Source organism: Pseudomonas laurylsulfatiphila (assembly GCF_002934665.1).
In the GTDB taxonomy this organism is placed as follows: Bacteria; Pseudomonadota; Gammaproteobacteria; order Pseudomonadales; family Pseudomonadaceae; genus Aquipseudomonas; species Aquipseudomonas laurylsulfatiphila.
The window spans coordinates 508,872-566,542 of record NZ_NIRS01000005.1 but is presented as its reverse complement, the minus strand read 5'-3'; the positions used below and the strand labels follow the sequence as shown (position 1 = coordinate 566,542).

At 59.8% G+C, this 57,671-nt stretch carries 46 protein-coding genes (2 of these 46 cut by a window edge); 22 read left to right on the top strand and 24 right to left on the bottom strand.

The features are described 5' to 3' along the window. Nucleotides 1–248 carry the beginning of a GTP cyclohydrolase FolE2 gene (folE2, locus tag CD175_RS21175; protein WP_104450326.1) on the bottom strand. The gene continues 649 nt to the left of window position 1, outside the view, so only the first 248 of its 897 coding nucleotides appear in the window; the start codon lies at nt 246–248; the stop codon falls past the left edge of the window. A 180-nt stretch (nt 249–428) separates the two neighbouring features. Next, entirely contained in the window at nt 429–806 is a 378-nt protein-coding gene (locus CD175_RS21170; protein WP_104450325.1) for a glutamine synthetase, read from the bottom strand. 142 nt (nt 807–948) lie between these two features. On the opposite strand from CD175_RS21170, the gene zigA reads away from it, so the two are divergent. Further along, on the top strand, nt 949–2,154 hold the full coding sequence (gene zigA, locus CD175_RS21165; RefSeq protein WP_104450324.1) for a zinc metallochaperone GTPase ZigA: 1,206 nt from the start codon (nt 949–951) through the stop codon (nt 2,152–2,154). Nucleotides 2,155–2,169: 15 nt separating this feature from the next. Here zigA and CD175_RS21160 read toward each other — a convergent pair whose 3' ends face one another. After that, complete coding sequence (locus tag CD175_RS21160; RefSeq protein WP_041474970.1) at nt 2,170–2,526, bottom strand: hypothetical protein; 357 nt, start codon at nt 2,524–2,526, stop codon at nt 2,170–2,172. Nucleotides 2,527–2,553: 27 nt separating this feature from the next. On the opposite strand from CD175_RS21160, the gene CD175_RS21155 reads away from it, so the two are divergent. Next, nucleotides 2,554–3,525 carry a CobW family GTP-binding protein gene (locus tag CD175_RS21155; protein WP_104450323.1) on the top strand — a complete coding sequence of 324 codons (972 nt, stop codon included), beginning with the start codon at nt 2,554–2,556 and terminating at the stop codon, nt 3,523–3,525. A gap of 4 nt (nt 3,526–3,529) precedes the next feature. Here CD175_RS21155 and CD175_RS21150 read toward each other — a convergent pair whose 3' ends face one another. Then, nucleotides 3,530–3,943: a DUF3301 domain-containing protein gene (locus tag CD175_RS21150; protein ID WP_007971681.1), complete on the bottom strand. Its 414-nt coding sequence runs from the start codon at nt 3,941–3,943 to the stop codon at nt 3,530–3,532. Between the two features lie 119 nt (nt 3,944–4,062). Here CD175_RS21150 and pdxY point away from each other — a divergent pair, with 119 nt between their 5' ends. Then, nucleotides 4,063–4,935: a pyridoxal kinase PdxY gene (gene pdxY, locus CD175_RS21145; protein ID WP_104450322.1), complete on the top strand. Its 873-nt coding sequence runs from the start codon at nt 4,063–4,065 to the stop codon at nt 4,933–4,935. A 64-nt stretch (nt 4,936–4,999) separates the two neighbouring features. On the opposite strand, the gene CD175_RS21140 is transcribed toward pdxY, so the two are convergent. Next, a complete protein-coding gene (locus CD175_RS21140; RefSeq protein ID WP_007971685.1) occupies nt 5,000–5,482 on the bottom strand; it encodes an acyl-CoA thioesterase in 483 nt (160 codons plus the stop codon). A 287-nt stretch (nt 5,483–5,769) separates the two neighbouring features. Here CD175_RS21140 and CD175_RS21135 point away from each other — a divergent pair, with 287 nt between their 5' ends. After that, nucleotides 5,770–7,533, top strand: coding sequence for a cation:proton antiporter (locus CD175_RS21135; RefSeq protein WP_104450321.1), 1,764 nt, complete (start codon nt 5,770–5,772; stop codon nt 7,531–7,533). Nucleotides 7,534–7,555: 22 nt separating this feature from the next. Here the strand turns inward: CD175_RS21135 and CD175_RS21130 are convergent, their stop codons facing one another. The 4 genes from CD175_RS21130 to uvrD form a co-directional block, all read right to left on the bottom strand. Continuing rightward, the gene (locus CD175_RS21130) at nt 7,556–7,963 is read right to left on the bottom strand and encodes an SMI1/KNR4 family protein (protein ID WP_003187120.1); all 408 of its coding nucleotides are present in this window, start codon (nt 7,961–7,963) and stop codon (nt 7,556–7,558) included. A gap of 138 nt (nt 7,964–8,101) precedes the next feature. Further along, a complete protein-coding gene (locus CD175_RS21125; RefSeq protein ID WP_104450320.1) occupies nt 8,102–8,980 on the bottom strand; it encodes a Tim44 domain-containing protein in 879 nt (292 codons plus the stop codon). A gap of 179 nt (nt 8,981–9,159) precedes the next feature. Next, nucleotides 9,160–9,600: an EamA family transporter gene (locus tag CD175_RS21120; protein WP_104450319.1), complete on the bottom strand. Its 441-nt coding sequence runs from the start codon at nt 9,598–9,600 to the stop codon at nt 9,160–9,162. A gap of 110 nt (nt 9,601–9,710) precedes the next feature. Then, nucleotides 9,711–11,894, bottom strand: a complete 2,184-nt coding sequence (uvrD, locus tag CD175_RS21115; RefSeq protein ID WP_007971693.1) for a DNA helicase II — start codon at nt 11,892–11,894, stop codon at nt 9,711–9,713. A 257-nt stretch (nt 11,895–12,151) separates the two neighbouring features. Here uvrD and CD175_RS21110 point away from each other — a divergent pair, with 257 nt between their 5' ends. The 3 genes from CD175_RS21110 to CD175_RS21095 all read left to right on the top strand — a co-directional run bounded on the left by CD175_RS21110 (nt 12,152) and on the right by CD175_RS21095 (nt 17,042). After that, nucleotides 12,152–15,022 carry an EAL domain-containing protein gene (locus CD175_RS21110; RefSeq protein ID WP_104450318.1) on the top strand — a complete coding sequence of 957 codons (2,871 nt, stop codon included), beginning with the start codon at nt 12,152–12,154 and terminating at the stop codon, nt 15,020–15,022. A gap of 728 nt (nt 15,023–15,750) precedes the next feature. Beyond that, on the top strand, nt 15,751–16,617 hold the full coding sequence (gene hexR / locus CD175_RS21100; protein ID WP_007954250.1) for a transcriptional regulator HexR: 867 nt from the start codon (nt 15,751–15,753) through the stop codon (nt 16,615–16,617). 215 nt (nt 16,618–16,832) lie between these two features. After that, complete coding sequence (locus CD175_RS21095) at nt 16,833–17,042, top strand: PA3496 family putative envelope integrity protein (protein ID WP_007971698.1); 210 nt, start codon at nt 16,833–16,835, stop codon at nt 17,040–17,042. On the opposite strand, the gene CD175_RS21090 is transcribed toward CD175_RS21095, so the two are convergent. Next, on the bottom strand, nt 16,984–17,946 hold the full coding sequence (locus tag CD175_RS21090; protein WP_007971700.1) for a LysR family transcriptional regulator: 963 nt from the start codon (nt 17,944–17,946) through the stop codon (nt 16,984–16,986). The genes CD175_RS21095 and CD175_RS21090 overlap by 59 nt on opposite strands. Before the next feature lie 192 nt (nt 17,947–18,138). On the opposite strand from CD175_RS21090, the gene CD175_RS21085 reads away from it, so the two are divergent. Together CD175_RS21085 and oadA are read left to right on the top strand one after the other, a co-directional pair. Further along, a complete protein-coding gene (locus CD175_RS21085; RefSeq protein WP_007971702.1) occupies nt 18,139–19,554 on the top strand; it encodes an acetyl-CoA carboxylase biotin carboxylase subunit in 1,416 nt (471 codons plus the stop codon). Nucleotides 19,555–19,565: 11 nt separating this feature from the next. Continuing rightward, nucleotides 19,566–21,374, top strand: coding sequence for a sodium-extruding oxaloacetate decarboxylase subunit alpha (gene oadA / locus CD175_RS21080; RefSeq protein ID WP_015097410.1), 1,809 nt, complete (start codon nt 19,566–19,568; stop codon nt 21,372–21,374). A gap of 228 nt (nt 21,375–21,602) precedes the next feature. Here the strand turns inward: oadA and CD175_RS21075 are convergent, their stop codons facing one another. The 3 genes from CD175_RS21075 to CD175_RS21065 are packed head-to-tail and all read right to left on the bottom strand — an operon-like array spanning nt 21,603 to nt 23,372. Further along, complete coding sequence (locus CD175_RS21075) at nt 21,603–22,274, bottom strand: GNAT family N-acetyltransferase (RefSeq protein ID WP_104450317.1); 672 nt, start codon at nt 22,272–22,274, stop codon at nt 21,603–21,605. Between the two features lie 17 nt (nt 22,275–22,291). Further along, nucleotides 22,292–22,738, bottom strand: a complete 447-nt coding sequence (locus tag CD175_RS21070) for a GNAT family N-acetyltransferase (RefSeq protein WP_104450316.1) — start codon at nt 22,736–22,738, stop codon at nt 22,292–22,294. A gap of 10 nt (nt 22,739–22,748) precedes the next feature. Further along, complete coding sequence (locus CD175_RS21065; protein ID WP_007971713.1) at nt 22,749–23,372, bottom strand: FMN-binding negative transcriptional regulator; 624 nt, start codon at nt 23,370–23,372, stop codon at nt 22,749–22,751. A 92-nt stretch (nt 23,373–23,464) separates the two neighbouring features. On the opposite strand from CD175_RS21065, the gene pdxR reads away from it, so the two are divergent. Then, a complete protein-coding gene (gene pdxR, locus CD175_RS21060; protein ID WP_104450315.1) occupies nt 23,465–25,018 on the top strand; it encodes a MocR-like pyridoxine biosynthesis transcription factor PdxR in 1,554 nt (517 codons plus the stop codon). A 35-nt stretch (nt 25,019–25,053) separates the two neighbouring features. Here the strand turns inward: pdxR and CD175_RS21055 are convergent, their stop codons facing one another. From CD175_RS21055 to CD175_RS21020, 8 genes are all read right to left on the bottom strand, one after another. Next, nucleotides 25,054–29,598 carry a dermonecrotic toxin domain-containing protein gene (locus CD175_RS21055; RefSeq protein WP_104450314.1) on the bottom strand — a complete coding sequence of 1,515 codons (4,545 nt, stop codon included), beginning with the start codon at nt 29,596–29,598 and terminating at the stop codon, nt 25,054–25,056. 146 nt (nt 29,599–29,744) lie between these two features. Continuing rightward, the gene (locus CD175_RS21050; protein ID WP_240629015.1) at nt 29,745–34,229 is read right to left on the bottom strand and encodes a dermonecrotic toxin domain-containing protein; all 4,485 of its coding nucleotides are present in this window, start codon (nt 34,227–34,229) and stop codon (nt 29,745–29,747) included. 161 nt (nt 34,230–34,390) lie between these two features. After that, complete coding sequence (locus CD175_RS21045; protein WP_102701928.1) at nt 34,391–35,491, bottom strand: polyamine ABC transporter substrate-binding protein; 1,101 nt, start codon at nt 35,489–35,491, stop codon at nt 34,391–34,393. A gap of 11 nt (nt 35,492–35,502) precedes the next feature. Then, on the bottom strand, nt 35,503–36,534 hold the full coding sequence (locus CD175_RS21040) for a histone deacetylase family protein (RefSeq protein WP_104450313.1): 1,032 nt from the start codon (nt 36,532–36,534) through the stop codon (nt 35,503–35,505). A gap of 262 nt (nt 36,535–36,796) precedes the next feature. Continuing rightward, a complete protein-coding gene (locus CD175_RS21035) occupies nt 36,797–37,795 on the bottom strand; it encodes an AraC family transcriptional regulator (protein WP_104450312.1) in 999 nt (332 codons plus the stop codon). Between the two features lie 163 nt (nt 37,796–37,958). Next, the gene (locus CD175_RS21030; protein ID WP_104450311.1) at nt 37,959–38,963 is read right to left on the bottom strand and encodes an asparaginase; all 1,005 of its coding nucleotides are present in this window, start codon (nt 38,961–38,963) and stop codon (nt 37,959–37,961) included. Between the two features lie 100 nt (nt 38,964–39,063). Next, the gene (locus CD175_RS21025; RefSeq protein WP_104450310.1) at nt 39,064–40,515 is read right to left on the bottom strand and encodes an alanine/glycine:cation symporter family protein; all 1,452 of its coding nucleotides are present in this window, start codon (nt 40,513–40,515) and stop codon (nt 39,064–39,066) included. Nucleotides 40,516–40,938: 423 nt separating this feature from the next. Further along, nucleotides 40,939–42,363 carry an aspartate ammonia-lyase gene (locus CD175_RS21020; RefSeq protein ID WP_104450309.1) on the bottom strand — a complete coding sequence of 475 codons (1,425 nt, stop codon included), beginning with the start codon at nt 42,361–42,363 and terminating at the stop codon, nt 40,939–40,941. A gap of 180 nt (nt 42,364–42,543) precedes the next feature. Between CD175_RS21020 and CD175_RS21015 the strand changes: the two genes are divergently transcribed. After that, a complete protein-coding gene (locus tag CD175_RS21015) occupies nt 42,544–43,455 on the top strand; it encodes a LysR substrate-binding domain-containing protein (RefSeq protein ID WP_104450308.1) in 912 nt (303 codons plus the stop codon). Between the two features lie 52 nt (nt 43,456–43,507). On the opposite strand, the gene CD175_RS21010 is transcribed toward CD175_RS21015, so the two are convergent. After that, nucleotides 43,508–44,053, bottom strand: a complete 546-nt coding sequence (locus CD175_RS21010) for a zinc metalloprotease (RefSeq protein ID WP_146094597.1) — start codon at nt 44,051–44,053, stop codon at nt 43,508–43,510. A gap of 482 nt (nt 44,054–44,535) precedes the next feature. On the opposite strand from CD175_RS21010, the gene purE reads away from it, so the two are divergent. The 4 genes from purE (at nt 44,536) to CD175_RS20990 (ending at nt 47,097) form a co-directional block, all read left to right on the top strand. Then, nucleotides 44,536–45,027, top strand: a complete 492-nt coding sequence (gene purE, locus CD175_RS21005; RefSeq protein ID WP_007971731.1) for a 5-(carboxyamino)imidazole ribonucleotide mutase — start codon at nt 44,536–44,538, stop codon at nt 45,025–45,027. Nucleotides 45,028–45,038: 11 nt separating this feature from the next. After that, complete coding sequence (locus CD175_RS21000; RefSeq protein WP_104450306.1) at nt 45,039–46,121, top strand: 5-(carboxyamino)imidazole ribonucleotide synthase; 1,083 nt, start codon at nt 45,039–45,041, stop codon at nt 46,119–46,121. Between the two features lie 106 nt (nt 46,122–46,227). Next, on the top strand, nt 46,228–46,473 hold the full coding sequence (locus tag CD175_RS20995; protein WP_104450305.1) for a GlsB/YeaQ/YmgE family stress response membrane protein: 246 nt from the start codon (nt 46,228–46,230) through the stop codon (nt 46,471–46,473). A gap of 87 nt (nt 46,474–46,560) precedes the next feature. After that, nucleotides 46,561–47,097, top strand: coding sequence for a DUF3299 domain-containing protein (locus tag CD175_RS20990; protein ID WP_104450451.1), 537 nt, complete (start codon nt 46,561–46,563; stop codon nt 47,095–47,097). 75 nt (nt 47,098–47,172) lie between these two features. Here CD175_RS20990 and CD175_RS20985 read toward each other — a convergent pair whose 3' ends face one another. Together CD175_RS20985 and CD175_RS20980 are read right to left on the bottom strand one after the other, a co-directional pair. Beyond that, nucleotides 47,173–48,072: a D-hexose-6-phosphate mutarotase gene (locus CD175_RS20985; protein ID WP_104450304.1), complete on the bottom strand. Its 900-nt coding sequence runs from the start codon at nt 48,070–48,072 to the stop codon at nt 47,173–47,175. Nucleotides 48,073–48,141: 69 nt separating this feature from the next. Next, on the bottom strand, nt 48,142–48,546 hold the full coding sequence (locus CD175_RS20980) for an acyl-CoA thioesterase (RefSeq protein ID WP_007942704.1): 405 nt from the start codon (nt 48,544–48,546) through the stop codon (nt 48,142–48,144). 363 nt (nt 48,547–48,909) lie between these two features. Here CD175_RS20980 and CD175_RS20975 point away from each other — a divergent pair, with 363 nt between their 5' ends. The 7 genes from CD175_RS20975 to CD175_RS20945 form a co-directional block, all read left to right on the top strand. Continuing rightward, a complete protein-coding gene (locus tag CD175_RS20975) occupies nt 48,910–50,208 on the top strand; it encodes an MFS transporter (RefSeq protein WP_104450303.1) in 1,299 nt (432 codons plus the stop codon). Between the two features lie 200 nt (nt 50,209–50,408). Further along, nucleotides 50,409–51,410, top strand: coding sequence for a phosphate ABC transporter substrate-binding protein PstS (locus CD175_RS20970; RefSeq protein ID WP_104450302.1), 1,002 nt, complete (start codon nt 50,409–50,411; stop codon nt 51,408–51,410). Between the two features lie 162 nt (nt 51,411–51,572). After that, nucleotides 51,573–53,855, top strand: coding sequence for an ABC transporter permease subunit (locus tag CD175_RS20965; protein ID WP_104450301.1), 2,283 nt, complete (start codon nt 51,573–51,575; stop codon nt 53,853–53,855). Nucleotides 53,856–53,870: 15 nt separating this feature from the next. Beyond that, entirely contained in the window at nt 53,871–55,541 is a 1,671-nt protein-coding gene (pstA, locus tag CD175_RS20960; RefSeq protein WP_104450300.1) for a phosphate ABC transporter permease PstA, read from the top strand. A 184-nt stretch (nt 55,542–55,725) separates the two neighbouring features. Next, nucleotides 55,726–56,559 (top strand): phosphate ABC transporter ATP-binding protein PstB, encoded by an 834-nt coding sequence (gene pstB, locus CD175_RS20955; RefSeq protein WP_015097390.1) that lies wholly within the window; start codon nt 55,726–55,728, stop codon nt 56,557–56,559. Nucleotides 56,560–56,668: 109 nt separating this feature from the next. Further along, a complete protein-coding gene (gene phoU / locus CD175_RS20950) occupies nt 56,669–57,430 on the top strand; it encodes a phosphate signaling complex protein PhoU (RefSeq protein ID WP_015097389.1) in 762 nt (253 codons plus the stop codon). Nucleotides 57,431–57,598: 168 nt separating this feature from the next. Then, nucleotides 57,599–57,671, top strand: the 5' portion of a protein-coding gene (locus CD175_RS20945; protein ID WP_104450299.1) for a response regulator. It continues 830 nt past the right edge of the window; the window shows 73 of its 903 coding nt (coding positions 1–73); it begins with the start codon at nt 57,599–57,601; the stop codon falls past the right edge of the window.

Below are 57,671 nucleotides of genomic sequence, written 5' to 3'. Positions count from 1 at the left end.
AAAACCCGGCGCAATAAAGCCGGTGAAAGGCTTTCCTGCTCCAGCAATTCAAGCGCCAGATAAAGCCGTGACATGTGAATGCCGCGCGCATTGCCATCGTCGAGGCTCACGCCGGCATCGGCCTTTGCATTCAGTCGTTGGCCATCAAACAAAACGGGAAGAGCAATGCCGCACATGCCCACCCACTCCAGTGGCAGGGCTTGGAGTGAGGCCTGCGCGGCGATATCCGGCAGAGTCAGCGCATTCATGAGCAGGTCCATCGTGGGAGTTGATTTGAAATGTTATAGTATAATAATCAGATCGACGATGCCTTTTTTATGAACAGGTTTTCATCATGCCCGGGCGCCATGTGCTTAACCTGATTCTGGCCGGTGCGGTCTTTGCCCATTGGTGCGTCGGCTACGCAGTTCGAAGAAAAACGGGCAGGCCTAGCAGCCACTGATCCGGTTGCAGGTGAACTTCGCACTGCTGCCACCGGAACTGGAAAACCGGTTGATCGTGGTCCAACCGACGCGCTGGTTGTAGCCAACCCAGGCCTCGCCATCGGAAGCGATGCCGGTGAAAAACACCAGCTGACCGTAGCGGCTGTTGGTCTGCACCCAATGGCGCTTTCCAGCCATTTCGAAACCCCGCAGATAGATTGTGTTTCCGGCGGTGTTGACGCTGTAGGCGTTGCCATCCCCGTCCACGCAGGCCAGCAGGTTGGCGCTACGGGTGCACCTGGCCAGGCTCGGGACCTGCGCCATCGCGTCGGCAGCCACCAGCAGGGAAAGCATGATCAATGCAGTTTTCAGGGCGTTGCGCATGGGCTTTCTCACGTCGGAAGCGGCGTTCAGCATCCTGTCCTTTACCTGGTCGGGCAAGAGGGTATGGTTTATTTGCATTGTTACAGTATAACATTATGTAAGCCCGACACAGCGACCGGGCATCCCTGTGAGGAATATGCAGATGTCCAATCGACTCCCCGTGACCGTTCTCTCCGGCTTTCTTGGTGCCGGAAAAAGTACACTTCTTAATTACATACTACGTAATCGCGATGGTTTGCGGGTTGCGGTCATCGTCAACGATATGAGCGAAATCAACGTCGATGGCACCGAAGTCCAGCGTGATGTCAGCCTTAATCGGGCTGAAGAACGGTTGGTGGAAATGAGTAACGGGTGTATTTGCTGTACGTTACGTGAAGACTTGCTCGAGGAAGTGAGCCAACTCGCCAGGGAGGGTCGCTTTGACTATCTGCTGATCGAATCCACCGGCATTTCCGAACCGCTACCAGTGGCGGAAACCTTCACCTTTCGCGATGAAAACGGCCAGAGCCTCAACGACATCGCACGTCTCGACACCATGGTCACGGTGGTCGACGGCATGAACTTCCTGCTCGATTACCAGGCTGCCGAAAGCCTGGCCTCCCGGGGAGAAACACTTGGCGAAGAAGACGAACGTTCAATTACCGATCTGCTGATAGAGCAGGTCGAGTTCGCCGATGTGATTTTGCTCAGCAAGATTGACTTGATCAGCAGCCACCAACGCGAGGAACTGATCGCCATCCTCGAGCGGCTCAACGCCCGGGCGGAAATCATTCCAATGACGATGGGCGAAATCCCCTTGGATAAAATCCTCAACACTGGTCGTTTTGACTTCGAAAAGGCTGCCCAGGCGCCGGGATGGTTGCAGGAGTTGCGCGGGGAGCACGTGCCGGAAACCGAGGAATACGGCATTGCTTCCAGCGCTTACCGGGCACGTCGGCCGTTCCACCCACAGCGTTTCTTCAGCTTCATCGACGGCCCCTGGGATAACGGCAAGCTGTTGCGTTCAAAGGGCTTTTTCTGGCTGGCGAGCAAGCATATGGACGCCGGGAGCTGGTCCCAGGCCGGTGGATTGATGCGCTATGGATTTGCCGGGCGCTGGTGGCGTTTCGTACCGAAAAACCAATGGCCGCAGGACGAAGAAAGTACCACCGGGATCATGAAAAACTGGACCGCCGACAGCGGGGATTGTCGCCAGGAACTGGTGTTCATCGGCCAGAACATCGACTTTACGCAGCTCACCGCCGAACTGGACGCCTGCCTGCTGACCGATGAGGAAATGGCGTTGGGCGTAGAGGGCTGGCGTTTGCTGCCTGATCCGTTCGGCCCTTGGTACGAAGAAGCTGCCTGATCCTCTGATGGCGCTTCAAGGCTTGAGCCAGGTGCCCTGGCTCTGGGCCTCGCAGTACGGCTGCAAATACGCCGCGTCGGTGGCAACGCCGTAATAGTGAATATCCTGGCGGTAGGGCATATTGGCGACTTGGGCGTTGCTGCAGATACCAAATGCGCCGCCGGGGCATTGATCGACATACTGCACATCGACTTTCTGCCCCGCCAGGTTCGGCTGGCAGAAGCCATCGGCGAAGAGTTTTGGCGGGATGTTGCGGTTCTGCTGGCAAACCTGGACATCAAGCCGCTCGGCCTGGCTGTGAACTACGCAGGCCTGGGCCAGCGCCTCGCCTGAAACGAGTGCCAGGAGCAACGACAAGCCAATCAACCGCATCCATCACCTCCTCAGAAATCATCGACCATGCTGCAGAATATCCCCACTCATGTCATTGCCGGTCCGTTGGGCGCCGGCAAGACCAGCCTGATCAAGCACCTGTTGGCCCAGCGCCCGGCAGGCGAGCGGTGGGCGGTATTGATCAACGAGTTTGGCCAGATCGGTCTCGATGCTGCGCTACTGACCCGGGACGCCGATGGTATCGCACTGGGGGAAGTGGCCGGGGGCTGCCTGTGTTGCGTCAACGGTGCACCCTTTCAGATTGGTCTTGGGCGTTTGTTGCGCAAGGCGCAACCGGATCGGTTGTTCATCGAACCCTCGGGCTTGGGGCATCCGGCGCAGTTGCTCAGGCAATTGAGCGAAGCGCCGTGGCAAGGCGTGTTGGCTGTTCAGCCTTGTGTGCTGGTGCTGGACGCCCAGGCGCTCGCCGCTGGCAAACCGTTGCCGGATGCGCAACAGCAAGCCCTGAGCCATGCGGGACTGTTACTGCTGAACAAGTCCGAAGGTATCGAGGAAGACAGTCGCCAGCGAGTCGCTGCGCTATTGCCGCCGACCCCCCTGTGTTGGACGCAACAGGCGGCTTTACCCTTGAGCGAGTTACCGGGGCTGAATGCCAAAGCGCGGGCAGGTGTGGATAACTTCGTCGTGCCCAAGGGATTGGCGCAGTTGCCGGCGGCCTGGAGCGATCCTGCGTTGCCCATTTGCTTGAGTCAGGAACAGGACGGAGGCTGGAGCATCGGTTGGCGTTGGCACCCAAGCCAGGTATTTGATGCCGCGCTGGTTGGCCGGTGGCTTGAAGGCCTTGGCTGGAGGCGGGCGAAGCTGGTTATCCACAGCGCCCATGGATGGGTCTCGGCGAACGCGGTGGATAACTCGGTGCTGGACTGGCAGCCCAGTGAATGGCGGCAGGATTCGCGCATCGAGCTGATTTTCAGTGAACCCCAGGATGCAGAGCGGTTGCAGCGTGAGCTGGCAGCGTGCCGAGCCGAATCGGCTTAACGGCTCACGGCCGCCACTTGGTATGTTCCTGACGCCACTGGCTCAGCTCGATCACTTCTGCGCGAGGCTTTACCACATCGACCACCGGTTCGGTTTCGTCGAACGGGACCGGGTAGGGCGCCAGTTCAATTTGTGCGCTGTGCGCGCCGAACTGGGTGATGGTGCCGTTGTGGCGGGTTTCGCCAGTCACGGTGAACTCGAAGTTATACACACGGGCCAGGCGTCGCCGACCACTGGCATCCCTGATGAACGCGATTCTTTTCAAGGCCACGTTGCCGTCCAGCAATTCGATCCCGAGCTTGGTGCAATGCTGCTTGACCCGCTCCAGCGCGCGCTCGCGCAAGCCGTGGTTGTGCCATAGCCATGCGCCGGCAGTGGCGAACAGCATCAGCACGAATATATTTCCAAGGGTCAGCATCAACAGGGTGCTCCAACAAGATAGTGTCAGCTTAACTGCGTCGCTGGTCTGTCGTACAGGCTGCGTTTAGTCGCATACTGCGCGGCTAGAATTTCAATCGTTTTACGGAAATCCACCGCATGAAACGTACACCGCATTTGCTCGCTATCCAGTCCCACGTGGTATTTGGTCACGCCGGCAACAGTGCCGCGGTTTTCCCGATGCAACGGGTCGGGGTGAATGTCTGGCCGCTCAACACCGTGCAGTTCTCCAATCACACCCAGTACGGTCAATGGGCCGGTGAAGTGCTGGCACCGCACCAGATACCTGAGCTGGTCGAGGGTATCGCGGCGATTGGCGAGCTGGGCAACTGCGATGCGGTGCTCTCCGGTTACCTCGGCAGTGCGGCCCAGGGCCGGGCGATCCTGATGGGGGTGGCGCGGATCAAGTCGATGAATCCCAAGGCACTGTACCTGTGTGACCCGGTCATGGGGCATCCGGAGAAAGGCTGCAGTGTTCCGGCGGAAGTCAGTGATTTTCTGCTGGAGGAGGCCGCCGCCGTAGCGGACTTCATGTGCCCGAACCAGCTGGAGCTGGACAGTTTCTCCGGGCGCAAGCCGCAATCGCTGTTCGATTGCCTGGCCATGGCGCGTGCATTGCTGGTGCGCGGCCCGAAAGCGGTGCTGGTCAAGCATCTGGACTACCCAGGCAAGTCGGCAGAGGTCTTCGAGATGCTGCTGGTGACAGCCGAAGGCAGCTGGCATTTGCAGCGCCCGTTGCTGGCGTTCCCGCGTCAGCCGGTGGGCGTGGGCGATCTGACGTCCGGGCTGTTCCTGGCACGTGTGCTGTTGGGTGACAGCCTGGTGGCCGCGTTCGAGTTCGCGGCGTCGGCGGTGCATGAAGTGCTGCTGGAAACCCAGGCCTGTGCCAGCTACGAGTTGGAACTGGTTCGGGCTCAGGACCGGATTGCCCATCCGCGGGTGCGGTTCGAAGCGACCTCGATCAACCTGTAATTCATTTACAGAAAAAAGATCGCAGCCTGTTGTAGGAGCTGCCGAAGGCTGCGATCTTTTTGCTTCAAGCGTCGCCCTTGATCTCCTGATAACGCTTTTCCAGTTCCTGGCGAATCTGCCGGCGTTGCTGGGCCTGGATGAAGCGGCGCTTGCTCTCGCTGTTGTCCGGTTGCAGCGGTGGTACCTGGGCAGGTTTACGCTGGTCATCCACCGCGACCATGGTGAAGAAGCAGCTGTTGGTGTGACGCACCGAACGCTCGCGAATGTTCTCGGTCACCACTTTGATGCCCACCTCCATGGAGGTGTTGCCGGTGTAGTTGACCGAGGCGAGAAAGGTCACCAGTTCGCCGACATGGATCGGCTCACGGAAAATGACCTGGTCCACCGACAGGGTCACCACATAACGGCCGGCATAACGGCTGGCGCAGGCGTAGGCCACTTCGTCGAGGTATTTGAGCAGGGTGCCACCGTGAACATTGCCAGAGAAGTTGGCCATGTCAGGGGTCATCAATACCGTCATCGACAGTTGGGCGTTTCCGGGTTCCATAGCATTCTCACGGGTCAAGGCCAGGTTTGAGGGATGCACCTCTACGGGTGCCTCGGCGGTTTTTTCAAACCAACAGTTATCGGGACGCCGGGCGCAGAGTCGCCGTCACGCCGGATCGATCTGTTTCCATATATTGCACCGCCTTTCTGCCAGAAGTCGCGGTGTTACCCTGCAAAAAGCCCAGACACAGGGGCATTTCCTACGCGCAAAGCAGACTTTTGCTCGGGCTCGATCAGACCATTCCTGCGTCTGTGAGTCGGGAAACTTCAAACAGGGAGCCGCTCGCCATGCATGCCATCAGTTTCATTCAGGATCTGGCAGTGATCATGCTGATCGCAGGTGTGGTGACGGTGGTTTTTCATCGCCTGAAACAACCGGTGGTGCTGGGCTATATCGTGGCCGGTTTCATCATTGGCCCGCACACCCCGCCGTTCGGCCTGATCCATGACGAAGAAACCATCAAGACCCTGGCCGAACTCGGGGTGATATTCCTGATGTTCTGCCTGGGCCTGGAGTTCAGCCTGCGCAAGTTGTTCAAGGTCGGTGCCACGGCCTTCATCGCGGCATTCCTGGAAATCGTGCTGATGATCTGGATCGGCTACGAGATCGGTCGCTGGTTTGACTGGAACACCATGGATTCACTGTTCCTCGGCGCGATCCTGGCGATTTCCTCAACCACCATCATCGTCAAGGCACTCAATGATCTGAAGTTGAAGAACGAGCGGTTCGCGCAGTTGATATTCGGTGTGCTGATCGTCGAAGACATTCTGGGCATCGGCATCATCGCGCTTTTGTCCAGCATCGCCGTCAGTGGTACGGTCAGCTCCGGCGAAGTGTTTTCTACAGTGGGCAAACTGTCGCTGTTCATGATCGTCGCATTGGTCATCGGCATTCTGATGGTGCCGCGGTTGCTGGCCTACGTGGCCAGGTTCGAGAGCAACGAAATGCTGCTGATTACCGTGCTGGGCCTGTGTTTCGGCTTCTGCCTGCTAGTATTCAAACTTGAATACAGCATGGTCCTCGGCGCGTTCCTGATCGGCGCGATCATGGCTGAATCCCGGCAACTGCTGAAAATCGAGCGCTTGATTGAACCGGTTCGAGATCTTTTCAGCGCGATTTTCTTTGTGGCCATCGGGCTGATGCTCGATCCGGCGATCCTGCTTCAGTACGCCTGGCCAATCGCCGTAATCACCGTAGCCGTGGTGCTTGGCAAGATGCTGTCCTGCGGTCTTGGTGCGTTTATCGCCGGTAATGACGGACGCACCTCGCTGCGGGTCGGGATGGGGCTTTCACAGATTGGCGAATTCTCTTTCATCATTGCTGCGCTGGGCATGACATTGCAGGTCACCAGTAACTTTTTATACCCGGTGGCTGTGGCGGTGTCGGTGATCACGACCTTGCTGACGCCTTATCTGATTCGCGCGGCTGATCCATTGTCGATCAAGCTCGCGGGCGTCATGCCGGAACGCCTGGGACGGGTGTTGGGGATGTACGGCGAATGGCTGCGCAGTATCCAGCCTCAGGGCGAGGGAGCGTTGCTGGCGTCGATGATCAGAAGGATTTTGCTGCAGGTCGGGGTCAACCTGGCATTGGTGATCGCGATTTTCTTTTCGGGCGCGTACTTCGCCGAGCGCATGTCGGCTTACGTGCAAGGCTGGATCAGCGACCCGAGCTGGCAGAAGGCATTGATCTGGGGTGGGGCACTATTGTTGTCGCTGCCTTTTTTGATTGCGGCGTACCGCAAGCTCAAGGCACTGTCGATGTTGCTGGCGGAAATGGGCGTCAAGCCGGAGATGGCCGGGCGCCACACGCAGCGAGTGCGCAGGGTGATCGCCGAAGTGATCCCGATCCTGTCGTTGCTGGTGATCTTTTTGCTGTTGGCAGCCTTGTCGGCCAGTATTCTGCCGACCAACAAGTTGCTGGTACTGATCGCTGTGGTCGCGGCCGCCGTGGCGGCGCTGCTGTGGCGCTGGTTCATTCGTGTGCATACGCGGATGCAGGTGGCGTTGCTGGAAACCCTCGACAATCACAAGGAGTCGTCCGGGCATTGACCACCCAGCGGCGTTGACGGGATCAGCTTTCCAGCCAGACGTCCCGTGCCCAGTGCCACACCGACTCCCAGGTTTCTTCGGCGATCAGCTCTTCTTCGGCCTGCCAAAGCACCACGGTGCCGTCCTCTTCGACGCAGTAGTAGTCGTCACCGTCCTGGCAGATCGGGATCAGGCTGCGATCGACGCCGGCGTCCCAGGCGTTGGCGGCAACGTCGGGCAGGTAGGTGTGGGATTGCGGGTCAGTCACGGTGACCGGTTCAAGGCTACCGTAGACCACGTCGCTGACGGTCAGTAGAAACTCTCTGAAGACGAACGGAATGTCGATGAACAGTTGTTCTTCGATTTCGACCAGCAGGTCTTCGTCAGGCAATTCCAAGGGGACCGGTACCGGTTCGTTGGCTTCACGCAGTTGTTCGATGATTTCTTCCACGTCCGGGATCCTCTTGCTTGTATGGCGCGGTTTATATGGGGCGGTTTATACAGTAGCTTGCTATAGATGCAACCGCGAAATAGAAAACCCCGGCCGAGGCCGGGGTTTTCTTTTCAGCAAGTGAAGCGCGGTGCGGGATCAGCCGTTCTGGCGGATACCTGCCACCAGCCAAGGCTGGTTTTCGCCCTGTGCACGTTCCATGTTCCAGCTTTCGCTGAAGACTTCGCCCTGGTCGAAACGCGAGGTTTTCGACACGCCGGTGAAGGTCAGGGTGGCAATGGTCTTGTCGGCGCGATCATCCACACCGTCCAGTTGCACATTGAGGTTATCAATGTAGGTGGACTGGAAACCGTCACCCAGGTCGGCACGCTCACGCTTGAGGAACTCCAGCATTTGCGGGGTCACGAACTCGGCGATCTTGTCCATTTCATTGGCGTCCCAGTGCTGTTGCAGGGACTGGAAGTGATTGCGCGCCGCTTCGACGAAGTTTCTTTCGTTGAACCAGGCTGGAGCGTTGATCACTGGACGAGCGGCAACAGGCGCTGCCGAACCACCGAAGATCGAACCACCGGCAGGCTTCTGTTCGAACGCTTCACGTTGCATCGGCGCGTGGCCGGCCGGAGCGTAGTGCTCCTGCTGCTTGCGACGACGGGCGGCGATAAAGCGGAACACCAGGAATGCGATGACAGCCATGATCAGGATGTCGAAGATCTGCATGCCCTGGAAGCCGTCGCCCATGAACATGGATGCCAGCAGGCCGCCGGCCGCGATACCGGCCAGAGGGCCGAGCCAGCGCGAAGCGCCACCGGCCTTGGCAGCGGCGCCAGCGGCACCGGCAGCACCAGCGGTCGCTGCAGCGCCGCCCATGCCTGGAGAAGAAGGAGCCATCTGGCTGGTCTGGTGCGTCGGCGCAGCACCTGCGCTTTTGCCACCACCGAAGCGCTTGGCGGCATTGACGTCGAGACTCATCGTCAGGCCGATGCACAACGCCATGGCGATGCTAAGAAAACGTTTCATAAAGGGAATTCCCATTTGTGGAAGGCACGCGCGCCATGTTGCACAGCTGAAGTGTTACTGGCTAGCGGCAGAGTGTTTCGGGCTTTTGCCTGACAGGTTTCATTCAGCTTCAGTCAGTGCAATAGGGCCTTTTGACTTTGATCTGTCAGATGAGTGGATGAGTTTTGTAGGACGTTCGCCTAGCGACGTAATGCCAGCATGACGACCCCGGCCGTGATCAGCCCGATTCCGCCCCATTGGCGCAGGTCGAGTTTTTCACCCAGCAGGACTACGCCAAGAACGGCCACCAGCACCACGCTGAGTTTGTCCACCGGGGCAACCAGTGACGCCGGGCCGACCTTGAGTGCGCGGAAATAGCAGATCCACGACGCACCGGTGGCCAGGCCCGACAACAGCAGGAACAGGTAGCTCTTGGCCGAGATCGATCCCAAAGACTGATATTGGCCCGTGGCGTACAAAATCAAGGCCAGGCTGACCAATACCACGATCGTCCGCAGCAGGGTGGCGAAGTCGGAATTGACGTTTTCGATGCCGACTTTCGCGAAAATGGCGGTCATCGCCGCGAATATCGCCGATAACAGGGCCCAGAATGTCCAGGAGGAAAAGAAGCCTGAGCCCATTTTTTTGTGCCTTTTTTGGTACCGGAGTGAGTCTGGGGAAAGATTGCAGCCTTCGGTAGCTCCTACAGAAATACACGAATCCCTGTAGGAGCCTGCAATCTTTTCAGCCTTTAGATCGCTTCCAGCTTGGCGTAACCCAGCATCAGCCACTTGCTGCCTTCGCTGAAGTTCACCTGCACCCGGGCCTGGGCACCGGCGCCCTCGAAGTTGAGGATCACGCCGTCACCGAAGATCGAATGGCGTACGGTCTGACCCAGACTGAAGCCGGTTTCCGGAATTTCGCTGCCGCTGAACAGGTTGCTGCCACTCATCGACTGGTTGCCACCAAACGGCCGGCTGACGCTGTTGGACAAACGTACTTCCTGAATAAGGCCTTTCGGCACTTCGCGTACGAAGCGCGACACCTTGTTGTAGGTCTCGCTGCCATAAAGGCGTCGGGTTTCAGCGTAGGTCATCACTAGATTCTGCATCGCTCGAGTAATGCCGACGTAGGCCAGTCGACGCTCTTCCTCAAGGCGGCCGGGTTCTTCCAGGCTCATCTTGTGCGGAAACAGGCCTTCTTCCATACCCACCAGGAACACGTAAGGGAATTCCAGGCCCTTGGCGCTGTGCAGGGTCATCAGTTGAATGCTGTCTTCGTGCTCGTCGGCCTGGGTATCGCCGGCCTCCAGCGACGCGTGACCGAGGAATGCGGCCAATGGCGTCAGGTCCTCGTCTTCTTCGCTGTTTTCGAAGTTGCGTGCGGCGCTGACCAGTTCCTCAAGGTTTTCCACCCGGGCCTGGCCTTTCTCGCCTTTTTCCGCTTCGTGATAGGCGATCAGGCCCGATTGCTCGATGACGGTCTGGGTCATCAGGTGCAGCGGCATTTCCATGCACTTGGCGGCGAGGTTCTCGATCAACTCGATAAACGCGCCAAGGGCGCCGGCCGCACGACCGGTCAGGCCTTTGTTGGCCACCAGTTGGCGCATCGCTTCCCACATCGACACATCGCTGTGGCGCGCATGGTCGCGGATCGCTTCGACGGTTTTCTCGCCGATGCCGCGGGCTGGCACGTTGATCACCCGTTCCAGCGCGGCGTCGTTGCCCCGCCCTTCGAGCAATCGCAGGTAAGCCATGGCGTTCTTGATTTCGGCGCGCTCGAAGAAGCGCTGGCCGCCATAGATGCGGTACGGAATGCGTTCACGCAGCAGCGCTTCTTCCAAAACCCGCGATTGGGCGTTGGAGCGGTACAGAATCGCGATATCACTGCGAGACAGGCCGGTTTTCAGCGCGCTTTCGATGGTTTCGACAACGTAGCGTGCTTCGTCGTGTTCGTTGAAGGCGGCATACAGATTGATTGCCTCGCCGTCGCCACCGTCGGTCCATAGCTCTTTGCCCAGGCGCCCGGTGTTGTTGGCGATCAAGGCGTTGGCTGCTTTCAGGATGCCAGCGGTGGAGCGGTAGTTCTGCTCCAGGCGAATGGTTTCAGCGTCCGGGAAGTCTTCGGAATACTGGTAGATGTTCTCGATTTTCGCGCCACGCCAGCCGTAGATCGACTGGTCGTCATCGCCCACCACCATCAGGCTGTCGCCACCCTTGGCCAGCAGGCGCAACCAGGCGTACTGCACGGCGTTGGTGTCCTGGAACTCGTCCACGAGGATGTGCCGGAAGCGCTTTTGATAGTGAGCGAGCAGGCCTGGGTGGTCGCGCCACAGATCGAGGGCGCGCAGCAACAGTTCGGAGAAGTCGATGACACCGGCGCGCAGGCACGCGGCCTCGTAAGCCTCATAGATGCCGCGCATGGTTGCCAGGAACAGATCGCCACTGGCTTGAATGTGTTGCGGGCGCAGACCTTCGTCTTTCTGCCCATTGATGAACCATTGGGCCTGACGGGCCGGCCAGCGTTGCTCGTCCAGGCCGAGTTCGCGGATCACCCGCTTGACCAGCCGTTGCTGGTCATCGCTGTCGAGGATCTGGAAAGTCTGGCTCAAGCCTGCTTCCTGCCAGTGCGCCCGCAGCAAGCGGTGCGCCAGACCGTGGAAGGTGCCGACCCACATGCCGGCCGGGTTGATACCCATCAGTTGCTCGATGCGCTGGCGCATCTCGGCAGCCGCCTTGTTGGTGAAGGTCACCGACAGGATGGAGTGGGGCGAGGCGTTTTCAACCTGGATCAGCCAGGCGATACGGTGCACCAGCACTCGGGTTTTACCGGAACCAGCACCGGCCAGGACCAACTGACGACCCACGGGGGCCGCTACGGCCTGGCGTTGGGCATCGTTGAGGGAGTTCAGCAGAAGGGAGAGATCATCGCGCATCGGGGCATTCTAGGGGGCCGCGACACACCGGGCAAACTCCGCTTCGCATTAACCGATGAAAGTTACGCGAGGGACGACCGGTCAGTCATCGGCTGCAGGCGTTGGCGGGGCGTGCCTTTAGGGTTTTCAGAGTGGGGCGGCAGCTGAAAAATTTGGCGATTTATTGATCAGCAGCAGTTTGGTCCGGGCAATTGCTTGTGTATGCTCCGAGCAGTTTCGGGCCCATGCTCATCATTATAAGAACAAGAACATCGCCTATGACCCTCAGCTTCGACCTGTCGGGCCCCACTGTGGAGCCCCGGGTTATCAGAAAGCAATACGCCATGGAAATGGCGGTCGAACGCACGCGCCTGTTGTATCAGGGGTCGCTGCTGCCCACGTTGTTCATGCTGATCAATGGCCTGGTCTGTGCCGGGTTGCTCTGGAGTCCGCAGCGCTATTTCCTGGTCAGTGTCTGGCTGGTGTGGTTGTTGTCTTTGGTGGCGTTGCGGGTGATTCAGGTCGCAGCCTTCGATTCGGCCATCCCCAATCGTCAAGCCCAGCCCATTTGGCGACGGATGTTTTTGCTGGGCTCCGGCCTCACCGGTCTGACCCTGGCCGGTGCCGGCATTGCCCTGGTTCCCGCCGATAACTTCATTCAGCAAGCCTGGGTCTTCGGCCTCATCGGTGCCGCAGCGCTCTCGGCCAGCGTGGCTTATGCAGTCAGTTTGCCGGCCTTTCTGTCTTTCACCTTGCCCTGTCTGTTGCCGGCCATTGCCTATATGTTTTGGGGCGGTGACGAACAGCAGCAGGGCTGGGGCTGGTTCGGGCTGATTCTGCTCGGTGCATTGAGTGTGGTTGCCTGGCAGGTCAATCGATTGATCGATCGGGGCTTGATGCGACGCTTTCAGAACCAGGCACTGATCGAGCATCTACAGCAGGCGCAAAGCTGCAGTGACCAGCTCAATCAAAAGCTGGCCAAGGAGATCGAACAGCGTCGACGCGCCGAGAACGAATTGCGAGAGATCCAGGTCGACCTGGAAAACCGCGTCGCTCAGCGCAGCCTGGAGCTGGACGCCGCCAACCAGGCGCTGAGCAAGAGCGAAGCACGCCTGGCGCTGGCATTGAAGGCCAGTGAGTTGGGGTTGTGGGACTGGAATCTGCAAACCGACGAAGTCCATCACACACAGATTCAGGAATTGTTCGGCCTGGAGCCGGATCAGGTCACGGCAATTCTGCGTCACCTCAAGCCGCGTCTTCACCCCGACGACCTTCCAGCGCTGAGAAGAGCGCTGGTCGAGCATCTGAAGGGTCGCACCGAGGACTATCAAATCGAGTATCGCGTGCGCCATGGCGATGGCCACTGGGTCTGGATCGAGGACCGTGGGCGGGCGGTCGAGCGTGCCGAAAACGGACGGGTTTTGCGCATGGTCGGCACTCGGCGCGACATCAGCGTCAGCAAAAACCTGGAAGAGCAGCGGCAACTGGCAGCGACCGTATTCGAGGCGGCCAGTGAAGGGATTGTGATTTTCGACCCGAACTATGCCCTGATCGCAATCAATCAAGCCTTCAGTCGGGTGACCGGCTATGCCATCGAAGACATGATCGGACGCAATGTCGTTGAGTTGCCCTGCAGTCGCGATGCGCGTCGGCATTACGCTGCGATACATCAGGCGCTGGAGCAGCAAGGCAGCTGGCAGGGCGAATTGGTGGAAACCCGCAAGAACGGTGAGATGTATCCGCAATGGCTGCAATTGAATGCCGTGCGCGATAGCCGGGGAAATGTCAGCCATATCGTGGGCTTCTTCGCGGATCTTTCTGCTCGCCGGGAATCCGAAGAGCGAATGCGCTATCTGACCCATTACGACGAACTCACGGGGCTGGCCAACCGCGCGATGTTCCGCGAGCGCCTCAGCGAGGCTCATCAACGAGTACGACAGGGCGGTTATCGCAGCCTGGCCTTGCTGCACATCAATCTCGACCGGTTCAAGCAACTCAACGACAGCCTGGGGCATGAAGTCGCCGACCAGTTGTTGCAGAAAATGGCCCGGCGACTGGTGAATGCATTGCCTGAAGCGGACACCATCGCGCGCCTCTCCGGTGATGAGTTTGCCGTGCTGTTCAACGCCTATGGCAACCTTTCGAGCCTGGCCCGGGTGGCGACTCGTCTGGCGACCAAGTTGCGCGTGCCGGTGACCATTGAGGGTCATGAGCTGGTGGTCAGCGCGTCCATGGGCATCAGCCTGCTCCCGGATAACGCCCGGGAAATTTCCGCGTTGGTCAGTCAATCGAATATGGCCATGCAGCACGCAAAGCATTTGGGCGGCAACAACTTCCAGTTCTACACCGACAGCCTGCAAGCCAGCACGCTGGAGCGTTTGCAGCTGGAAAACCAGTTGCGCAAAGCCATCGAAGAAAAGCAGTTGAAGGTGTTCTACCAACCCAAGCTGTGCCTCGCCACGGGCAAGCTGAATGCGGCCGAGGCGCTGGTGCGTTGGGATCATCCGACCATGGGCCGCGTGCCGCCGGGGGATTTCATCGGCCTGGCGGAAGAAACCGGATTGATCGGCCCGATCGGTGAGTTCGTGCTGCGTCAGGCCTGCTGGCAAGCCTGTGAGTGGCAGCGGCAGGGGCTCGATGCGATTCGGGTGTCGGTCAATCTGTCGGTGCATCAATTGCGCCAGGGCAAGCTCGTCAGTCTGGTGCGCCAGGTGCTGGAGGAAACCGGGCTGGAGCCACGCTACCTGGAGCTGGAACTCACCGAAAGCCAGTTGCTGGACAGCGTCGAACACATCATCGCAACCTTCCAGCAGCTGCGTGATCTCGGGGTGAAACTGGCGATCGATGATTTTGGCACCGGGTATTCGTCTTTGAGTTATCTCAAACGCATTCCGGTGGACTACGTGAAGATCGACCAGGCGTTTATTCGCGGACTGGGTGAAGGCACCGAAGATGCCGCGATCACACGGGCGATCATTGCCATGGCCCATGGCTTGTCGTTGAAGGTTGTCGCGGAAGGGGTGGAACACCAGGAGCAGCTTGAGTTTCTCAAGGCTGAGCGCTGCGATGAGGTGCAAGGTTATCTGATCAGTCGGCCGGTCGAGGCGCAGGTCCTGGCCGTTCTGCTGCGAGAGAATGGTGTGGATTGACCGAAATGGCTTCCCGTCAGGACTTGGCGGTCTGACGGGAAGTTTGCAGCGGGTACGCTTAATCGGTAATCAGTATTTTATTAATGCAGGCCATTAATTTACCTTCGAAATAGATACTGACGCTAGTAACATTGGGAATGTCGGCAGACTTATACTCGACGATGGCTTGCGTTATAACTGTCAATCCAATTTGGTTGGGGTTAGCTTTCAGGTCAAGTCTTAAATCACAAGGCTTGTCCTGAATTTCACTTCGTACCAGCGTTGGTATATTGGCCGTATTCCCTACGGTTATGGTGCCAAAGACCCGGAAAGAAGCCGCTCATGGCATGCGGTCGATTTGGGCGGTCCAACGGATGTCGGCTAGATTATCAAGCATGGTATGTAACTCCTGTAATTAAGTTAATTGCGTCCTGCATGTTTAATATATTCAGCTTTACTCAGTTTGTGCGTGATGACGGTTGGCTTGTTTGTAATTTGATGTTTGTGGCGGGTTATTAATGAAGTAACTAATGGTGATGTTTGTAACGCGAGGCGCATTTTTGCCGCCACGCCAGAAGGCGAGCGTGGAGGAGCAACTGAAAAGCCGGCAATGAGCGCTACATGGAGCGCGCGTGCCCCAATGTCGAGGGATGTGGTTACGCATTGAGGAGGCAAAAAGCCAATTCATGTAGTATAACTACAAGCGTGCTACATCCCCGGCGCCTGCCAATAACAAAGAGTCCAGACCTTTGAATCTGCTGCAACACATCGCCCAGTCTCGCCACCTGTTACGCAAGTCGGAGCTCAAGGTCGCCGACCACGTGCTGCTTGATCCTGCGGCCGTGATGCACAGCTCCATGGCCGACCTGGCCCACAGCGTGGGCATCAGCGAACCGACCATCGTGCGTTTTTGCCGTGCCATCGGTTGTTCCGGCTTTCAGGACCTGAAGCTGAAGCTGGCCCAGAGCCTGGCGGCCGGTGCGAGTTTTGGCCAGTTTGCGATCCACGAAGACGATTCGGTCGCTGACTACAGCCTGAAAATCTTCGACACCACCCTGCATACCCTGATGGAGGTTCGCGAGAAACTCGATCCGCTGGAGTTGCAGAGGGCCGTGACGCTGATGTCCCAGGCCCAGCGCGTCGAGTTCTATGGTTTTGGCGCCTCGGGTGCGGTCGCGGCGGATGCGCAGCACAAATTCTTCCGCTTGCTGCTTACCGCAGCGGCGTACTCCGACCCGCACATGCAGGCGATGTCGGCCGTGACATTGAAGCCGACTGACGTGGCCATCTGCATTTCCCAGTCGGGTCGTTCCAAGGACCTGCTGATCACCGCCAACCTGGTGCGCGAAAGCGGCGCTTCGTTGATCACGTTGTGCCCAAGCCAGACGCCATTGGCCGAGTTGTCGACGGTCAACCTGGCGATCGATGTGCACGAGGACACTGAAATCTATACGCCGCTGACCTCGCGTATCGCCCACCTGGTGGTGATCGATGTGCTGGCGATGGGCGTGGCCATGGCCCGCGGCCCGAGCCTGGTCAATCACCTCAAGAGCGTCAAACGCAGTTTGCGCAGCTTGCGGTTGTCACCCAAGTCGGTGAAAGCGCTGGACGACTGACTTCAAGGCTGGCACCGACCCCTGTGGCGAGGGAGCTTGCTCCCGCTCGGCTGCGTAGCAGTCGAAAAATCTTAGGGCCGCTTCGCGCCCCAGCGGGAGCAAGCTCCCTCGCCACAGACCCAAACAACATTCATCGGTCTGTAACCATCAAGCCGCCAAACCGTCATCCCTCGCGCCTATCTTGAAACTCCCGTACTCGCCTTGGGAGACTCGAAATGGCCATGCCCTACGAAGAACGCAACAGCGCTGTCAAAACCCGTCGTCAGCAAGAAGACCAGCGCCGTATGGAATTCCGTCGCGCCATCGAAGATCGCTGCGAACGCCGTCAGCTTCTGGCCGAAATTGGCGACTTTCCGGAGTTGGAACTCAACTTCTGGCAGGCATCTCCCTCGACTTCCCGTCGAAACGCTCAACCAGCGCGCTGATCTGGATCCGTTCGCTGCGGATAAACGCCAAGAAGGCGTGAGCCACCGGTGACAGGCGTTTCGCTTTTGCCTGCACCAGGCACCAGCTGCGAAACAGTGGCAGCTCTTCGATGGGCAGCTCGATCAACCCACCGGTTGCCAGCTCAAGGTTCAGGGCGTGGCGCGTCAACAGCGCAACGCCCAGACCTGCCAGTACGCATTCTCGCTGAGCTTCGGCAGACGAGACTTCCTGGGTCTGGTTGAAGTGCACGCGCTTCTCTTTGAAGTATTCTTCGCACGCCAGCCGCGTCCCGGAGCCTGGCTCACGCAGCAGCAGTGTGTAGGGCTCGAGATCCTGCAAGCGCAGCGGCCCCATATGACACAGCGGGTGATCCGGTGGCGCCACGGCGACGATCGGGTTGTTCAGGAACGGCAGGAATTCCAGACCCATGTCCTGGGGCACCATGGACATGATCACCAGGTCATCGCGGTTGTCCGACAGACGCCGAATCACCTGGCCGCGATTGACCACCGTCAGTTGCAGGTTCACCTCCGGGTGTTGCCGTTTGAATGCAGCAAACAAGTGCGGCACGAAATATTTGGCGCTGGATTCCACCGCCAGTTTCAGTTGCCCCTGCAACGAGCCCTGCATGTCCGACAGCTGCATGTCGAGGTTTTCCAGGCGTCCGAAAATGTCCCGGCTGGCTCGCTGTAACGCTTCAGCGGCTTCGGTCATGTAGAGCTTTTTGCCGACATAATCGAACAACGGCTGGCCAATCAGCTCTTCGAGCTGACGAATCTGCAGGCTGACGGCAGGTTGTGTGAGCGACATTTCGTCGGCCGCGCGGCTGTAAGATCGCAAATCACAGACCTCATTGAAGATCTGCAATTGCCGCAAAGTCATACGCATCAATGACTTACGCATTATCCGGTCACTCTCGTCGCTGGCTGGTGAATCAACTATAAGTCTTTACTTATGCACGACCCAATTTTTATTCATTTTTGTTAATCCCTTGTGGGCGCTAGTGTGGACCTGCGACCAAATTGAAACATTTGGTCACGCGTCGACCTGGGTCTAGCAGGTCGTGGGTACCACCGGCCTCAAGGGAAACTCCAAGTGATAACAAAGATCCTGATCGCCAACCGTGGTGAGATTGCCGTACGAATCGTACGTGCCTGTGCCGAAATGGGCATTCGCTCGGTCGCGATCTATTCCGACGCCGACCGCCATGCCTTGCATGTGAAGCGTGCGGACGAGGCCCACAGCATCGGTGCCGAACCGCTGGCCGGTTACCTGAACCCGCGCAAGCTGGTGAACCTGGCTGTGGAAACCGGTTGCGATGCGTTGCACCCCGGTTATGGCTTCCTTTCGGAAAACGCCGAACTGGCGGAAATCTGCGCTGAGCGCGGGATCAAATTCATTGGTCCATCGGCTGAAGTCATTCGCCGGATGGGCGACAAGACCGAAGCGCGCCGCAGCATGATCAAGGCTGGCGTACCGGTCACTCCGGGCACCGAAGGCAACGTGTCGGGCATCGAAGAAGCCCTGACCGAAGGCGATCGCATTGGCTATCCGGTGATGCTCAAGGCCACATCCGGTGGCGGTGGGCGCGGTATTCGTCGCTGCAACAGCCGTGAAGAACTCGAACAGGCTTTCCCTCGGGTCATTTCCGAAGCCACCAAGGCATTTGGTTCGGCGGAAGTGTTCCTGGAGAAATGCATCGTCAATCCGAAACACATCGAAGCGCAGATCCTCGGCGACAGCTTTGGCAACGTGGTGCACCTGTTCGAGCGTGACTGCTCGATCCAGCGCCGCAACCAGAAGCTGATCGAGATCGCCCCGAGCCCGCAACTGACCCCTGAACAGCGCGCCTACATCGGCGACCTGTCGGTGCGTGCAGCCAAGGCCGTGGGTTACGAGAACGCCGGCACCGTGGAGTTCCTGCTCGCCGAGGGCGAGGTGTACTTCATGGAAATGAACACCCGGGTGCAGGTGGAACACACCATCACCGAAGAAATCACCGGTATCGACATTGTCCGCGAGCAGATTCGCATTGCTTCCGGCCTTCCACTGTCGGTGAAACAGGAAGACATCCAGCACCGCGGTTTCGCGTTGCAGTTCCGGATCAACGCCGAAGACCCGAAGAACAATTTCCTGCCGAGCTTCGGCAAGATTACCCGTTACTACGCACCCGGCGGCCCTGGCGTGCGTACCGACACGGCGATCTACACCGGCTACACCATTCCACCGTTCTACGACTCAATGTGCCTGAAACTGGTGGTGTGGGCGCTGACCTGGGAAGAGGCGATGGACCGTGGCTTGCGTGCCCTCGACGACATGCGTCTGCAAGGGGTCAAGACCACTGCCGCGTACTACCAGGAAATCCTGCGTAACCCGGAATTCCGTAGTGGCCAGTTCAATACCAGCTTCGTTGAAAGCCACCCTGAACTGACCAACTACTCGATCAAGCGCAAACCCGAAGAGCTGGCCCTGGCCATCGCCGCCGCCATCGCCGCCCACGCAGGCCTGTGAGGAATAGAATAATGAGCAAGCAAATCCACGTTACCGACACGATCCTGCGCGACGCCCACCAATCGCTGCTCGCCACCCGCATGCGCACCGAAGACATGCTGCCGATCTGCGACAAGCTCGACAAAGTCGGCTACTGGTCGCTGGAGTGCTGGGGCGGCGCGACGTTCGACGCCTGCGTACGTTTCCTGAAGGAAGACCCGTGGGAGCGTCTGCGCCAACTGCGCGCCGCGCTGCCTAACACCCGCCTGCAAATGCTTCTGCGTGGCCAGAACCTGCTGGGCTACCGCCACTACAGCGACGACGTGGTCAAGGCCTTCGTCGCCAAGGCCGCGGTCAACGGCATCGACGTGTTCCGCATCTTCGACGCCATGAACGACGTGCGTAACCTGCGCGTGGCCATCGAAGCGGTGAAAGCCGCCGGCAAACACGCCCAGGGCACCATCGCCTACACCACCAGCCCGGTGCACACCATCGAGGCCTTCGTGAACCAGGCCAAGCAAATGGAAGCCATGGGTTGCGACTCGGTGGCGATCAAGGACATGGCCGGCTTGCTGACCCCATACGCCACTGGCGAACTGGTCAAGGCACTGAAAGCCGAGCAATCGCTGCCCGTGTTCATCCACTCGCACGACACCGCTGGCCTGGCCGCGATGTGCCAGATGAAAGCCATCGAAAACGGTGCCGACCATATCGACACCGCGATCTCCAGCTTCGCCTGGGGCACCAGCCACCCGGGCACAGAGTCGATGGTCGCCGCCCTTAAAGGCAGCGAGTTCGACACCGGCCTGAACCTGGAACTGCTGCAAGAGATCGGCCTGTACTTCTACGCCGTGCGCAAGAAGTACCACCAGTTCGAAAGCGAATTCACCGCCGTCGACACCCGTGTGCAAGTCAACCAGGTGCCGGGCGGGATGATTTCCAACCTGGCCAACCAGTTGAAAGAGCAGGGCGCGCTGAATCGCATGAGCGAAGTGCTGGCCGAAATCCCGCGCGTTCGCGAAGACCTCGGCTTCCCGCCGCTGGTGACCCCGACTTCGCAGATCGTCGGCACCCAGGCGTTCTTCAACGTGCTGGCCGGCGAGCGCTACAAGACCATCACCAACGAAGTGAAGCTGTACCTGCAAGGCGGCTACGGCAAGGCGCCGGGCACCGTCAACGAACAACTGCGTCGCCAGGCCATCGGCAGCGAAGAAGTGATCGACGTGCGTCCGGCCGACCTGCTCAAGCCGGAAATGGCCAAGCTGCGCGCCGATATCGGTGCTCTGGCCAAGTCTGAAGAAGACGTGCTGACCTTCGCGATGTTCCCGGACATCGGTCGCAAGTTCCTCGAAGAGCGTGCGGCCGGAACCCTGACACCTGAAGTGCTGTTGCCGATTCCGGAAGCCGGCAAGGTGGCCTCGGCGGGCGGCGAAGGCGTGCCGACCGAGTTCGTCATCGACGTCCACGGCGAAACCTACCGCGTCGATATCACCGGTGTTGGCGTCAAGGCTGAAGGCAAGCGTCACTTCTACCTGTCCATCGACGGCATGCCGGAAGAAGTGGTGTTCGAGCCGCTCAACGAGTTCGTCGGCGGCGGCAGCAGCAAGCGCAAGCAAGCCACTGCACCGGGCCATGTCAGCACCACCATGCCGGGCAACATCGTCGACGTACTGGTCAAGGAAGGCGACACCGTCAAGGCGGGCCAGGCCGTGCTGATCACCGAAGCGATGAAGATGGAAACCGAAGTCCAGGCGGCCATCGCCGGTAAAGTCACTGCCATTCACGTGGCCAAGGGCGACCGGGTGAACCCGGGCGAGATCCTGATCGAGATCGAAGGCTGAGTTAACAGCCTCGATACAACGCTTTAAACCTCGGGGGGGCATGTGCTCCCCTTTTTTTTGGTTCTTTCACTGGTTTGGAGATCACATCATTTTCGACGCGGACGCGGTTTCCTGTAGGAGCTGGCTTGCCAGCGATGGTCGTTAACGATAACGCGTGTGAGCCGGATAAACGCGGCGCACTTAAGTCCATCGCCAGCAAGCTGGCTCCTACAACTTCACCAAACGCCTTTATCCTCGGCACTCGGCTAACGTCTTCAGTTGCCCCGACCCCGTCTGGTTCTCATCACTCAACCACTTCTCAAACCCAGCCCCAATCGCCGGCCATTCCGAATCCAGAATCGAGTACCACGCCGTATCCCGATTCTCTCCCTTGACCACCATATGCTGGCGAAACACCCCTTCAAAACTGAAGCCCAGCCGCTCGGCCGCATATTTGGAGCGGGCGTTGGCGTTGTTGCATTTCCATTCCAGGCGACGGTAGCCGAGGGCGAAGGACTCCTTGGCCAGCAGGTAAACCGCCTCGGTGCTTTTCGGTGAGCGCTGCATCGGCGCGCCGAAGGTGACGTGGCCGATTTCGATGCGCCCCTGGGCCGGGACGATGGACATCAGGCTGAGGATGCCCTGGACCTCGCCGCTGGCGCGATCGATCACGCTGAAGAAGTACGGGTCGCTATTGGCCGCGTGGTTGTTCAGCCAGTCGTTGAAGGCGCTGCGCTCCGGGAAGGGGCCGTATGGCAGATAGTCCCAAAGTTTCGGGTCGGCGCCCGGGCCTTGCAGGGCTTTGAACAGGTCGTCGCCGTGGCGCGCCGGGTCGAGTTTTTCCAGGCGGATGAAGCGTCCTTCGATCAGTTGTGTCGTGGGGGCCGGGGCGCCTTTCCAATTGGCGAGTGAAGTCGACATGTTGTTCTCCTTGAACCTTAAATGGCTTTGCGAAACTGGATGAAACCGGGGCGTTCTGCAATGCGCTCGTAGAGCTGGATCGCGGTGGCGTTGGTTTCGTGGGTCAGCCAGTGCACCTTGTTGCAACCGTCGGCCTTGGCCGTGGCGTAGACGAACTCGATCAGTTGCCGGCCGACACCGGTGCCTCGGGTCTCCGGAACCACCAGCAAGTCTTGCAGGTAGCAGGCGTTTTCGATGGCCCAGTTCGAACGATGGTAGATGAAATGCACCATGCCCACGGCTTTGTTGTCAGCCCAGGCGAGGGCGGCGTGGGTCGGTTCGTTCGGGTCGAGCATGCGCTGCCAGGTGCTTTGGGTGACGGCTTGTGGCAATTCGGTTTTATAGAAGCGCAGGTAGGCTTGCCACAGCGGCAACCAGGCCGCGTGATCATCGGCGGTGACTTGGCGAATGTCGATTTGACTCATGGTGATTTCCTTAGCGCATCAATTGGGCGAGGGTCTGGTCGTTAACGTCGGGGCTGGCGGCCAGGCCTTCGCGTACGCCGGCGATGTCGGCGGGGCTGCGGTTCTGGCTGAGCTTGCGCTTGCCTTCCAGACGGTCGATGGGAATGGCGAAACCGACGATGGCCTTGAGCATGCCGTCGATGTAATCGGCGGGGGCATCGGCCACTGACCACGGTTGGGCGCGGCCAGCTTCATGACGGTCGGTGAGGGTGCTGACGATGTCGAGCAGCCGCCCGCCATCGCTAAAGGTTTCGGCTCGGCCATAGGCGTGTACGGCGACGTAGTTCCAGGTTGGCACGACTTTGCCGTGTTCCGCCTTGCTCGGGTAGAAGCCGGGGCTGACGTAGGCGTCGGCACCGGCAAAAATCAGCAGAGCTTCGGCACCGTCGCGCAGGTCTTTCCACTGTGGATTGGCTTTGGCCAGATGACCGTACAACGTGCCGTTCAAGCCTTGTTCGCAATGCAGCAGCACCGGCACATGACTGGCTTGCAGGCCGCTTTCGCCGTGGGTCACCAATATGGCAAGACGGGTGGCGAGGATCAGTTCATGCAGTTGGGACAACTCGTCGATGGCAAAAGCGCGTGGCGTGTACATGGAGATATTTTCCTTGGCGAATGTCTTCATCCTAGGCAGGCTATTGGTCTGTTGTAAGAGCCATTAATGACCAATTTCATGGGTCCATTGTCATGACGGATGCGCCGCTTTCCCTGTCGTTCAACCCGGCCGGTATCGAACTCGACCGTCGCCAGGGGTTGAGTCGCCAGCTCTATCAGGCCTTGCGCCTGCGCGTCCTCGACGGACGATTGGCCAGTGGGACGCGTCTGCCGGCCAGTCGTGACCTGGCCGCAGCGCTGGCTATTTCCCGCAACAGTGTGGTGCGTGCTTACGATCAGTTGTACGCCGAAGGCTTCATTGAAGGGCGAGTCGGGGACGGCACTTATGTCGCGCAACTGCCTCAGGCAGCGTTGCCGGCAAAAAAACTATCCACAAAAGTATCCACAGGCTTTTCAACAGGGTTATCAACAGCCTTATCCACAAATTGGCTTGATTTACCTGTGGATCCATCCAGCAAAGTTATCCACAACGATGCGTTGGCACGGGTAAAAAACAACCATTTACCCAGTCCGCCGAGCGGTCCGCCGCGGGCATTTCGGGTCGGTGTTCCGGCGTTCGATCTGTTTCCATTCGAGGTCTGGGCCAAGCTGAATGCGGCTTTCTGGCGCAAGCCGGATTTGCAGCAGTTGTGTTACGGCGACCCGGCTGGCGATGCGCGCTTGCGCGGGATGATTGCTGCGTATTTGCGCAGTTCCCGTGGCATGCAGTGCACGGCTGAACAAATTGTGATCACCAGTGGCGCGCAGCAGGGGATCAGTCTTTGTGCACAGCTGCTGGTGGAGCCCGGTGACGGGGTGGCGATTGAAAATCCCGGGTATCGGGCGGCCGGTCATGCGTTCGCCGTGGCAGGTGCGCGGCTGCATGGGGTGGCGGTGGATGGCGAGGGCATCGACTGCGCTGAACTGGCACAGCTGCGTGATTGCCGATTGACCTACGTCACCCCGTCCCATCAGTACCCCACCGGGGTGGTGATGAGCCTGGCTCGACGTCTGGAGCTGCTGGCCTGGGCCGAGCGCACCCAGGGCTGGATCGTCGAGGATGACTACGACGGCGAGTACCGCTACAGCGGTGCGCCGCTGGCACCGTTGGCGGCACTGGATCGGCAAGGCCGGGTGCTCTACGTCGGCACGTTCGGCAAAGTGGCGTTTCCGGCGTTGCGCCTGGGCTACCTGGTGTTGCCGACGGGGCTGGTGCAGGCCTTTGCCCAACGCCGTGCCGTGGACGTACGCCATTCCGAGGTCAGTACACAGGCGGTGATGGCCGAGTTCATGGCGGCCGGGCACTTCCAGCGGCATATCCGCCGCATGCGCCGTGCGGCGTTGAGTCGCCGTAATACATTGCTCAATGGCTGGCCGGCGGAGATTCCCGGCGTCGGACCATTACCTACCGTCGCCGCCGGGCTGCACATGACCGTCGCCGTGGATACTGTGGCGCGTGAACGTGAATTGATCGAGTTGGCGCAAAGAGTCGATGTCGAGATCAACGGCTTGAGCAGCTATTGGTTGCCCGACTCCACGACGCCGATGGATCAGCGAGCGGGGCTGGTGCTGGGCTTCGCCGCCGTGCCCGAAAAGGCAATCGAGGCGGCGCTGGAGCGATTGCGCAGCGTATGGAAGGTGCTCTGAAGCGGGCGGCATTTCAGTCCGCCCGCCAGGCTGTTTCAGGGGTGAGCTTCGAGTTTGAAGAACAGCGTCGGGTCGCTGATGCGCCTTAACACATAGTCGATCGGTGCCAAGGTGGTGAGTGCCTGACGGCGCTCGGCGCTGAATGTCTGCAAATAGGGTTCGGCGATTTTAAGGTGCGCAGCGGTGAACTGTTCCCGCGGGGCATCCACTGAATCGTAGTGAAAGTGCGCCAGCCACAACGGCTGATCGTTGTTCGTGATGTCGAGAATCCGGTATTCCTGAAAATAGTCCCGGCGCTTCCTGGTCCTGATCCGTCCCTGGTCGTTTCTTTCGATCCGCACCTGATGGTTGTCCAGCAGCCATTGCAGATAGGCCTGTCGGGGTTGGCGCTCTTTGAGCAGGCTGGCACGGGTAGCGATGCCTTTGGAGCGTAACTGCACAGCGGCGCTGTCAAGTTCTGCGGCCAGGGTGGCCACCGGCGGGGGTGTTTGCCCTGCGGCGCGCAGACGCGCCATGGCCTGTGTGACATTGATGGCAGCCTGCTCCAGCCGTTGGGCCTGCAAATCGAACAAGTCCTGCATGTCTGCCGGTATGCGGTTGGGTTTGAGGGCATCTTTTTGCGTTCGCTTGATGAAGTCCTGAACATTCGCATTGAGGTCCAGGCCATCGGTGATGATGTCGATATCGTCCATAACCGGCGGCGCAGCAGGTTTTGGTCGGGCCGGCAGCATTTCCTTGAGGCTTGGCTCCTCGGGTGGCGGGGCCTTGGCTGGCTTTGGGTCACGTGGTCGACTTTTGGTGACCTTGGCGGTTGTCCGCGAGGGCCCTGCAATGGCAGGTTCGGGCAAGACCGGCGTTAGGCTTTTGCCGCTCTCAGGCAACAGCGCGCTCAGTTGCTCCCGGGCCAGTTGGCGAAACTCGCCGATCAAGCCACGCAATCGCTCAAGTTCGCTGGGCTCCACTTGGCCAGGGTATTCACCGGGAAGGTCTTCAAGGCGCTGATCGGCATCGGCGTAGACATCGATCAGCCTGCTCAGATCATCGATGCGAAGCGCTGCACCGTCAGCGCCTTGCGGGCTCCGGTTCAAGACCGCGTGCCGGTGCGTGGCCGTCGCCGCCTCGATAATCAGCTCTCCTACCATTGTGCGGGCCGCTTCATTGTCCAGGCGGACGTCGTCGCGCATGCACAACTCATGGGACATGCCGATCTCGTTGGACTTCAAATCCCACTGGGTGAAGGTCGGCATCAGTTGGCGCAAGCGTTGTGCGGCGACCATGCCGGCACTGCCAATGGCGTCGAGCGACTCCAGGGAGCTGGTGGACACCTGCAGGCGGGCAACCATGTCCTGGCTCAGCGCCCGCGCCTGCCGGACGTCCTCGATGTGGGCCTGCAATGACGTGTTTGAATCAATAAGCGTGTTCTCCGCAAGCCTGTTCGTCAGTATTGCGTAGGCGTTGCGCTTGAGGACGAACCACAGGCTGAGGTTCTTTTGCAGGTGGGTGGTCATGCTCAGCAGATCATTGAGATAGCCTTCGCTTGCGCCCATGAGGCGCCTTTGCTGCAAATTTTTCAGGGCCTGGCTGTAATCGCCGATCAACGTTTCCAGCTGGCTGAGGTAGCGCTCGGTCGCCTGCTCATGGGCTGACCCGGTTGTGCCCATCATTTCGGCCTGGGCCTTATTCAGTGCGGCATTGCCGGCGGCTTCCTGACGTTTGAAGCTCTCCAGTGCAACGCTCAGCTCCTGCTTCTGCTGCGCCTTTTCCCTGCGCCGGGCCTTGAGTTGGCTTTGCAAGCTGCTACCACCGGCACCGCCGCGCAGGCGCAACCGGGTATCCACAAACCACTGGCCCTGTCGGTTGTGAATCAATAGCGGGCCGGTTTTCGAGGGCTCGTGCGGATACACGAGTTGTACCTGTTGATCGTCGTTTTCCGCCACGCAAAACCAGCGGTCACCGACTTTCGCGTAGGTCTTGCCATCCAGGCGATACAAAGACGCGGTATCACGCTGGCGTGTTTCCAGAGTCGGGGCCGTGAGATCAGGAGCTGATACGGCCAAAGTGTCCAGATACGTGGCCAATGCCGTGGGCGATCGACGGGGCACCGAGCCGCTGGCCTCCAGTGAGGAGTAATGGCTGGATGGCAGTTCGCCGGTCAACGGGGTGGGAATGAGGGTCGCGGTGGGCCGTGCTGGCTCGATCTTTGGTATCTCGGGCTTGAGCATCCCGCTGTCGATTCGTCGTGGCATCGGTAGCGCGCCAGTCTTGCGGCGCACGGCGGCATGGTGAGCGAGAAGGATGCCCAGGCTCAGCAGCATGTCTGCGACCGCACTCCACTCAGTGAGCTTGTCGCCATGCTGGTGGGCATCCAGCGCCTGCTCGATGTCGCTGATGCTTTGCCAGACCCACACCGCAGCCCCTGCCGGACCGCTGAGAAAATTCGCGGCGACGTTGAACAGTGCCCAGCCGCTGTCTCGCAGCAAGGCCCATCGGCGTTGCGCATTGGACAGTGACTGTCGATCAGCGAGTTCGGCCATGGCCTGGGCGTGGGTCTTGAACAGGACGGGGAAAACATCGCCGGTCAGCTCATTGGCCGAGAGCTCGACCGGGCCGGCCCAGTTCACGGAGGTCCAGGGTTCGGAAAGTAGTTGAGCTTCCAACCATGGGCTGGGGAGGCCGACCGGGAAGGTGTACTGGGCGTATTTGAAGCTGGTGGCCGAGTCGGGCAGCCAGGCCAGAACCGAGTCCCTTAATTCGCCTGGTTGATGCAGGGCGTACAGCAGGTTTTGCGCCGAGGGGAATTGCAACAACGGTTGTTCAAACAACGGGCGATACAGCAGGCACGGCCCATTTTCCGGCTGGCGCGGAGCGATGATGAACATGTTCTCCACGATGTCTGCGCTGGTGTCCCCGGCATGGAGGAAGGCGAGCGGACGGATGGCGATCGGTTGGGGGTAACCTGGCGTTGGGTTGAGCCATTGGCGAATATAGCCGTAACCCCGTTGATCGATGCCGCCGATGCGACGGATCTTGCACTCTAGTGCAATCAGCGGCAGCAAGGCACGCAGTTGAATGATGTAGAAGTGCTGCTGCAAGCCGGCCTGTACGGCGTCCTCGATCAACTTGTCCTTGATCAGTTTGGGGTAGTTCGCGCCGATATCGACGTTGCTCGCCATTTGCGTCAGATAGGCCACAGTCAGCCAATCAGGTACAGGCTGTGGTGGGTTGAATCGAACACTGGCCTGATACGGTGCTGTGTTTTGCAAGGCGTATTCGCCCAGGGTTTCAGTGTGGATGTCATGCGGGTTGGGCAGCGTCAGCCCGCCGGATTCGAAACTGTGGGTGATCGTGATTTCAAGTTTATCCAGGGGTAGCGTCGCCGCAGAGGGCGTGTCGGCAACGATCGCTTCACGCATGCGTTGCTGGGCGAACGTGCTGATGGGCTGAATCCGGAATAGGTTGTTGTCGGCCTGCTTGTACAGTTTGCCCAGCGCATTCACGGATTGACTGTAGGCATCCAGGTCGGCAGCCGAAGCACCGAACAGCCAATCGGGAATGGAATCGTCGAGGCCAATGAGGGTGTTTTTCTCCCGAGTGTTGGTGCTATTGGAGGGGAAAGCAGGCTCGGCAGGATCATCCGTTTCGGCACCCTCGGCGGTGATTGCGGTGATTGCGGTGATGGAGTCGAGTTGGCTGGCGATCAGGGCCCAGGCCATATGATCGAAAAAATTTCCCTCGGGCTCGAACAGCTGCCACTTCATGTTGCGGCCGGCCAGACGCGTCTCGATGCGCGCCGGTAATGAGTCACCCAGTTGCTTCAGGGAGTCGAACGATTCGTACCCGTTTTCCACGGTGTACATCATCACCAGGTCACGTTGTTCGTAGTGCCCGGTGAGCACGGCGGCGCCGCCCAGTAACAGATGCCGGGTGCTGCCATTGGCATCGACAGTGTCGATGTCGATCAGGCAGGCCTGGATGGCCGACAGCGCCGGATCACTCGATTGCCGTTGCGTTTTGTCAGGCTCAAGCGAGACGGCCCTGGCCACGCGACACTGGACCTCGTCCCAGCCGGTGACGTGCTGCACGTCGAGGGCTTTGCGCAACGCATCGGACAGTTCCTGCCAGTGCGGTGCGTGTTTTCCGGGGCTGTTCCAGTAGGCCAGTTGGCGCTCGCCAAACGCAACGAACAGCAGGGGCGCGTAGTCGTTGAGCATCTCGGCGATGGCTTCGATGCTGACGTCCAGATGCACCACGGGCGTGGCCTGCGCGTTCGACGTCAGGAAGTGTTCACCTTCCAGGTAATTGGCGCTGGTGGAGGTAAAAAATTGCCGCACGAGTGCCTGGGTCAATGACTCGAACCTTGTCGGCAGCGCCACGAGCGCGCCCTCGAGCGTTTGCCATTGCGGTGTGCCGATCAGCGTATGGTCGGGATCGAGATCCCGGTCGGGAAACAGCGTTTTCAGGGCATTGCGCAGCATTTGGGCGGCGACTTCATCGACGGTCGGCCCTTGACTCGTCTGGTGGATCACCAGGCTCTTGGTCAGCAGGGCCGGGGACTCGGTACTCTCGGAATGTGGGGTCATCGTCATTGTCCTTTTTGACGTTTCAGTGTCGCGAGAAGAACAGCGCACGCGCCAGTTGCGGGCTGATCTCGCTGCGATAGATGGCAATCAGTTGCGGGTTGGTGGCAGCCGAGCGCAGGTCGAGGGCGCCTGCCAGCAGTCGTTGATCACGCAGCTTCAGATGAGCAGCGGTAAAGGTGTCGAGGGCGGCCGTTCTTGACGGGGTAGTGGAAGTGCGCGTACCACAGCACCTGCCTGGACTTGCGCTCGCGGATTTCGTATTCCTGCAGGAAATCCTTGCGCGGGCCCTTGAGGCGACGTTGTTCACCGTTGCGCACAATGTCGACTTCACCTTTGCCGACAAGCCATTCGACGCGCGCTGCTGTGGGCGGTTGCTGCTTGATCATCTCGACCCGTAACCGGTATCCCTCGGTGTACAACCGGTCGCGTGCTTCGTTGAGTTCCCGGGTCAGGGTTGTCGCGGCAACGTCCGGGGTTTCGGTGGTGTTCGATTCGGTCAGGGACCGCTCCAGCGTTCGGGCCGCCTGGTCGAGCAGATCGGCTTTGTGTTGAAACAGCTCCTCGATTTCAACCGGGCTACGTCCCGGCTTTTTAGAGCTTGCTTCGGTTTGCCTGATGAAGGTTTCCACGCCATCGAGCAGCGCCTGACCCTGGGTGATCTGCGCATCGAGTGCGGGAGGCTGCGCAGTTGGCCGGGGACGTTTTGCGGGCACTCGCTCAACCCAGACGCCGGGAGTCTTTTCATGAAAGGTGGCGATGACCTTGCCGGTCACGGGAGCACGCACATCCAGCAACACCGGTTCCCCCGGCGCAGAGCGACGGACTTCACCCACGACCGTGCCCTTGAAGCGTGTCTTGATTACGCGTTTGCCGGGCGTCGGTGCCGGCCTTGAGGGACCGGGCTGAGGTTGCGGCGGCTGTTGCTCGCGCAGTAGCTGCCCGAGGTAACTTTCGGCGTGCTGCTGGAATTCGCTGACCCGCGCGCGTAAATGCTTGAGCGGTTGCTCCAGCACGGCGTCCTTGTGGCTGACAGCGAAGTCTTCGAAAGACTGGTCGATGGCGACAAACTGTTCAAGCATGCCGTTGAGTGCTTCGGTACGTTCACCGTCATTCCAGACACTGCCTTCGAGCATCAGCTCCTGTGAGGTCTGGATCACCAGGTTGGTAGTGTCGAGTAACTGGGCGAATTCGCCTCGGGCTTCGCTCAGCGCAACGCTGTCACCTTCCTTCAGGCAGGCCTCGAGCGCCAGCGAAACCTGTAGCGCCTTGAGATCGTTGAGGCTGTAGACCGGCAGTTTGGCTTTGTAGGTGTTGGCGACCTCGGCGGCACTTCTGCCCAGTCGGCTCAGTTCCTCGAATCGCGATTGGGCAAACTGGATTTTGTCGATCACACCCTCGGTCAAGTCGATCATTTTCTGGTACGTCGCACGATCGCCAGTCCCTCCCGCCGTTTCTTCCGTCTCAAGCAATGCCAGGGTTTCACGCAGGGTCTGGGCGAACACCGCGTTCTGCTGGTCAAGCCAGGTCTGGTTGAAGAACAACTGGGTGCCGAGCATCTCGACCATGGCGGTGCGGTAATTGGGGACCGAGTCCAGCAGGTTCAGTGATTTCAACTGTTCGATGGGGGCGGCATAGTCGTCGGTTCGCCGGTCGAGCTTGTCCAGAAACTGCTGTTTTATCCCGGCACGTGCATCTTCGCTGGCCGCTTTCAATTGGTTGTAGGTGCTGATCAATTCATCCCGTGCGCGCTCGCGTTCGTTATCGAATTCGGCCAGTTGCCGTTTGAGTTCGGCAATGCGTTGGCGGTTTTGCTGTTTCAACGCATTGCGCCGGGTCGACAAGCCGCCGCCACGCAAGCGCAGGCGCGTGTCGACAAACCACTGACCGCGCTGATTGCCGATCAGTACAGGACCATTGGCCGGGGACTCAGGCCTTGAGTCGACGATCGACACTTCACCGGTTTCTTCAACGGCCACTTCGAACCAGCGCTCGCCGACGGGGGCGTAGAAGCGGTTTTCGAGCTGATAGAGGTGTTGTTGATAGATGCCGGGGGTACTAATGGCTGACGTAAGACTTTCCGGTTTGGCGATCTTGAAGCGATCCAGGGTACGGGGCAGGCTCAGAGCGGCATCGGTCGCGACTGAAATGCGGTGCTGTGTATTGGTAGGTGCGCCGATGATGTCGGGCAGTTGAACGAAGGATATTGGTGTGGCTGTCGGTTTTTCCGCAGGTTCGGTCGTTGGCTCTATCGTGGAATTTTTCTCGGTTCTGCGGGCCATTGAGCGGCGCGTACTGGCGTGATGGGCGAGGACCATGGCCAGGGTCAGTAACAGGTCGGTGATGGCGGTTTTCTGTTGTTCGTCGTTGCCGGCCTCGCTCGCGTCGAGGGTTTGTTGCAGGTCATCGAATACCTGGTAGATCCAGGCGGCTGTGCCGACGGTCCGGCCAAGAAAAGGCAGCGCCCCGTTGAGGATTTTCCAGGTAGCCTGCTTGAGCGTTGCCCAGCGATTCTGCGCGTTGGACACCGATTGCCGTTGTGCCAGCTCGACCAGCGCATTGACATTGGCCTTGTACAGGTTGGCCAGGTAGTCGGTGGCCAGGACCCGCGAGCCCAACGTCAGCGGACCGCTCATTTGCAGGGACGTCAGCGGGTCGGCCAGCAGTTGCGAGACACTCCAGACCGAAGGCAGCTCGCCGGTGAACACGTAGTTGGTGTAATTGGCGCGAACCCTGTCCGGCAGCCAGACAAGCACGGATTGGCGCAGCTTCGGAGCATGCCGGATGGCATAGATCAGGTTGGCCGGCGTCGGGTACTGGATCAGGGGAGGGTCGAGCAAAGGCCGATAGAGCAGGCACGGTCCCTTGTCCATCTGTCGGGGCCCGATCACGAACATGTTGCTCACTTCGTCCGTGGATGATCCCAGGCGCCAGGTGGGGCTGAACGCCAGCGGGCGAATGACGATCTCCTGGCCGTCGACCCAGCGATTGGCATCGAGAACCTGAACCACGGCTGCGACATAGCGGTAGCCCAGTTCATCGATCCCGTCCTGCGTCCGGATTTTTTGCTGCAAGGCCAGCAGCGGCAACTCGACGCGCAGTCGGCTGGTGAACAGGTTCTGACGGCGCAGGCTTTCCAGGGGATCGTCGAGCAGTTTGCTTTTGATCAGCGTCGGATAGGTTTGACCGATGTTGACGCTGACAATCAACGCTTCCAGGTAGCTTACCGTCAGCCAGCTCGGCAGCTCCGGGGTGCCGGTACTGCGAACGGATTTGTTTCCTGGTGGCAGGGCGATCAGGTTTTGCAGTGCCAGCTCGACCAGGCTCAGCGTAGTGCGCTCAGGCTCCTCTGGCGGTACAAAGCTGCCCCAGACCACGACGCTGTCGACCACGATCTCGATGTCCGCCAGTTGCAAGCCTGTGGCCCCGGGATGCTCGGCGAGCATGGCCTCGCGCAGTTGATCGAGGGCGAAGTCGCGGATCGGTTTGATACCGTCCTGGAAGGACTGCCCGGCGTTCTGGTTCTGTACGGTTACCAGATCCATCAGGTGACGGCTGTACGCGGTGAGATCGCCGGATGACGCGTTGGCCATCCAGTCCGGCAGCGCCTGCTCGACCAGGTTGGAGCGCGAGGGCGCCTGATTGTGCGCTGGGTCTAGCTCGTTGGTGGTGCGGCTGATGTGAGGTGCAAGGTCGGGGTTTTCGTCTGCGGACTCGTTTGCCAGCGCGGCAATCGAGTCCGCTTGCAGGGCGATCAGGGTGCACGCCAAGTGGTCGAAAAAGTTGCCCTCTGGTTCGATCAGACGCCATTGCAAGGTATCACCGGGTACTTGCCCGTTGGTGTAAGTCAGCAGGGACTTGCCCAGCTCCTCTAGCGACTCGTAGGTCTGGAAGCCCTGGGTGATGGTGTGGCTGAGGATCAACGTGCGGTTGCCCAGCGTCCCGATCAATACGGCCATGTCCAGGGTGTTGAGGTGGGTCGAGACACCCTCATTCCTGTAGTCCAGATCGATCAGGCAGGCGCGGGACCGGTAGGGGTCGTTGGTCATGCGCGTGCTTTTGTCCGGGTAGGCGAACAGGTTGCGGGCCATCGCAGATTGGTCGTCCTGCCAGTTCGGCTGGGTCTGAATGTTCCACAGTTCGCGCAGCGAGTGGGACAGGCCTTGCCAACGCGGGGTCGAGGGGGCGGTGAACTGGTTCCAGTAGTCGACCTGCTGCTCTTGAAACGCGTCGAACAGCAGTGGCGCCAACTCATTGAGCAGGCGCCCGATGGCTTCGATGCTGACGGGCAGTTGTGCCGGTGTCGGCTCCAGCGGTTGCAGGGTGAGGTAGTGCTCGCCATCCAGGTAAACCACCGGTGTTTTCGTGACCCCGTGGCGCACAAGGGTATCGGTCAGTGATTCGAAGTGTCGTGGCCCGGCGATGACGCGCTGCCCGTGCAGCGTCCAGGTCGGCGTCACCACTATCGCCAGTCGGGGGTCGATCGACAGCTGCGGGTATAGCGTTTTCAATGCCGGTTGCAGTGCGTGGGTGGCAACCTCCCTGATCGACGGCCCGGCCACCAATTGGGTGAGCAGGGCATCCTGATCGGCTGGGAGGCCGGGTAGGGCGGGAGGGCTGGAAACGTCGGTCATGGTCACATCCTTTGTGAGGCGGCAGGCACCGTCGAAGGGTCGGTGCGCAATCCGTTGCAAGGTAGTGACGGGCAGCGTGCGGTTGGCGGTAAATAAATATCGCGGGCAAAAAAAGACCTGCGCGAGCGCAGGTCCTGGTGAGGGTGCAAACCAGACGGTTGTCAGGTGCCGGACTTGATCTTGGTCCAGGCCCGGGTCCGCGCACGTTCGGCATCGCGCGGCAACGGTTGCAGGGTGTAGAGCGTGCTCATTGCCGTGTCGGTCGGGTACAGGTTCGGGTTGTTGCGGATCGCCGGGTCAACCAGTTCCGTGGCGTCCTTGTTCGGGTTCGGGTAGCCGACGAAGTCACTGACCGGCGCAATCACCTGGGGTTGCAGCAGGTAGTTGATGAAGGTGTAGGCGTCTTCCGGATTCTTCGCACCCTTGGGTATTGCGAGCATGTCGAACCAGATCGGCGCGCCTTCCTTCGGCAAGCGCATGTCGACGATCACACCGTTCTTGGCTTCCTTGGCGCGGTTCGCGGCTTGCGAGAAGCTGCCGGAATAACCGACCGCGACGCAGATGTCACCGTTGGCAATGTCGGCCATGTACTTCGATGAGTGGAAGTAGGTGATGTACGGGCGGATCTTCATCAGCAGCGCTTCAGCCTTGTCGTAGTCCGCAGGCTTTTTGCTGTTGGGGTCCAGGCCGAGGTGTTGCAGGGCCAGCGGCAAGATCTCCGAGGGCGAGTCGAGCAGGGCGACGCCGCACTGCTTGAGCTTGCTGATGTTCTCTTCCTTGAAGATCAGGTCCCAGCTGTCCACTGGCGCGTTGTCGCCGAGCACGGCCTTGACCTTGTCCGGGTTGAAGCCGATCAGGATGGTCCCGTACATGTACGGGACGGCGAATTTGTTGCCCGGGTCGTTGGCTTCGATCAGCTTCATCAGCTTGGGATCGAGGTGGTTCCAGTTCGGCAACTTGCTGCGGTCCAGTGGCTGGAACACGCCGGCTTCGATCTGCTTGGCGAGGAACACGTTGGACGGCACCACCACGTCGTAGCCGGAGTTGCCGGTCAGCAACTTGGCTTCCAGTGCTTCGTTGGTGTCGAAAATGTCGTAGACCAGTTTGGTCTGGCTGTTCTGGGCCTTGAAGTCTTCCAGAGCCTTGGGGGTGATGTAGTCGAACCAGTTGTAGACGCGCAACGTTCGTTCTTCAGCATGGGCAACGCCACTGAGCACCAGGGCGCCCAGGGCTGGAACGATCAAACGCTTGAGTCTTGTCATTGTTCTAATCCTCATTGGGCGCTTTCGAAACCTTCGAGAACGTTCACGGCGTTGATGCCGATTTCTTCTACCGCGTAGCCGCCTTCCATCACGAACAGCGTCGGTTTGCCGAGAGCCGCAATGCGCTTGCCCATGGCCAGGTAATCCGGGCTGTCGAGTTTGAATTGCGAGATCGGATCGTCCTTGAACGTGTCGACCCCCAGGGAGACCACAACGATGTCGGCGCCGTAGCTTTCGATCTCTTTGCAGGCCTGTTCCAGCGCCGCGCTCCAGGTGTCCCAGCCCGAACCTGCGGCCAGAGGATAGTTGAAGTTAAAGCCCTCGCCGGGGCCTTCGCCCAATTCGTCTTCATAGCCGAGGAAGAACGGAAACTCGGCTTCCGGGTGGCCATGGATCGAAGTGAACAGCACGTCGCTGCGTTCGTAGAAGATCGACTGCGTGCCGTTGCCATGGTGGTAATCGACGTCGAGGATCGCGACCTTCTTGTGGCCCTGATCAAGGAAGGCCTGGGCGGCAATGGCCGCGTTGTTGAGGTAGCAATAACCCCCCATCAAATCGCTGGCGGCGTGGTGTCCCGGTGGACGGCACAGGGCGAAGGCCGAACGGGCGCCGCGCTGTATTTCCGCCTGGGCGGTGAGGGCGACTTGCGCTGCGCTATACGCCGCCTGCCACGTACCGGCGGTGATCGGGGCGCCGCCATCGAAGCTGTAGTAACCGAGTTCGCCATGCAGGCTGGCGGGTTTGATCCGGCGCAGGGTGCGGGCCGGCCAGGTGTAGGGCAGCAAGTCACCGTCGGTGTTGAACTCGGTCCAGCGTGCCCAGGCGCCTTTGAAGAAGTCGAGGTAGTCGCGGCTGTGAATGCGTTCGATCGGTCCGAGGCCGAAATCCTGCGGCGCTTCGACAGGGCCGAGATTTTGATTTTGCACCCGTGCCAGCACGTGGTCGGCACGCGAAGGCATTTCGAAGCAGGGCTTGAGTTGCCCGTCTATCAATTCACAACGGCCGTGGTGCAGGTGGTGATCGTTCGAGTAGATCGTCAGCATTTTGTTGTTCTCCGCAGGCTGATTCGGTTGAACACAGTCTTGCGGCACGGACGATTTCGGAGAACGGCAGGAAAGGCCAAAAGGGGATCGATATGGCCAAAACATTTGACCGAAATTCGCCCCTTGCTCACGGCTGAGTTCCGGGTGAGTGCATGAAGTGCTAAACCTGTGGGAGCGGGCTTGCCCGCGAAAGCGGTGTTCCAGCCAATGGAGATGTATCGGTTGTACCGGCCTCTTCGCGGGCAAGGCCGCTCCCACAGGGTTATCCGTGTGGTCGAAACTGGCTCGGCGCCACACCACTCCAGCGCACGAACGCATGGCGAAAACTCGCGGTCTCGCTGAAGCCCAGCGCCTCGGCAATCTGGTAGATCGGCAATTGATCCTCACACAGCATTTGCTTGGCCTGCTCGAAGCGCAGTTCGTCGAGCAGCTCCTGATAGCTGCAACCCATATCCTTGAGATGCCGACGCAAGGTCCGCGCCGAGCAATTCATCTGCTCGGCCAGGCCCTCCAGCCCCGGCGCTGCGTTCAATTGTGCGCTGAGCAATTGGCGGATCCGTCCGAGCCATGCCTGTCGCCCGGTGAACTCGATGTTCTGTTTGCGGCAGCGCTCGGCCATGGCTTGATGGGTGATGACATCGGCCAGCGGCAACGGCTGGTCGAGCCAGCGCTTGTCGAAGGCGAAGGCATTGTTGCGCGCGCCGAAATCCAGCGGGCAGTTGAAGTGTTCGGCGTAGCTCGTTTCGTAGTCGGGCGCGGCATGTTCGAAGCGTGCGCCGAGCAAGGGCAGGGAATGGCCAAGCAGGTCGTCGCAGGTGACTTTCAGCGATACGAGGCAGAACTCGGCGTTGAACACCGCCATGGCCGGGCTCTCGCGGTAATCGGCGGCGGCGAACCAGATGCGCTCGCCGTCGTCCTCCAGGCTCAGCTCGAAAAGTGTTCCCAGCAGCGCCGGATAGCGTATCGCCAGCCGCAATGCGTCACCGAAGGTGGCACTGGTGAGCAGGGCGTAACCGAGCATGCCGTAGCAGGAAACGTGCATCCGCCGACCCAGTTCCAGGCCGATGTCGCGCTTAAGGGCAACGGCGTTGGCACAGACCTGCATCTCTTGATTGGTGGTGATGCGCGTGTCGGCCCGGTTCAGATCCGCCGCACTGATGCCGCTGCCGGCCAGCAGCGCTTCGCTGGACAAGCCTTGTGCCTTGAAGGCATCGAGTACCAGGGAGACGGCATTGAGCGTGGTGAGGTGGGAGTGGAGCATGAGGACTTCCAGCCTTGGGATGCTGGAATGCGGAGCAAGTTGTGTGCCGGGTGATGTCCCCTGTAGGAGCGAGCCTGCTCGCGATAGCGGTCGACCCTTCACATTGATGTGACTGATCCACCGTCATCGCGAGCAGGCTCGCTCCTACAAGGGTGGTGTGGTGTCAGCTCAACTCGCCGCAAAGGTCGAGTTCGACAAGCCGACGGACTTCATCCGTTTCAAGCCCCGCCCCCAACAACCCATGCAACTTGCCGAACGCCGCTTCACGGGTCATGCCGCCACCGGACAGCACACCGACACCGCGCAAGCGACTGCCGGCCTCATAGACGTCCAGTTCAACCCCGCCTTCGTGGCATTGCGTCACCGCGACCACGACCACGCCGTTATCCCGAGCACGGCCGAGGCTGGCGAGGAACTCCGGGTTGTCGCTCGGCCCGGTGCCGCTGCCGTAGCACTCCAGCACCAGACCTTGAATGCCGCTGTCGAGCAGGCCATCGAGGATCTCGGCACCGATGCCAGGGAACAGCGGCAACACCGCAACCTTCGCCAGTTGTTTTGCCTGGTTGTAGTTCAACGCTGTCGGCAGCGAAGAGGCTTTCACACCACCACCCTGACGCTCCAGGCGCTTGAACGGATGACGGCCAAAACTGCGAACCTTGGCGCAACGGGTCGGGTCCAGCAGTTCGCCGTGGAAGTACAAATGCACACCCGGCGCGAGGCCTTGGCCAAGCGCAACCAGCGCGCCGCCGAGGTTCTCCCAGGCGTCGCTGTCGGTGACACCGGCCGGCAGCATGGAGCCGGTAAAACACACGCGGGCATGCAGGCCGAGCAACTGGAAGCTCATGGCGGCGGCACTGTAGGCCAGCGTGTCGGTGCCATGCAGGATCAGCACGCTGTCGCAGCCCTGAACATCCACCGCATCGACCATCGCTTCACGCAACTGCTGCCAGTACGCCGGGGTCATGTTGGCGCTGTCGATCAGCGGCGACATCTCGCGAAAACGCCACTGCGGCACGACAAGTTCAGGCTGGCTGTGCAGGTATTCGCGCATCCGCGCTTCAAAACCGGACGCTGGAGCCAGGCCGTTGGCGCTGGCTTGCATGCCAATGGTACCGCCGGTGTAGAGCACCATGACGTGCTGGGCGGCAGGATAGGTCGGGGCATTCATGGGTGGTTCTCCAAAAACGATTACAGCTTGTTTCCGAGCATGACGCCGGTCGCAAGCTGTGTCACGTCGGGCGCAGGGGGGGCGCCCGGTTTTTTACCGATCAGCGTTGCGCTGCGGTCACGCCTGCCGGAGCAGCTTCAGCCTTGGCGGCGGGTGCTGGCGGGTTGGCTGGCCAGGCTTTCAGGTCCAGATCAAGATCCGGGAATTTGCTCGAGTCGAACACCGGAGTCTTGATGCCGGCGGCGCGCTGGTCATCGTAGTCACGCAGGATGCGCATGCCGACCTTGAACAGCAGGAACAGCGCGATCAGGTTGACGAACGCGAGCATGGTCATGGTGATATCGGCGAAGGCAAATACGGTACCGAGGTTTTCGATGGCGCCCCAGAAAATCAGCACCAGTACCAGTGCGCGATAGCCCATCAGCGCCTTGCGGTTCTCACCGATCAGAAAGCGCAGGTTGCTCTCGCCCAGGTAGTAGTTGTAGAGGATCGAGGTGAACACGAACAACGCCAGGGCCACGGAGATGAACATCCGGCCCCAGTCACCGACCACGGCGGCCAGGGAGTTCTGGGTCAGGGCAATGCCGTCGCCTTCGAAGCCCGGGGTGTAGAAGCCCGAAAGCAGGATCAGCAATGCGGTGCAGGTGCAGATCACGAAGGTGTCGAGGAACACGCTGAACGCTTGAACCACGCCTTGCGCCACAGGGTGTTCGACCGCTGCTACAGCCGCCACGTTAGGCGCACTGCCCAGGCCTGCTTCGTTGGCGAACACGCCACGTTTCACGCCCATGACGATGGCGCTGCCGATCAGGCCGCCGAAGGCCTGGTCCAGACCGAAGGCGCTCTTGACGATGGTCATCAGCATGCCCGGCACCTGGTCGAATTGCAGCACGATCACGTAGATGGTCACGCCGATGTACACCAGGGTTTTCACCGGTACTAACAGGTCGGCAACCTTGGCGATGCGCTTGATCCCGCCGATGAAAACCAGGCCCAGCAGCGCGGCCAGACCGATGCCGGTGTAAGTGGTGTCGAGGCCGAACGCATTGTTCAGCGAATGCGTCACGGCGTGGGCTTGCAGGCCGTTGAAGGCGAAGCCGAACGTCACCAGCAACAGGAACGCCATGAGCATGCCCAGCCAGCGTTTCTGAAGACCGTGCTGGATGTAGTAGGACGGGCCGCCACGGTAGGTGCCGTCGGAGTCGGTGCGTTTGTACAGCTGACCGAGGGAGCATTCGAAGAAGCTGCTGGACATGCCGACCAGTGCGGTCACCCACATCCAGAACACCGCGCCAGGCCCACCGAGTGTCACGGCAATGCCGACACCGGCAATGTTGCCCGCACCGACGCGGCCGGCGAGGCTGAGCATCAGGGCCTGGAATGAACTGAGTTGCCCGGCGCTGCTTTTGAGGCTGTCGCGGAACACCGCGAACATGTGGAAGAAGTGACGCAATTGAACGAAACGCGAGCGGATCGTGAAGTAGCTACCGAGCCCGACAATGAGCACGATCAGTACTTTCCCTGAGAGGAAGTCGTTAATGACTTCGAGCATGGATTATTCCTCGCTGTTTTTTGTGTTGGCAAATGCTTGCCGGGCAGACACATCGAGTTACACCGGTGGGCGCACGGCACAACGGGCGGTTCGAAGTTCGTCCCGGTTTCATATCGCGGGTTTGTTATTAGTTCGGGTTTCGCATGGGTTGTGATCTCGCTACCGACGACCGCTCACGCGAAGAGGGGCGGCACTATACCGATGACAGTGCCGTCCGTCTGCACGGTTGTGGTGCAAGATCAAAAGATCGCAGCATTCGGCAGCTCCTACATTTGAAATTAGGCCCCCTGTAGGAGCTGCCGAAGGATGCGATCTTTTCTCTTCTTAAAAAAAAGGGCCTGGAGAATGATCTCCAAGCCCTCAAAAGGTGAGAGGTGTCTAGTCCCTCGACCTGGTGAGCAGTGCTACAGGTAACGCGTCGGGTTAGGCCTTCAGGGGCACCAGACGCGGAGCAATCATGTTTTCCGGGCGCAGGATGTCGGCGAGCATGGCTTCGTCGAGCAGACCTTCTTCGCGCACCAGTTCCAGCACGCCGCGGCCGCTTTCAAGGGCGAGGCCGGCGATGCGGGTGGCGTTTTTGTAGCCGATGTACGGGTTCAGTGCGGTGACCAGGCCGATCGAGTGCTCGACCAGTTCACGGCAGCGTGCTTCGTTGGCGGTGATGCCGACGATGCAGTGCTCGCGCAGCATGTCCATGGCGCGTTGCAGCAGGCGGATCGAGTCGAAGATCTTGAAGGCGATCAGCGGCTCCATCACGTTCAGTTGCAGTTGGCCGCCTTCGGCCGCGATGGTCAGGGCCAGGTCGTTACCGATGATCTGGAATGCCACCTGGTTAACGGCTTCCGGAATAACCGGGTTGACCTTGCCTGGCATGATCGAGCTGCCTGGCTGACGCGCTGGCAGGTTGATCTCGTTGATGCCGGTGCGTGGGCCGCTGGACAGCAGGCGCAGGTCGTTGCAGATCTTCGACAGCTTGACCGCGGTACGCTTGAGCATGCCGGAGAACAGCACGAAGGCGCCCATGTCGGAGGTGGCTTCGATCAGGTCGGCGGCCGGTACCAGTGGTTGACCGCTGATCACTGCCAGGCGCTGAACGGCCAGGTGCTGGTAACGCGGGTCGGCGTTGATGCCGGTACCGATCGCGGTGCCGCCCAGGTTCACTTCGGTCAGTACTTCCGGTGCCAGGGTCTTCAGGCGTGCCAGGTCTTCGCCCAGGGTGGTGGCGAATGCACGGAATTCCTGACCCAGGGTCATCGGTACGGCGTCTTGCAGCTGGGTACGACCCATCTTCAGGACGTGGTTGAATTCTTCACCCTTGGCCGCGAACGCCTGAATCAGGCTGTCGAGGCTGGCGAGCAGGGCGTCGTGACCGAGCAACAGACCCAGACGGATCGCCGTCGGATAGGCGTCGTTGGTCGACTGCGCCATGTTCACGTCGTCGTTCGGGTGCAGGTACTGGTATTCGCCTTTCTGGTGACCCATGGCCTCCAGCGCGATGTTGGCGATCACTTCGTTGGCATTCATGTTGGTCGAAGTGCCAGCGCCGCCTTGAATCATGTCCACCACGAACTCTTCGTGGAAGTCGCCGCGGATCAGACGTGCACAGGCTTCGCTGATGGCAGCGTGCTTGGATTCGCTCAGGTGACCCAGCTCACGGTTGGCGTCAGCAGCGGCCTGTTTGACCATGGCCAGACCGACAACCAGTTTCGGGTAGTGCGAAATCGGAACGCCCGAAAGGCGGAAGTTGTTCACCGCTCGCAGGGTCTGGATACCGTAATACGCTTGAGCCGGTACTTCGAGGGCGCCAAGCAGGTCATTTTCTGTGCGGAATGATGCAGCGGAGGACATGATAGAAATCATCTCAATATGGACCCGGTCTGTGCCGGAACGCTGTGAATGCTAGGCTTGTGCGAAATTTTGGGCCAATGCTGTTAAACACTAGCCTATGCACATTCGGCATAATGCCCGTGTGACGCCGGCTTGACGGCGAGCGTGTGACCTAAATTGGTGCGTGTCCGGGAGGACGTGATGAATCTGGAAAGCAAATGGCTGGAGGACTTTAGTGCCCTGGCTGCCACCCGCAGCTTCTCCCAGGCAGCCGAACGGCGCTTCGTGACGCAACCGGCGTTCAGCCGGCGAATCCGCAGCCTGGAGGCGGCGCTGGGGCTGACCCTGGTCAACCGCTCGCGCACACCGATCGAACTGACGGCGGCGGGACAATTGTTTCTGGTCACGGCACGCACCGTGGTCGAGCAGCTCGGCGAAGTATTGCGCCACCTGCATCATCTGGAAGGCGGGCAGGGCGAAGTGATGCAGGTAGCGGCCGCACACTCCCTGGCGCTCGGTTTCTTTCCGCGGTGGATTGCGCAGTTGCGTAACGAAGGCTTGAACATCGCCACGCGACTGGTGGCGACCAACGTCGGCGACGCGGTGCATGCCCTGCGCGAAGGTGGCTGCGATCTGATGCTGGCCTTCTACGATCCCGACGCCGCGCTGCAGATGGACCCGGAAATCTTCCCCTCCCTGCACCTTGGCCATACCGAAATGCTGCCGGTCTGCGCGGCGGACGCCGACGGCAAGCCGTTGTTCGATCTGGAAGGCGAAGGCAGCGTACCGCTGCTGGCGTATAGCGCCGGCGCATTTCTCGGCCGCTCGGTGAACATGCTGCTGCGCCAACGGGCGCTGCGCTTCACCACGATCTACGAAACCGCCATGGCCGACAGCCTGAAAAGCATGGCCCTGGAAGGCCTGGGCATTGCCTGGGTGCCGCAACTCAGTGTGCGCGCCGAACTGGCGCGCGGTGAACTGGTGGTCTGCGGCGGTCCGCAGTGGCATGTGCCGCTGGAGATTCGTCTGTATCGCTGCGCGTTGGTGCGCAAGGCCAACGTGCGGTTGCTTTGGCGCAAGCTTGAGGGCGGCGCAGCGAGTTCTGCTTCTTGAAGGCAAAAAATGATCAAGGTTGACTGAGTTGGCCTTGATCTGCTGCTTACTGTCAGTCGTACTGATTGAGGTAGTTGCGAATATTCTCCTGGTTCTTACTGCTGAAGCTGAGCGCAACGTCCCTCTCTGCAGTTGCATACATGATCGACTTGCGGGGCCCCCAGTAAGTCATGATTTCGCCACTGTCTGGATGCTTTGCATTGAACATATGACCGAATTCGTGGGCTGGCGTGCCTATCGGATCGACCGAGGCAATTCCCAAGTGGCCCGGGCTATAGGCAACGCCTAAAGTTTTTTTGTTGATATGGTCGCGTGTCAAGAGTAGATACTTATAAATGCTATTGTCGTGGATAGCGGATTTATCGCTGCTAATGTATTTCGACAGTCCAGCCTCTAGCGACTCAAACAAGTCGTCCAGATCATCGGTTTTATAGTCTAGACTGCTCAAGGCTGGCGCATCTGAAGGTTGCACGAAGGTAACTTCGGTTGTACGGCCTGAAATTCGTGCAATTGTATCTGCCAGCCAATCGAATTGGTCTATGTAGAGCTGGTCTTCGTTACTTCCTTTCAAGTCATCGTGTATGAATACGATCAGCATAATTGGTCGCTTTGACATAGGTGGTTCCTTTTGAAGTGTGTGATTTTTAGTCGTGATCAAGTTATGTACGGATATACAAATTTGCATCGCCGGTCGTTGGAAAAAACATTGCTTTAGTCCGGTAGACTTTCAACTCGATGGTGTTGAGGGCTTATATATAATTTATATTTGTTTTGAATGCTGTGTAGTGTTTTAGAAATTGTTGCTGTGCATTTTTCGAGATTGAATTTTTTAGATGGGCTTGGTGTTTGAGTAGAGCCATTGGTGCGGTAATTTTCTTGATCTTTAAGTCAATTAAATTGCCGGGTTGCATCAGATGACAGATGGTCGCAACGGGGGCTGTTTATTGGCTTCATTGAGGTATACTGCGCGGCCTTCGGCCGGTTACGACTGGCCATAATTCGTACAATCAAGCCACGCATCCTGCGTGGCTTGTTGTTTTTTGATGCGCCTGCGGGCGCCCAGAGAGAAGAGGCACGACGATGAGTGCACTGGTTGGCGTGATCATGGGCTCCAAGTCCGATTGGTCCACCCTTAGCCACACCGCCGATATGCTGGAAAAGCTCGGCATCCCTTACGAGGTGAAAGTGGTTTCTGCCCACCGCACCCCGGACCTGCTGTTCCAGTACGCCGAAGAGGCCGAAGCACGGGGCATCGAGGTGATCATCGCCGGTGCCGGTGGTGCGGCCCACTTGCCAGGCATGTGTGCAGCCAAGACCCACCTGCCGGTGCTGGGCGTACCCGTTCAGTCCGCAATGCTTTCTGGCGTTGATTCGCTGCTTTCCATTGTGCAGATGCCAGCAGGCATTCCGGTTGCCACCCTGGCCATCGGCAAGGCTGGTGCGATCAACGCAGCGCTGCTGTCGGCGAGTATCCTTGGCGCCAAGCACCCGCAGTTTCATGCGGTGCTGAAAACCTTCCGTGCTGAGCAGACAGACAGCGTCCTGGAAAATCCAGACCCACGCATCGCCTGAGGTTGTTGACGATGAAGATCGGTGTAATCGGTGGCGGCCAGTTGGGTCGCATGTTGGCGTTGGCGGGCACTCCGCTGGGCATGAACTTCGCTTTTCTGGACCCGGCGCCGGATGCTTGCGCAGCCGCGTTGGGCGAACACCTGCGAGCCGATTACGGCGATCAGGATCACCTGCGCCAGCTGGCCGATGAAGTCGATCTGGTGACCTTCGAGTTCGAAAGCGTTCCGGCGGAAACCGTCGCGTTCCTCTCGCAATTCGTCCCGGTCTACCCGAGCGCCGAAGCCCTGCGCATCGCCCGCGACCGCTGGTTCGAGAAGAGCATGTTCAAGGACCTGGGGATTCCTACCCCGGCGTTCGCTGACATCCAGTCCCAGGCCGACCTGGACGCCGCTGTGGCCTCCATCGGCCTGCCGGCGGTGCTCAAGACCCGTACCCTGGGTTACGACGGCAAGGGCCAGAAAGTCCTGCGCACCCCTGAAGATGTGGTCGGCACCTTCGCCGAGCTGGGCAGCGTGGCCTGCCTGTTGGAAGGCTTCGTGCCGTTCACCGGTGAGGTCTCGCTGATCGCCGTGCGTGCCCGCGACGGTGAAACCCGCTTCTACCCGCTGGTACACAACACTCACGAAAGCGGCATCCTCAAGCTGTCCGTGGCCAGCACCGATCACCCGTTGCAAGCCCTGGCCGAAGACTACTCCAGCCGTGTGCTCAAGCAGCTGGATTACGTCGGCGTGATGGCGTTCGAGTTCTTCGAAGTCGACGGTGGCCTCAAGGCCAACGAAATCGCCCCGCGCGTGCACAACTCCGGGCACTGGACCACCGAAGGCGCCAAGTGCAGCCAGTTCGAAAACCACCTGCGGGCCGTTGCCGGTCTGCCGCTGGGTTCGACGGCCAAGGTCGGCGAAAGCGCGATGCTCAACTTCATCGGCAAAGTGCCAGAGACCGAGAAGGTCCTGAGCATCGCCGATTGCCATCTGCATCACTATGGCAAGGCGTTCAAGGTCGGCCGCAAGGTCGGTCACGCCAACCTTCGTTGTGCAGACCGCGAGACGCTGGCAGCCCAGATTCTCAAGGTTCAAGCACTGATCGCCGAATAGTTTTCTCTGGCAATGGCGGAACCTTCGGGTTGCGCCGTTCTCTCATGGCAGGTTGCGAAAGTCTGACTAGGCTTTCGGATAGCTACTTCATTGAGAGGAGAATGCCATGGGAATTATCGGAACCATCTTTATCGGCTTGATCGTCGGTCTGCTGGCCCGGTTCCTGAAACCGGGCGATGACAGCATGGGCTGGATCTTGACGATCCTGCTCGGTATCGGCGGTTCGCTGGCGGCCACCTATGGCGGTCAGGCCCTGGGTATCTATCAGGCTGGCCAAGGTGCAGGCTTCATCGGGGCGCTGGTGGGCGCCGTTGTGTTGCTGGTGATCTACGGACTGATCAAAAAGAACTGATCCAGGCGACAAAGCCCTCTCCGCCAAGTCGGTCGGGAGGGCTAGAATGCTCGGCGTTTCCTGTTCTTCCCTTTGCCGAGCACCTTCATGCGCCGTCTTTTGCTGACTCTTGTTTTACTGGGTACGGGCTTTGCCCATGCCGGCGAACTGCCGGAGACCGACTGGCTCGAACTGATGCCCAAGTCGGACCAGAAGGCCCTCGAGGCCATGCCCGAAATCGACCACGACTCCCCTGAAGCCAATGGCACCTTCACCGACAAGGGCGGGATGAAGCAGGCCAAAGGCTTGCCGGCGGTGATGTACTCGACCAAGACCGTTGCGTCGATGAACGACAGAAACATCCGCATTGGCGGTTATCCAGTGCCGCTGGAGTCCGATGCCAAGGGCCGCAGTACGTTGTTCTTCCTAGTGCCGTACCCGGGTGCCTGCATCCACGTGCCGCCACCGCCACCCAATCAACTGGTGCTGGTGCGTTATCCCAAGGGCTTGAAGCTGGATGATATCTACACGCCGCTGTGGGTCACCGGCACGCTGAAGATCGAGAAGGTCAGCAATGACCTGGCGGATGCGGCTTATGCGCTGGATGCGGCGAAGGTGAGGGTAGTGAAAGAGTCGGATCTGTAAAAGCACTGTAGGAGCCGGCTTGCCGGCGATGGCGATCTTGAGGGCGCCATCGCCGGCAAGCCGGCTCCAACAGGGTTACAGCGATATGCTTGAAATACTCACACCCAGGGTATGGCTGGCACCCGGCGCCAGGTTCACCACATCACCCATCACGTTCGCCGTCTCGATGCACAGCATGCGCTGCCAGCCGTCCTCGGCCATGTCGCTGAACGCAGCGGCGCGGTCGATCCACGGGTTCCAGATCACCGCCGTGCGCGATCCGCTGCTGGTCAGTACGATGCGCCGTTCCCAGGCTGGATCGACGATGCTCAACTGTGGCGGGGCGTCGAGGTAGATGCGGTCGGTCTCGCCGGTAAAATGCAGATCACCGGTTTGGGTGACGGTATTCCAGTTGTCCAGGGTTTCGATGTAGTTGAGGCCGTCCACACCTTCGACGTGTACCTCGCGCACATCGCTGACGGCAAAGTAACTGTGCAGCGCCTGGCTGATGCTGACGGTATCGGTGCCCCGGTTGTGGCTGGTCAACTGGATGTGCAATTGCTCGTCGAGGCGAATGGTCAGGGTCAAATCCACCTGGTGCGGCCAGCCGGGAAAGCCGCCTTCGGGGTAGGGCAGGAGGAATTCGACCTTCAGGCTTTCGCCTTCGGCTTCGATGCCACCCAGTTCCCAGTCCATCGCTCGCACGAAGCCGTGAGCCGACGGCGCGTCATTGCTGACACGCATCGCCTTGACGCTTTGCGGGTTGCGGTCGAAGACACCGAACCACGGCCAGCACACCGGCACGCCGGCACGGATGCTCTTGCCGGTCTTGAACACGGCCTCGTCGTTGAGCCAGATCAGCGGCGGCTGGCCGGCCAGCTGATAGCTGAGGATGTGCGCACCTTGCTGGGCCACCAGTAATTCAGCCTGACCGTGGCGGATGCGCCAGCAGTTCAGTTCATCCAGTTTTACGGCTTCAACATTGGGCGTGCTCATGGGACAGCTCTCGATCAGTAACGTGGACGACTATCGACCGCAAAACGGCTTCCAGGTTTAGAAGCTCTTTTATCGAGCCCTTGGCGGAACCGAACGGGTGCGGCCGCTGCCGTCGATGGCAACGAACACAAACACCGCTTCGGTTACTTTACGCCACTCGCTGGACAGTGGATCGTCGCTCCAGACCTCGACCATCATTTTGATCGAGCTGCGGCCGATTTCCAGGGCCTGGGTATAAAAGGAAAGCTGAGCGCCCACCGCCACCGGAACCAGAAATGCCATGCGGTCGATGGCAACGGTGGCAACGCGCCCGCCGGCGACCTTGCTGGCCATCGCAGTGCCTGCCAAATCCATCTGCGCCACCAGCCAGCCGCCGAAAATGTCGCCAAAGCCGTTGGTTTCGCGAGGGAGTGCGGTGATTTGCAGGGCCAGGTCGCCTTGCGGGATCGGATCTTCTTGTTCGAGCTCTATCATGCCGGGGGTGCCTCTGACCCGTGACTCTTCGTTGGTATTGCTGGTGGTAGCCGTCTTCGGGAAAAACGATTCAGCACCGAACATACTACGTTCGTCACGTTTTCCATAAGGCGCCTAAAGGGAAACTCTGCGAAATCGCCTATGAACCTGACAGGCGTTTTCGCACAGCAACCCTCAAAAACCGGAGCAAGGCTGCGAGTATATCGGTCGGTAGACTCCGCGACGACCGTCCGGTTCTCATTTTGACCGTCAAAAACGCACCTCTATGTGCTTTTTCGAACAATTTGCTATCGTGCCGGACCTGCCCAGGCCTCAACCAGCGTTGTTGAGGTTGCAGATCCGACTATAAGAGAAGCCCTTGCCATGACCACAGCGCCCTCGAGCATCGCGCAGCCAGAACAACCCGCACGTCCGCTGACCCGCAACGACTACAAGACTCTATCGCTGTCTGCCCTGGGCGGCGCGCTGGAGTTCTACGACTTCATCATCTTCGTGTTCTTCGCCACGGTGGTGGGCAAGCTGTTCTTCCCGGCGGACATGCCTGAGTGGCTACGCCTGATGCAGACCTTCGGCATCTTCGCTGCGGGCTACCTGGCACGGCCGCTGGGCGGCATCGTGATGGCGCATTTCGGCGACCTGCTGGGCCGCAAGAAAATGTTCACCCTGAGCATTTTCATGATGGCCGTGCCGACCTTGATCATGGGTTTGTTGCCGACCTATGCGCAGATCGGCATGTGGGCACCGATCCTGTTGCTGCTGATGCGGGTGATCCAGGGCGCGGCCATTGGCGGTGAGGTGCCGGGGGCGTGGGTCTTCGTTTCCGAACACGTGCCGCAGCGTCATATCGGCTACGCCTGTGGCACCCTGACCAGCGGTCTGACGGCGGGCATTCTGCTCGGCTCGCTGGTCGCCACGGCGATCAACAGCCTCTATACCCCGGTGGAAGTAGCGGATTACGCCTGGCGGATTCCTTTCCTGCTGGGCGGCGTGTTCGGACTGTTCTCGGTGTACCTGCGTCGCTGGCTGCACGAAACCCCGGTGTTCGCCGAGCTGCAACAGCGCAAGGCCCTGGCCGAAGAGGTGCCGCTGCGCGCGGTGCTGCGTGATCATCGCGGTGCCATCGCCATTTCGATGTTGCTGACCTGGCTGCTGTCGGCCGCCATCGTGGTGTTGATCCTGATGACCCCGACTGTGTTGCAGACGGTCTATCACTTCTCGCCAACCACATCCTTGCAGGCGAACAGCCTGGCGATCGTGTTCCTGAGCTTTGGCTGCATCATCGCCGGCGCGCTGGCGGATCGCTTCGGTGCCGGAAGAGTCTTCGTGTTCGGCTGCGCCGCGTTGCTGGCCAGCTCCTGGACCTTCTACCACAGCCTGGCCGACCATCCGGAATGGCTGTTCCCGCTGTATGCGCTGACCGGTCTGTTGGTCGGCACCATCGGGGCGGTGCCGTACGTGATGGTCAAGGCGTTCCCGCCAGTGGTGCGCTTCAGTGGCCTGTCGTTCTCCTACAACGTGGCCTACGCCATTTTCGGTGGTCTGACGCCGATGATCGTCAGTCTGCTGCTCAAGGAAAGTCCGATGGGGCCGGCCTACTACGTGGCGGTGCTGTGCGGGGTCGGGATTTTGGTGGGCGCCTGGCTCTGGAAGAAGGGGCGCTAGTTTTGGCCTTATCGCCAGCAAGCCGGCTCCTACAGAAGTCAGTAGGAGCCGGCTTGCTGGCGATAAGGGCGGCGCGAATTATCCCGTAACAGCCAAATACTGGCCTTTCATCCAATTGTCATATTTCAGCCATAGAGTGTTCACACGGCCTGCTGATACTTGGCCCCGACTTAACACACCCTATCTGCTAGGAGTAAGGCATGAAACTGAAGCGTTTGATGGCGGCAATGACTTTTGTCGCTGCTGGCGTTGCGACTGCCAACGCGGTTGCCGCTGTTGACCCTGCTATCCCGAGCTACACCAAGACCACTGGTGTGTCGGGCAACCTGTCCAGCGTTGGTTCCGACACCCTGGCCAACCTCATGACCCTCTGGGCCGAAAACTACAAGAAAGAATACCCGAACGTAAACATCCAGATTCAGGCCGCTGGCTCCGCCACTGCGCCACCTGCGCTGACTGAAGGCACCTCCAACCTGGGCCCGATGAGCCGCAAGATGAAGGACACCGAACTGGCTGCCTTCGAACAGAAGTACGGCTACAAGCCAACCGCAATCCCGGTTGCCGTGGACGCCCTGGCGGTATTCGTACACAAGGACAACCCGATCCAGCACCTGACCATGGAACAAGTCGACGCGATCTTCTCGTCCACTCGTCTGTGCGGCGCTAAAACCGACGTGAAAACCTGGGGCGACCTGGGCGTGACTGGCGACCTGGCCAACAAGCCGGTTCAACTGTTCGGTCGTAACTCGGTATCCGGCACCTACGGCTACTTCAAGGAAGAAGCCCTGTGCAAGGGCGACTACAAACCTAACGTGAACGAGCAACCAGGTTCGGCTTCGGTCGTTCAGTCGATCAGCTCCTCGCTGAACGGTATCGGTTACTCGGGCATCGGTTACAAGACCGCTAGCGTGAAGACTGTGGCCCTGGCCAAGAAAGGCAGCACTGACTTCATCGAAGACACCGAAGAAAACGCCCTGAACGGCAAGTACCCGCTGTCCCGCTTCCTGTACGTATACGTCAACAAAGCCCCGAACAAGCCTCTGGCCCCGCTGGAAGCCGAGTTCGTGAAACTGGTTCTGTCGAAACAGGGCCAGGAAGTTGTAGTGAAAGACGGTTACATCCCACTGCCAGCCAAGGTTGCTGCCAAAGCTCTGGCTGACCTGGGTCTCGCGGAAGGCGGCGCTGAAGTCGCAAAAAAGTAACAAATTGAGTTCGAGGTGAACCCCTCGGACTCACATGGGGGCGGCAGGAGTCGCCCCCATACACCTCTAATTCTCTATCCACTGCTGGTTACCGCCAGCGGCGGATTTGTTGCGTCACTGCATTGTCATCTTTCTGTCATACAGGATCGCTAGGGTGTGCGCATGAATGATCTGGCCAATTCCAACATGACTACTAATCCCCCCAAGCGAATTGACTTCAATACGCCTGAGCTACAACGCAAGCGCCGCATTCGCGCGCTCAAAGATCGCCTGACCCGCTGGTACGTCCTCGTTGGCGGCCTCGCTGTTCTGGGCGCGATCACCTTGATCTTCTTCTTCCTTGCCTACGTCGTCGCGCCCCTGTTCCAGGGTGCCAGCCTGACCGCCAAGGACGCTATTACACCAGCCTGGATGCAAGACGCCGGCAAGCCGCTGATGATCTCCCTGGAAGAGCAGAATCAGGTGGCGATGCGGGTTTCCGACAAGGGCCAGGCATTGTTCTTCGATATCGACAGTGGCGCCGAACTCAAGCGCGTCGATTTGCCTGTTCCGGCCGGCACCACCGTGACCTCCATCGGTGAAGACCAGCCAGGTCACCCGCTGGTGGTTGTGGGTCTGTCCAACGGCCAGGCACTGGTGTTCCGCCACACCTATAAAGTCAGCTACCCGGAAGGCAAAAAGACCATTACCCCGGCCGTCGAGTACCCGTATGGCGAAGCGCCAATCGCGGTGAACGAAGCCGGCGGTGCGCTGGAGCATGTCAGCCTCAACGCCAACGATTCGACCCTGATGCTGGTGGGCGCCACCGGTTCGCAACTCAATGTTCTGTCGCTGACCAGCGAAGAGAACATGATGACCGGCGAAGTCACCAACGAGCAGAAGCGCATCGACCTGCCGCAGATGAACGAGCCGGTGAAGAACATCTTCGTCGACCCTCGTCAGCAGTGGCTGTATGTGATCAACGGGCGTGCCCAGGCCGACGTGTTCAGCCTGCGCGACAAGAGCCTCAACGGTCGCTACAAACTGCTTGAAGACGGTGAAGCGCAAGTCACCGCCAGCACCCAGTTGGTGGGCGGCATTTCGCTGATCATTGGCGACTCCAAAGGTGGTCTGGCCCAGTGGTTCATGGCCCGCGACCCGGATGGCGAACAACGCCTGAAGCAGATCCGCACCTTCCAGATGGGCACCACGCCTATCGTTGAAATCACTGCCGAAGAACGCCGCAAGGGCTTCATTGCCCTTGACGCTTCCGGCAAGCTCGGCGTGTTCCACAGCACTGCCCACCGCACCTTGCTGGTTGAGCCGGTTGCCGAAGGCCAGGGCATTTTCGGTCTGTCGCCGCGTGCCAACCGCGTGATCGTGGAAGCTGGCGGCAAGTTGCAACCGCTGCTGCTCGACAACCCGCACCCGGAAGTGTCGTGGAGCGCGTTGTGGAGCAAGGTCTGGTACGAGAACTACGACGAGCCTAAATACGTCTGGCAATCGACCGCCGCCAACACCGACTTCGAACCCAAGCTGAGCCTGTCGCCGCTGACTTTCGGTACCCTGAAAGCCGCGTTCTACGCCATGCTGCTGGCTGCTCCACTGGCCGTTGCCGCTGCGATCTACACCGCGTACTTCATGGCACCGGGCATGCGCCGCAAGGTCAAGCCGGTGATCGAGCTGATGGAAGCGATGCCGACGGTGATCCTCGGCTTCTTCGCCGGCCTGTTCCTCGCTCCGTATGTGGAAGGGCACCTGCCGGGCATCTTCAGCCTGCTGATGCTGCTGCCGATCGGCATCCTGGTCGCCGGTTTCACCTTCAGCCGCCTGCCTGAGTCGATCCGCCTGAAAGTCCCGGACGGCTGGGAAAGTGCGCTGCTGATTCCGGTGATCCTGTTTGTGGGTTGGCTGTCGCTGTACATGAGCCCGTTCATGGAGAACTGGTTCTTCGGCGGCGACATGCGCATGTGGATCTCCCACGACCTGGGCATCACCTACGACCAGCGCAACGCACTGGTAGTGGGTCTGGCCATGGGCTTCGCGGTCATCCCGAACATCTACTCCATCGCCGAAGACGCCGTGTTCAGCGTGCCGCGTGGCCTGACCTTGGGCTCCCTGGCCCTCGGTGCCACGCCGTGGCAGACCATGACTCGCGTGGTGATCCTCACCGCGAGCCCGGGCATCTTCTCGGCGCTGATGATCGGCATGGGTCGTGCGGTCGGGGAAACCATGATCGTGCTGATGGCCACCGGTAACACCCCGGTCATGGAAATGAACCTGTTCGAAGGCCTGCGCACCCTGGCGGCCAACGTTGCGGTGGAAATGCCCGAGTCGGAAGTCGGCGGCAGCCACTACCGCGTGCTGTTCCTCTCGGCGCTGGTGCTGCTGTTGTTCACCTTCGTCATGAACACCCTCGCAGAACTGATTCGTCAGCGTCTGCGCAAGAAATACTCGTCGCTTTAAGAAAGGTAGAAGTCTGTGAAACAGAACTCCCTGAAAGGATGGTTCAAGAGCGGCGCCCCCGGTGTCTGGATCAGCGGTGGCGCGGTGTCCATCGCGGTCATCATGACCATTGGCCTGCTGGCAGTGATTGCCGTGCGCGGCCTGGGTCACTTCTGGCCGGCGGATCTGATCCACGCCAGCTACGACGTACCGGGCCAGGGCCAGCACCTGGTCATTGGTGAAGTGGTACAGAAGGAAGAAGTACCCCGCGCCCGCTTGAAGAGCGCCGGCCTGCCGGTGCCTGAGCAGGGCCCGGAGTTCATGACCCGCGAGCTGATCAAGGTCGGCAACCGTGACCTGAACGGCAACGACTTCACCTGGGTCGTCGGCGAGTGGCTGACCAACCAGACGACGCCGCCGGAGCTGATGGCGATCGAGCGACGTGAGTGGGGCAACTTCTACGGTTACCTGGTCAACGTCAAACAGGACGGCAAGGTTGTCGCTGAAGGCGAAGCCGCATGGCCTGAGTTGCAAGCCCGTGTCGACCGCGTCAACAAGCTGGCCGCACAGCTCAAGAGCCTGGAAAAAACCGACATCGGCGCGATCAACGCCGGCCTGGAGCGCATTCGCTTGCACGGTCGCAAGCTTGAGCTGGATGGCAAACTCGACGCCACCGCACAAGCGGACATGGAATCGGAGCGCGCCGAACTCAATGCCCGCTATCAGGATGTTGAAGCGCGCCTGAACGATCTGCATGCGCAGTTCAACCGCGACAGCCTGACCGCCCGCGACGCGAACGGTAAGGAAGTCGAAATCGGTATCGGCAAAGTGGTTCACGCCTACCAGCCGAACGCCATGAGCACGACCACCAAGATCGGTTTCTACTTCAGCAAGGTCTGGGAGTTCCTGAGCGACGACCCGCGTGAAGCGAACACCGAGGGCGGTATCTTCCCGGCCATTTTCGGTACCGTGATGATGACCCTGATCATGGCGATGATCGTGACCCCGTTCGGCGTGCTGGCGGCGGTGTACCTGCGTGAATACGCCAAGCAGAACGCACTGACCCGGGTGATCCGCATCGCGGTGAACAACCTGGCAGGTGTTCCGGCCATCGTTTACGGGGTGTTCGGCCTGGGCTTCTTCGTCTATGTGCTGGGCGGCTCGCTCGACCGTCTGTTCTTCCCGGAAGCTTTGCCGGCGCCGACCTTCGGCACGCCGGGTCTGCTCTGGGCTTCGCTGACCCTGGCGCTGCTGGCAGTGCCGGTGGTGATCGTGGCCACTGAAGAAGGCCTGGCGCGGATTCCTCGCACCGTGCGTGAAGGCTCGTTGGCCCTCGGCGCGACCAAGGCTGAAACCTTGTGGAAGATCGTATTGCCGATGGCCAGCCCGGCGATGATGACCGGCATGATCCTCGCCGTGGCTCGTGCCGCGGGTGAAGTGGCGCCGCTGATGCTGGTGGGTGTGGTGAAACTGGCGCCGTCGTTGCCGGTGGACGGTAACTATCCGTACCTGCACCTGGACCAGAAGATCATGCACCTGGGCTTCCACATCTATGACGTCGGCTTCCAGAGCCCGAACGTCGAAGCCGCACGACCGCTGGTGTACGCCACGGCGCTGCTGCTGGTGCTGGTGATCGCGACGCTGAACTTGTCGGCGGTGTACATCCGTAACCACCTGCGCGAGAAGTACAAGGCGCTGGATAGTTAATACGAATCCTGTGGGAGCTGGCTTGCCAGCGATGGCATCACTGCGGTGTTACTGATAAACCGCATCGTCTGCATCGCTGGCAAGCCAGCTCCCACAGGGGCCTCAGCCAGACATGAATTTTGAGTAACCCGCTGGCTGGACCAGCGGTTAAACGAACCGAATTTGTTAGCACAGGGAGCCTCCCATGCAGCACGAAGCACATACCCACGGCATCAACATGTCGGCACTGGGTCGCGATAAACAGAGCCTGAGCCTCGAGCAGGAAACCGTAGCCATCGAAGTACCGGGCCTGAGCCTGTTCTACGGTGAGAAACAAGCGCTGTACGACGTCAGCATGAACATCCCGAAACAGCGCGTGACCGCCTTCATCGGCCCGTCCGGCTGTGGCAAGTCGACGCTGCTGCGCACCTTCAACCGCATGAACGACCTGGTGGATGGCTGCCGCGTCGAAGGTGAGATCAACCTGTACGGCAACAACATCTACCGCAAGGGCGAAGACGTGGCCGAGCTGCGTCGTCGCGTCGGCATGGTGTTCCAGAAGCCCAACCCGTTCCCGAAAACCATCTACGAAAACGTGGTTTACGGCCTGCGCATCCAGGGCATCAACAAGAAGCGCGTGCTCGACGAGGCCGTCGAGTGGGCACTCAAAGGCGCGGCGCTGTGGGACGAAGTCAAAGATCGCCTGCACGAGTCGGCACTGGGCCTGTCCGGTGGTCAGCAGCAGCGTCTGGTGATCGCCCGCACCATCGCCGTTGAGCCGGAAGTGTTGCTGCTCGACGAGCCCTGCTCGGCACTCGACCCGATCTCCACGCTGAAAGTCGAAGAGTTGATCTACGAACTGAAATCGAAGTTCACCATCGTCATCGTGACCCACAACATGCAGCAGGCGGCGCGGGTTTCCGACTACACCGCGTTCATGTACATGGGCAAGCTGGTGGAATTTGGCGACACCGACACCCTGTTCACCAACCCGGCGAAGAAGCAGACCGAAGACTACATCACCGGTCGCTACGGCTAGCAGCAGCTACGAGCCGCAAGCTTCAAGCGGCAAGTCAGGGCAGTTCGGGTACAACACATCAGCTTGCAGCTTGTAGCTTGCAGCTCACAGCTTTTGCGGAGCAGACAACATGATTTCTAAGGAAGGCCTTACACACCACATCTCCCAGCAGTTCAACGCCGAACTGGAGGAAGTGCGCAGCCACCTCCTGGCCATGGGCGGGCTGGTCGAGAAGCAGGTCAACGACGCGGTCACCGCGCTGATCGAGGCAGACTCCGGTCTGGCCCAGCAGGTGCGCGAGATCGACGACCAGATCAACCAGATGGAACGCAACATCGACGAAGAATGCCTGCGCATTCTGGCCCGTCGTCAGCCGGCAGCGTCCGACCTGCGATTGATCATCAGCATTTCCAAATCGGTGATCGACCTGGAGCGCATCGGTGACGAAGCGACCAAGATCGCCCGTCGCGCCATTCAGCTGTGCGAAGAAGGCGAGGCGCCGCGCGGTTACGTCGAAGTGCGCCACATCGGTGACCAGGTGCGTAACATGGTCCGTGATGCACTGGACGCCTTTGCCCGTTTCGATGCCGAGCTGGCCTTGTCGGTGGCGCAGTACGACAAGATCATCGACCGCGAATACAAGACCGCCCTGCGTGAGCTGGCGACCTACATGATGGAAGATCCGCGTTCTATCTCGCGGGTTCTGAGCATTATCTGGGTACTGCGTTCGCTGGAGCGTATCGGCGACCACGCGCGCAATATCTCGGAACTGGTGATTTACCTGGTACGCGGCACCGACGTGCGACACCTGGGTCTCAAGCGCATGAAGGAAGAAGTCGAAGGAACAACCGGCGAAACCGCTAATGTTCCGGGCAAAACTGACGATAAGTAAGGTTGCCCAAGTAAAGCGCCCGGCCTGTTGGCCGGGCGTTTTTGTTTGTGGCCCATGCATTCGAAAAGCAGCACCCGTGAACGAAAAGTCCGGCGTGACTGAAGGTTTTTTGGCAAAGTGCCATCAGCAAGGCGGTATGCTGGCCGGGATTTTTTAAAGGGGTGATGGATGAGTAAGGTCAGTGTGTTGGTCGTGGACGACGCGTCGTTCATTCGTGACTTGGTGAAAAAGTGCCTGCGCA

Coding starts and splice junctions, on each gene's coding strand:
- CD175_RS20975 (WP_104450303.1), top strand. CDS start 48,910: ATGACCACAGCGCCCTCGAGCATCGCGCAGCCAGAACAACCCGCACGT.
- CD175_RS21135 (WP_104450321.1), top strand. CDS start 5,770: ATGCATGCCATCAGTTTCATTCAGGATCTGGCAGTGATCATGCTGATC.
- CD175_RS21065 (WP_007971713.1), bottom strand. CDS start 23,372: ATGTACACGCCACGCGCTTTTGCCATCGACGAGTTGTCCCAACTGCAT.
- CD175_RS21090 (WP_007971700.1), bottom strand. CDS start 17,946: ATGCGTAAGTCATTGATGCGTATGACTTTGCGGCAATTGCAGATCTTC.
- CD175_RS20980 (WP_007942704.1), bottom strand. CDS start 48,546: ATGATAGAGCTCGAACAAGAAGATCCGATCCCGCAAGGCGACCTGGCC.
- phoU (WP_015097389.1), top strand. CDS start 56,669: ATGATTTCTAAGGAAGGCCTTACACACCACATCTCCCAGCAGTTCAAC.
- pdxY (WP_104450322.1), top strand. CDS start 4,063: ATGAAACGTACACCGCATTTGCTCGCTATCCAGTCCCACGTGGTATTT.
- CD175_RS20970 (WP_104450302.1), top strand. CDS start 50,409: ATGAAACTGAAGCGTTTGATGGCGGCAATGACTTTTGTCGCTGCTGGC.
- CD175_RS21020 (WP_104450309.1), bottom strand. CDS start 42,363: ATGTCCTCCGCTGCATCATTCCGCACAGAAAATGACCTGCTTGGCGCC.
- zigA (WP_104450324.1), top strand. CDS start 949: ATGTCCAATCGACTCCCCGTGACCGTTCTCTCCGGCTTTCTTGGTGCC.
- CD175_RS21120 (WP_104450319.1), bottom strand. CDS start 9,600: ATGGGCTCAGGCTTCTTTTCCTCCTGGACATTCTGGGCCCTGTTATCG.
- CD175_RS21070 (WP_104450316.1), bottom strand. CDS start 22,738: ATGAGTCAAATCGACATTCGCCAAGTCACCGCCGATGATCACGCGGCC.
- CD175_RS21155 (WP_104450323.1), top strand. CDS start 2,554: ATGCTGCAGAATATCCCCACTCATGTCATTGCCGGTCCGTTGGGCGCC.
- CD175_RS20995 (WP_104450305.1), top strand. CDS start 46,228: ATGGGAATTATCGGAACCATCTTTATCGGCTTGATCGTCGGTCTGCTG.
- pdxR (WP_104450315.1), top strand. CDS start 23,465: ATGACGGATGCGCCGCTTTCCCTGTCGTTCAACCCGGCCGGTATCGAA.
- CD175_RS21150 (WP_007971681.1), bottom strand. CDS start 3,943: ATGCTGACCCTTGGAAATATATTCGTGCTGATGCTGTTCGCCACTGCC.
- CD175_RS21095 (WP_007971698.1), top strand. CDS start 16,833: ATGGCCATGCCCTACGAAGAACGCAACAGCGCTGTCAAAACCCGTCGT.
- CD175_RS21050 (WP_240629015.1), bottom strand. CDS start 34,229: ATGACCGACGTTTCCAGCCCTCCCGCCCTACCCGGCCTCCCAGCCGAT.
- CD175_RS21140 (WP_007971685.1), bottom strand. CDS start 5,482: ATGGAACCCGGAAACGCCCAACTGTCGATGACGGTATTGATGACCCCT.
- CD175_RS21000 (WP_104450306.1), top strand. CDS start 45,039: ATGAAGATCGGTGTAATCGGTGGCGGCCAGTTGGGTCGCATGTTGGCG.
- CD175_RS21160 (WP_041474970.1), bottom strand. CDS start 2,526: ATGCGGTTGATTGGCTTGTCGTTGCTCCTGGCACTCGTTTCAGGCGAG.
- CD175_RS21035 (WP_104450312.1), bottom strand. CDS start 37,795: ATGCTCCACTCCCACCTCACCACGCTCAATGCCGTCTCCCTGGTACTC.
- CD175_RS20965 (WP_104450301.1), top strand. CDS start 51,573: ATGAATGATCTGGCCAATTCCAACATGACTACTAATCCCCCCAAGCGA.
- CD175_RS21075 (WP_104450317.1), bottom strand. CDS start 22,274: ATGTCGACTTCACTCGCCAATTGGAAAGGCGCCCCGGCCCCCACGACA.
- CD175_RS20990 (WP_104450451.1), top strand. CDS start 46,561: ATGCGCCGTCTTTTGCTGACTCTTGTTTTACTGGGTACGGGCTTTGCC.
- CD175_RS20985 (WP_104450304.1), bottom strand. CDS start 48,072: ATGAGCACGCCCAATGTTGAAGCCGTAAAACTGGATGAACTGAACTGC.
- oadA (WP_015097410.1), top strand. CDS start 19,566: ATGAGCAAGCAAATCCACGTTACCGACACGATCCTGCGCGACGCCCAC.
- CD175_RS21110 (WP_104450318.1), top strand. CDS start 12,152: ATGACCCTCAGCTTCGACCTGTCGGGCCCCACTGTGGAGCCCCGGGTT.
- CD175_RS21055 (WP_104450314.1), bottom strand. CDS start 29,598: ATGACCCCACATTCCGAGAGTACCGAGTCCCCGGCCCTGCTGACCAAG.
- CD175_RS21030 (WP_104450311.1), bottom strand. CDS start 38,963: ATGAATGCCCCGACCTATCCTGCCGCCCAGCACGTCATGGTGCTCTAC.
- purE (WP_007971731.1), top strand. CDS start 44,536: ATGAGTGCACTGGTTGGCGTGATCATGGGCTCCAAGTCCGATTGGTCC.
- CD175_RS21040 (WP_104450313.1), bottom strand. CDS start 36,534: ATGCTGACGATCTACTCGAACGATCACCACCTGCACCACGGCCGTTGT.
- CD175_RS21025 (WP_104450310.1), bottom strand. CDS start 40,515: ATGCTCGAAGTCATTAACGACTTCCTCTCAGGGAAAGTACTGATCGTG.
- CD175_RS21015 (WP_104450308.1), top strand. CDS start 42,544: ATGAATCTGGAAAGCAAATGGCTGGAGGACTTTAGTGCCCTGGCTGCC.
- CD175_RS21170 (WP_104450325.1), bottom strand. CDS start 806: ATGCGCAACGCCCTGAAAACTGCATTGATCATGCTTTCCCTGCTGGTG.
- CD175_RS21010 (WP_146094597.1), bottom strand. CDS start 44,053: ATGCTGATCGTATTCATACACGATGACTTGAAAGGAAGTAACGAAGAC.
- CD175_RS21045 (WP_102701928.1), bottom strand. CDS start 35,491: ATGACAAGACTCAAGCGTTTGATCGTTCCAGCCCTGGGCGCCCTGGTG.
- pstB (WP_015097390.1), top strand. CDS start 55,726: ATGCAGCACGAAGCACATACCCACGGCATCAACATGTCGGCACTGGGT.
- CD175_RS21125 (WP_104450320.1), bottom strand. CDS start 8,980: ATGAAACGTTTTCTTAGCATCGCCATGGCGTTGTGCATCGGCCTGACG.
- uvrD (WP_007971693.1), bottom strand. CDS start 11,894: ATGCGCGATGATCTCTCCCTTCTGCTGAACTCCCTCAACGATGCCCAA.